Consider the following 55,906-nt stretch of genomic DNA (forward strand, 5'->3'; position numbering starts at 1 on the left):
TCCGGCCGGCCCAGCTCCGCCCGGATCAGCATGGCCATCAGGCCACCCAGGATGAAGAACATGAACGAGACGGCCAGATACATCAGGCCGATGGTCTTGTGGTCCGTGGTCCGCAGCAGGTTCGACAACCGCGACCCGCGGGTGGGGGTCTCCGCCGGGCTCGGCCGGCTCACGATGGGCCGCGGTGCGATGGCGGTCACGCGGCGGCTCCCGCACGGACGCGGGCACGCGCCCGGCGGTCGTCGATGCAGCTGCCGGACATGGTCGGCCCCCGGAGTTCAGTGACGTGGCGCGGTCGAGGCTCCGCTCCTGCGAGCGGCTCCCTCATGGTCGCCTACGCGCGCGGGTTCGGACACCCGGGGGGTGCCTGCCCGGCGGGCTCCTCAGCCCGCGGAGAGCCAGGCGGTCAGGTCCACGGCGACGCCGTCGTGGGCGTCGGCGTCGGGTACCAGCCAGGCACCCTCACGCGCCTGCCCGTCGGCCAGCCAGCGGGCGATGTCGCGGCCGAAGGCCGACTGCGCGCCCGCCGAGGGGGTGCCGACCGCGCCGACGAAGGTCACGTCGGTCACCTGCCCGTCCGCGTGGCGCAGCATCACGCGGCATCGGGCGCGACGGTGGCGGGCGGGCGGCACGGCCTCGCGGACGACGGCGGACTCGGCTCCCGCGGCGGCGGCGAAGCCGGGAGCGGCGCTACGCAGGCGGCTCACGAAGCGCTGGGCGTCGTCCATGGGGACGCCGGGCTCGGCGACGGCCAGCGCGAGAGCGCCGGCGCTGGCGACGGTCTCGAGCGGCAGCGCGCTGTCGATTGCGGCGCGCGGAACGGGGGGCAGGCTGCGGCGCCGACCGGCGTGGATGGTCTCCATGGTGACGGACAGTGTCGCCACGCCGGAGGCCGCGGGCCGGGGGGCGCGCCGACCGTGGGACGACTGGGGCGAACGGGTGGCTCGGCCGGGGTCGACCCTCAGCCGTGCGCCGGGCGAGCGGTGTCGGCGGGCACCGGCCCTGCCTCGGGCGAGCGTCCCGCCGCGGTAGCGGCCAGGTGCACGACGACGGCGCCCAGGCACAGCACGACCACACCCGCGACGACGTCGAGCAGGTAGTGGTTGCCGGAACCCATGACGACGAAGAACGTGCTGAACGGATAGGCCAGCGCCACCACGCGGACCCACGTGCGGCGGACGAGCAGGAGCAGCACCACACCGCACCAGGCGGCCCAGGCGCAGTGCAGCGAGGGCATCGCGGCGAACTGGTTGGAGATGGCGTCCGAGCCCGGCGTGCCGGACGCCGGCCACCAGCCCCAGCTGGAGGTCTGGCTCATGACGTCGACGAAGCCCTCGTCGCCCAGGAGCCGCGGGGGAGCGGTCGGCAGCCAGTAGAAGCCGATCAATGCCAGCGCGGTGGTGATCATGAGGACGCCGCTGGCCGCGCGGTACCGGGAGGGGCGGCGCAGGAAGAGCCAGGTGAGCACCGCCGGGGTGACGAGGAAGTGCAGCGTCGCGTAGTGCAGGGCGACCGCGCCCGCGACGACGTCGGTGCGGTGCACCCAGTCGTTGAGCCCGCGCTCGAGCGCCAGTGCCCAACCGTCCTCCAGGGCGAGGATGTCCCTCCCGTTCGCGTAGGCGCGGCCGACGACGTCCCCGACGCTGTTGCGCACCAGCGAGTAGACGCCGTACAGGACGGCGAGGAGGAGCACCTCCACCCACCACACCGGGCGCGAGAACGACCGGAGCAGGGCCGACCCGGCGGTCGGGCGGGCGGTGACCGCCACGGGACCGGACGGCGTCGGGGCGCCCGCGCCGGTCGGCACCAGAGTTGCGGTCACGTCCTGCTCATCTCGTCGGCGGAGGACTGTCGCACTCTCCATCGGACGATTCACAGCAGTTGTTGACCTGTCGGCGGCCGAATGCTCGGGGACTCCGGCGTCCGGCCGCCCGGACGAGACCAGGATCAGGCGCCGCCGCCGACCGGCACCACGCCGGCGCCCGTGCGCTCGGCATCGGGGGAACTCGCCGCGCGGCCCTGGCGTCGCTCGATGTACTGCGCCAGCCGTCCCAGCGAGTAGTTGATGGCGATGTAGAGCAGTGCGATCACGACGAAGGTCTGGATCGGGTTGTCGAGGACGCGTCGGATGCTCTCGCCCTGGCTGAGCAGCTCGTCGTAGTTGGCGATGAAGGTGACCAGCGAGGTGTCCTTGAGGACGACGACGAGCTGGCTGATGATCGCGGGCAGCATGGCGCGGAAGGCCTGCGGCAGCAGCACGATGCGCATCGTCTGGCCCCTGGTCAGGCCGGTGGCGAGCGCCGCCTCCCGCTGGCCCTTGGGCAGGGAGGCGACCCCGGCGCGCACGATCTCGGCGAAGATCACCATGTTGTAGGCGGTCAGCCCGATGACCAGTCCCCAGAACACCTGCCCGCCCGGGAGCCCGCTGAAGTCGAGGCCCACGTCGTCGAGCACGCGCACGCCGATGTAGATGAGCACGACGACGGGCAGTCCGCGGAGGACCTCGACGACGGCGACCAGCGGGAGCCGGCCCGCGCGTCCCCAGGAGAGCCGGGCGACGGCGATCAACGTGCCGAGCACGACCGACAGCACCATCGCCACGACGGCGGCCTTGATCGTGTTGACGATGCCCTCGGCCACGAGCTCCCAGACCAGCTCGAAGGACTCGTTCGACGGGTCGATCCACGGGCCCCACGCCTCCATGGAGAACTGCCCGCGGTCGGCCAGGCGGCGCACCACCACGAAGGCGAGGCCGAGGAGGACCAGCACGGCCACCACGGTGCCGATCGCCGTCCGGCGACGGGCCTTCGGTCCCTGCGCGTCGTACAGGACGCTCTCCTGCTGGCTCATCGGACGATCGCCACCCGTCGCTCGATGACCTGGAGCACCGCACCGGCCGGCAGGGTGAGGAGCAGGAAGCCGACGGCGACCCCGCCGACGAACACCGGCAGCGTCTCGTACCCGCGGGCGCTGGTCAGCGTCTGCCCGACGCTCCACAGGTCCCCGCCCACGCCGAAGGCGCCCACGACGGCGGAGTTCTTGAACATGGCGATGATGACGCTCCCCAGCGGGGGGACCACGGTGCGCAGGGCCTGGGGGAGGATGACGAACCGCAGCGTCTCCGAGAACTTCAGGCCGATGGACCGCGCCGCCTCGGCCTGGCCGGCGGGCACCGAGTTGATGCCCGAACGGATCGCCTCGCAGACGAAGGCCGAGGTGTAGAGCACCAGCCCGAGGACGCCGAAGAAGAAGAACGAACGGTTGATGCCGATCTCCGGCAGGCCGAAGGCGCAGGCGAAGAGCACCACCGAGAGCGGGGTGTTGCGGAAGGTCGTCACCCAGAACGAGCCGAAGGCCCGCAACGGCGGGACGGGGGAGACGCGGCAGGCGGCGATGACGACGCCCAAAAGCAGGGACCCGATCATCGCCACCACGATGATGCGCAGCGACGTCAGGAACCCGTCGACGAACAGGTCGATGTTGTCGAAGACGGCGTCCATGTGCTCTCCCTCCTCCCGGACGTGGTGTCGTGCGCGCGTCCGCGGCCGGCCGGCGGGGACCGGCCGGCCGCGGAGCGGTGATCAGTCGGTCAGACGCACTCGTTGGCGTCGGGCAGTTCGGGGGTCTGGGTGCCCTCGATCTGGCCTGCCGTGGCCTCCCAGGCTGCGACGTAGGCATCCTCGTTCTCGGCCAGCGTCTCGTTGATGAACTGGCAGAACTCGACGTCGCCCTTCTCGATCCCGATGCCGTACGGCTCCTCGGTGAACTGCTCGCCGACGAGCTTGAACTCGCCGTCGCTGTCGGCGACGTAGCCGAGCAGGATCACGTTGTCGGTGGTGACGGCGTCGACCTGGCCGTTGCTCAGCGAGTCGACGCACTGCGCGTACTCGTCGAAGAGCACCAGCTGGCTACCGGGGTCGGCCAGGTAGGGCTGGATCTGCTCCGACGGCGTGGACCCGGTCGCGGAGCAGACCTTGAGGTCGGGGTTCTCCTCGAAGGACTCCGGTCCGGTGATCTCGTCGTTCTCCGACAGCACCATGATCTGCTGCCCGGCCTCGTAGTACGGGCCGGCGAAGGTGATCCGCTCGGCGCGCTCGTCGTTGATCGTGTAGGTGGCGACGACCATGTCGACCTCGCCGCCCTCGAGGACCTCCTCGCGCACCGCGGAGGGCGTCTCCTGCCACTCGATGTCCTCCGGCGCGATGCCGAGCTCGGCGGCGATGATCTTCGCGATCTCGACGTCGAAGCCCTCGAGCTCGCCGTCGAGGCCTTCCAGACCGAAGAACGGCTGGTCGTACTTGGTGCCGATCCGGATCGAGCCCTGCTCGGCGAGCTCGGCCATGGTCGTGCCCTCCTCGAACTCGGGGGCCTCGGCGACCTCCGGCTCGGGTGCGGCCGACTCGTCGTCGCCACCGCAGGCTGCGGCGGTCAGGGCGACGACGGACAGGGTGGCTACCAGGGCGGTGCGGCGGATCAGCATCGTTCGGTCCTCTCGCTCGGTGGATCTGGGGGTGTTCAGTGGGTGAGGATCTTCGAGAGGAAGTCCTTGGCCCGGTCGGACTGCGGGTTGGTGAAGAAGGTCTCCGGCTCGGCGGTCTCGACGACCTTTCCGCCGTCCATGAACACCACGCGGTTGGCCGCCCGGCGGGCGAAGCCCATCTCGTGCGTGACCACGACCATCGTCATGCCGTCCTTCGCCAGGCCGACCATGACGTCGAGGACCTCGTTGATCATCTCCGGGTCCAGGGCCGAGGTGGGCTCGTCGAAGAGCATCACCTTGGGTTCCATGGCCAGGGCGCGGGCGATGGCCACGCGCTGCTGCTGACCGCCGGAGAGCTGTGCGGGGTACTTGTCGGCCTGGGAGGCCACGCCCACCCGCTCGAGCAGCTCCCGGGCCCGCCGGTCGGCCTCGGCCTTCGGCTTCTTGCGCACCTTGACCGGGCCGAGCGCGACGTTCTCCAGGACCGTCTTGTGCGCGAAGAGGTTGAAGCTCTGGAACACCATGCCGACGTCGGCCCGCAGGCGGGCGAGCTCCTTGCCCTCCTCGGGCAGCAGCGCGCCGTCGATGGTGATCTCGCCGTTGTCGATGGGCTCGAGCCGGTTGATGGCGCGGCACAGCGTCGACTTGCCCGAGCCCGAGGGCCCGATGACGACGACGACCTCGCCGCGGCCGATCTCGAGGTCGATGTCCTGCAGGACGTGCAGTTCGCCGAACCACTTGTCGACGCCGGACAGGCGGACGAGAGGCTCTCCGTTCGGGCGGCTGGTCACTCCGGGGACACTAAAGCCGGATCGCGTCGTATCCCGACCCGTGGGATCACGAAGCCGTAACGAACGCGGATCTTTCCCCCTGGCGGGGCACCTGCGGTCGTCCGCCGACCCGGCGGTGCGGGCGCCGTACCCTCGCTGCTGTCATGGAGAGCGCAGGAGAGAGCCCCGAGCGCACCTACCGGGTGCGCACCTACGGGTGCCAGATGAACGTCCACGACTCCGAGCGGCTGTCCGGGCTGCTGGAGCAGGCCGGTTACGTGGCCGCCGCCGAGGGGAACGACGCCGACGTCGTCGTCCTCAACACCTGCGCGGTGCGGGAGAACGCCGACAACCGGCTCTACGGCAACCTCGGCCATCTGCGCCCGGTGAAGGACGCCCGTCCCGGCATGCAGATCGCCGTCGGCGGGTGCCTCGCGCAGAAGGACCGCGGCGAGATCGTGCGCCGCGCGCCCTGGGTCGACGTCGTCTTCGGCACGCACAACGTCGGGTCGCTGCCGGCGCTGCTCGACCGCGCGCGGCACAACGCCGAGGCGCAGGTGGAGATCGTCGAGTCCCTCGAGGTCTTCCCCTCGACCCTGCCCGCGAAGCGGGACTCGGCCTACTCGGGCTGGGTGTCGATCAGCGTGGGCTGCAACAACACCTGCACGTTCTGCATCGTCCCTGCGCTGCGCGGCAAGGAGAAGGACCGCCGTCCCGGCGAGATCCTGGCCGAGGTGCAGGCGCTGGTGGACCAGGGCGTGCTCGAGGTGACGCTGCTGGGGCAGAACGTGAACGCCTACGGCGTGGAGTTCCGCGAGCGGGGCGCCTTCGCCGACCTGCTGCGATCGGCGGGCCGGATCGAGGGCCTGGAGCGGATCCGCTTCACCAGCCCCCACCCGCGGGAGTTCACCGACGACGTCATCGAGGCGATGGCGGAGACCCCCGCGGTCTGCCACCAGCTGCACATGCCGCTGCAGAGCGGGTCGGACGACGTCCTGCGCCGGATGCGCCGCGGCTACCGGCAGGAGCGCTACCTCGGGATCATCGACCGCGTCCGTGCCGCCATGCCCGACGCGGCGATCACCACCGACATCATCGTGGGCTTCCCCGGCGAGACCGAGGCCGACTTCGAGCAGACCCTCGAGGTCGTCCGGAGGGCCCGCTTCGCCAGCGCCTTCACCTTCCAGTACTCCAAGCGGCCCGGGACCCCGGCCGCCGAGATGGACGAGCAGCTCCCCAAGGCGGTCGTCCAGGAGCGCTACCTGCGGCTGACCGCGCTGCAGGAGGAGATCAGCTGGGCGGAGAACCGCGCGCAGGTCGGCCGGCGGGTCGAGCTGCTCGTCGCCGCGGGGGAGGGCAGCAAGGACGCCGCCACCGGGCGGCTGTCCGGCCGGGCCCGCGACGGCCGGCTGGTGCACTTCACGCACGTCCACGGCGTCCGGCCCGGCGACGTCGTCGAGACGGTCGTGACCGACGCCAAGCCGCACTTCCTCGTGGCCGACGGCGCGCTGCTGTCCCACCGCCGGACGCGGGCGGGCGACGCGAGCGAGGCCGGCACCCGGCCGACCACGGCCGGGGTCACGCTGGGCATGCCGCGGATCGGGGTCCCGGACCCGCTGCCGGTCCTCGCAACCGGCTGCTGAGGCCCCGCCGCAGGGCCCCGCCGCGAGCGAGCGAGCGGTGGGGGGCGGCGGGGTCCTTCCTCACCGGCGGGCGGACTTCTCCGCCTCGGCCAGCCACTCGCGGCGGGTGGCGAGGTTGGCCTGCGCCTCGCTGATCCGCCGCTGGTCACCGGCGGCCTCGGCCTTGGCCAGCTGCTCCTCGGCCTTGGTCACCGCGGCGCGCATGGAGGTGACCATCGGGTTCTCCGCGGCGGCGCGGGGCCGGCCGGCGTCGGCTGCGCCGCGGACCTTCTGCTCCACCGCCTGCATGCGGTCCTCGAGCTGCCGCATGACCCCGCGCGGCACGTGGCCGATGGCGTCGTACCGCTCCTGGATCTTGCGCAGCGCGTTCTGCGCCCCGCGGAGGTCCTTGGTCGGGTCGAGCCGCTCGGCCTCGGCCAGCAGCTCCTCCTTGAGCGCCTGGTTGGCCGTCTCGTCGCTGGTGCGGGCCTTGTCCGACTCGGTTCGGGCGGCGAAGAAGACGTCCTGCGCGGCGCGGAACTGCTTCCACAGGTCGTCGTCGCCGTCCCGGCCGGTGCGCGGCACCGCCTTCCAGCGGTCCATGAGCGAGCGCATCGCCGCGCTCGTCGGACCCCAGTCGGTGGAGGAGGAGAGCCGCTGCGCCTCCGTGATCAGCTCCTGCTTGGCGCCCCGCGCCTCGCCGCGCTGCGCGTCGAGCTGGGCGAAGTGCGCACCCCGCCGACGGCCGAAGGCGTCCCGGGCGGCGGCGAAGCGCGTCCAGAGCGCCTCGTCGGTCTTCCGGTCGATGCCCCGGATCGCCTTCCACTCCTCGACGATCGCCTTGAGCCGGTCCCCGGCGGCCTTCCAGGCCGTGGACTCCTCGGCGATCGTCTCCGCCTCGGCGGCCAGCGCCTCCTTGCGGGCCACCTGCGCGGCGCGCGCCGCGGCCTTCTCGGCCCGGAACTCGGCCGCGGCGGAGTCGGCGGTCCCGACCATGGCGCGGGCCCGGGCGGCGAGCCCGTCGAGGTCGCCGACGGCGGCCGCGCCCGGGATCGACTCGGCGAGGGCCTGCGCCTTGCTCTTGATCTCGGCCGGGTTGCCGGTGTGCGCCTTCAGGCGGGCCTCGAGCAGCGTGACCTCGGTGGCGAGGTCGTCGAACCGGCGCGCGTAGTGGGCGAGGCCGGCCACGGGCTCACCGGCCTGCCAGGAGCCGACGGCGCGCTCGCCCTCGGCGGTGCGGACGTAGACGGTGCCGTCGGCGTCGACGCGGCCCCACTGGGACGGATCGCTGACGGGTCCGGCACCGGGCGCCATCGACGCGGGGGAGGGCACGGCGGGGGCGGGGATCGGCGCCGCGGGCGCAGCCACCCCGGGGGCGGCCGGCGCCTCGGCGTCGGGCGCCGCGGCCGGCGGCTCGGTCTCCGGCGCGGTCGTCCCGGAGGCGTCGGCCACCGCGGGTGCCGTGCTCCCGGCGGACGCGACCTCGGTGGCCGCCGCCTCGGGCTCGGCCGGCGGGACCGCGGCCTCGGGCGCCACCGTCTCGAGGGTCTCGGCGGCAGGAACCGCCACCTCGGGAGCGGTCTCCTCCGTGCCTCCCGCCGCGGTGGTCGGCTCCGTCGTGGGGTCGGGGAGGGCGGCCTCGGCAGGCGTCGGCGCGTCGGGTGTCCCGGCGTCCGGCGTCACCGCCGCGGGTACCTGCTCCACCTCCGGGGTCGCGACGTCGGGAGTCTCCACAATCGGTGGAGTGGCCTGCTGCGCCCCGCTGCCGGGGTTGTCCGTGCTCGACACTCCGGCAGTGTCCCACGTCCCATCGGCGAGACTGAGTGCGTGAGCGCCGAATCGGGAAGTCCACCCCTTCCCTCCGCCGGGGACGGCCCCTCCGTCGCCTTCTGTCCCCCCGCGCCGCTGCTGCTGCCCGCGGTCGAGGGCCGCGCCGTCGCCGAGACGACCGACCTGCGCCGGGCGTGCCGGGCAGCCGTCGCGGCGATGCTGGCGGTCGGCCCCGAGACCGTCGTCGTCGTGGCCGAGGCGCCCGCAGGGACCCGGCACGGCGCCGGTGACGTCGCCCGTCTCCGCGGGCTCGGGCTCGACCTCGACGTCCCCTTCGCGGGCCCGTCGGCCGCCGAGCCCGGGATCGCGGGAGTCGGGTTCGGGGTCGGTGCCTGGCTGCTGGACGAGGCCTCCTTCGCTGGACGACGGATCGGCGTCGGGCCGGCGGACCTGGCCGGTGTGCTCGGCGAGTGCGCGGGCCCGGTGGGGGTGCTCGCCCTGGGCGACGGCTCGGCGCGCCGCGGCGTGAAGGCACCCGGCTACCTCGACGAGGCCGCCGGCCCCTTCGATGCCGTCGTCGCCGGTGCACTCGCGCGCGGCGACGCCGCAGCGCTCGCGGCGCTCGACCCGGCCGAGGGACGGCGGCTGCTGGCTGCCGGCGTGCCGGTCTGGCGGGCGGTCGGCAGCGCCCTGGCCGGCCGCTCGATCGCCGGCCGGCTGCACGCCGATGCCGCACCGTTCGGTGTCGGCTACCTGGTGGCCGACTGGACGGCGCGATGAGCGACGTCCCGCCCGTGGTGGCGGTCGTCGGCCCGACCGCCACCGGGAAGACCGCGCTGGCCGTCGCGCTGGCCCAGCGGCTCGGGGGCGAGGTGGTCAACGCCGACTCCATGCAGCTCTACCGCGGCATGGACATCGGCACCGCCAAGCCCGACGCGGCCGAGCGCGACGGTGTGCCGCACCACCTGCTGGACCTGTGGCACGTGCGCGAACCGGCGTCGGTGGCCGAGTACCGGCAGCGGGCGCGGGCGGAGATCGACCGGCTGCGGGCTGCGGGCGTCGTCCCGCTGCTGGTCGGCGGTTCGGGGCTCTACGTCCGGGCGGTGCTGGACGAGCTCGACTTCCCGGGCACCGACGCCGCCGTGCGCGCCCGGCTGGAGGAGGAGCTCGCCGTCGTCGGCCCGGCGGCGCTGCACGCCCGCCTGGCGTCGGTCGACCCGGCAGCGGCGGCGGCCGTCCTGCCCGGCAACGGACGGCGCATCGTCCGCGCGCTGGAGGTCGTCGAGATCACCGGCGGACCCTTCCGGGCCACGATGCCCGAGCCGGTGCCGCACTACCCGGCGGTCGTGCTGGGCCTGGACCGGGAGCCGACCGGGCTCGACGCGCGGATCGCGCTGCGGGTGGACCGGATGTGGGCCGCAGGGTTCGTCGCGGAGGTCGAGGTCCTCGCCGCCGACGGGCTGCGCGAGGGGCCGACGGCGTCGCGCGCGCTCGGCTACGCGCAGGTGCTCGGCCAGCTCGACGGCACGCTGACCCCCGAGGAGGCCCGCGAGCGGACGGTGGTCACCACTCGCCGGTTCGTGCGCCGGCAGCGCTCCTGGTTCCGCCGCGATGCGACGACCACCTGGCTGGACGCCGCCCGCCCCGACCTGCTCGACGCCGCTCTCGCCGGGATCGCCGACCGTACGATCGGCCGGTGACCGCCACCCCCCGCGTGCTGATCGGGCACGGCACCGAGAACGACTTCGTCGTGCTGCCCGACCCGGACGGCTCCGTGTGGCCCGGGAAGCGGCTGGACGCGGCGATGGTCCGCCGGCTGTGCGACCGCCGCGCCGGACTCGGTGGCGACGGCGTCCTCCGGTTGGTCCGCAGTGCCCACGTGCCCGACGCCGCCGACGTCCTGGGCGCCGAGCTGGCGGCCTGCGAGTGGTTCATGGACCACCGCAACGCCGACGGCTCCTACGCGGAGATGTGCGGCAACGGCATCCGGCTGTTCCTCCACGCGCTGGTCGCGGAGGGGCTGCTGGGCCGGGCGGCGTGCCTCGACGGCGTCCTGGTCGGCACCCGCGGTGGGCCGCGCCGGGTCGGGGCGTCCCCCGACGGCGGCTACTGGGTGGACATGGGGCCCGCACGCGAGTTCGGGCGCGGATCGGCCGAGGTGGACGGCTCGACGTTCACCGGCGCGGCGGTGTCCATGGGCAACCCGCACCTGGCGGCGCTCACCGACGTCGACGTCGACACCCTGGACCTGAGCCGGGAGCCGGCCTTCGACGCCGGTCTCTTCCCCGACGGCGTCAACGTCGAGCTGATCAACGTGCTCGAGCCGGGTGTGCACATCCGGCTGCGGGTGTTCGAGCGGGGCGTGGGGGAGACCCGCTCCTGCGGCACCGGGGCGTGCGCGGCCGCCTACGCGGCCCTCGCTGACGCGGGACGCGACGAGGGGACCGTCGTCGTCGACGTCCCCGGGGGCCGCCTGTCGGTGCAGGTCGACCCCCGGACGACGGTGCTCACCGGCCCGGCGGTGCTGGTGTCGGCCGGATCGCTGTGCCGGGAGTGGCTCGGCGACTGACGCCTCGCTACGACGCCTCAGCGGCGGTCGTCGTCGGGCGGCAGGGGCACCATCGCGTCGTCGTCGTCGGTGGCCGGAGGGGTGGGTGGCGCCCCGCGGCCGCTGTCCTGGTCGGCGCCCCCGCCCATCGGGTTGCGCGGCGGGCCGCCGATGCCCACCGGATCCCGGCCGGGGTCCTCCACGTCGCTGTTCGCCCCGAGGCTGCTCGATCCGCTCGCGGTCATCGGTTCCTCCTCGTCGTGCGGAATGCGGTCCGAGAGGCCCTACCCGCCGATCGCGGGATGCACCCGGACCGGTTCTGCGTTGCACCCCGTGATGACAACTGAGGTGACCCGCATGCCCGACCGTGCCACGCTGGACCCGATGACGACCGCCCCGGAGCGCATGCCGCTCGACGACGAGCCCCGCCGCGCGCCTGCCGCGCGACCCGACGCGACGGACGACACCACCGGTTCCTACGCCCTCGAGGCCCGTGGCGCGCTGCGCCGCGTGGCCGGGCTGGGCACCGAGCTGGCCGACGTCACCGAGGTCGAGTACCGGCAGCTGCGCCTCGAGCGCGTGGTCCTCGTCGGTGTCTGGACCGAGGGGACGCAGGCCGACGCGGACCGTTCCCTGGCCGAGCTCGCCGCGCTCGCGGAGACCGCCGGCTCGGAGGTCCTGGAGGCCGTGAGCCAGCGCCGTGACAAGCCGGACGCCGCCACCTACGTGGGATCGGGCAAGGCCGGCGAGATCCGCGACATCGTCGCCGCGACGGGCGCGGACACGGTGATCTGCGACGGCGAGCTGACCCCCGGTCAGCTCAACCAGCTGGAGAAGGTACTCAAGGTCAAGGTCGTCGACCGGACGGCGCTGATCCTCGACATCTTCGCGCAGCACGCCACCAGCCGGGAGGGCAAGGCCCAGGTCGAGCTGGCGCAGATGCAGTACATGCTGCCGCGGCTGCGCGGCTGGGGTGAGTCGCTGTCCCGGCAGGCCGGTGGCCGGGTGGCCGGCGGTGGCGGTATCGGTACCCGCGGCCCCGGTGAGACGAAGATCGAGACCGACCGCCGGCGGATCCGGACGCGCGTCAGCAAGCTCCGCCGCGAGATCGCTGGCATGGCGACCGCCCGGGCCACCCAGCGCAGCAGCCGGGACCGCAACGCGACCCCCAGCGTGGCGATCGCCGGGTACACCAACGCCGGCAAGTCCAGCCTGCTCAACCAGCTCACCGGTGCCGGCGTCCTCGTGGAGAACGCGCTGTTCGCCACCCTGGACCCGACCGTCCGCCGGGCCGAGGGGCCCGACGGTCGCGAGTACACCCTCACCGACACCGTCGGCTTCGTCCGGCACCTGCCCCACCAGCTGGTCGACGCCTTCCGGTCGACGCTGGAGGAGGTGGCCGCGGCCGACCTGCTGCTGCACGTCGTCGACGGCTCCGACCCCGACCCGCTGGGCCAGATCAACGCGGTGCACGTCGTGCTGCGGGAGATCGACGCCTCCGCGGTGCCCGAGGTCATCGTGGTCAACAAGGTCGACGCCATGGACGAGGAGGCCATCCTCACGCTCCGCCAGGCACTGCCCGGAGCGGTGTGGGTGTCGGCCCGGACCGGCGCCGGGATGGACACGCTGCGCGAGCTGATCGCAGCCCGCCTGCCGCACCCCGACACCGACGTCGACGTCCTGGTGCCCTACGACCGCGGCGACCTCGTGGCCCGCGTGCACCGGGACGGCGAGGTGCTGGCCGAGGCGCACGAGGCCGGGGGTACCCGCCTGACCGCGAAGGTCGACGGTGCGCTCGCCGCGGCGCTCGAGGAGTTCGCGGCGCCAGTCGGCTGAACCGCCCGCGGCGCCCGGCGCTCGGATCACGGTCAGGTCACGGACCGGTACGGTGAGCGGGTGACGAGCGGCGTGGTGTGCGACGCCGGCGTGCCCGAGCGCACCCGTGCGGTCTCGATCGGGCGCCCGCCGTGGTGGCTGCTGCTCCTCGCCCTGCTCGTGGCCGGCCTGGTCACCGCCGACCTGCTCGCCGGCGGGGCCCTGGAGCGGCTGGACCTGTGGGTCTCCGACGTCGTCCGCGGCTGGGGACTGCGCGACTCGGCCGCCTATCCGGTCATCTGGGCGATCACCCAGCTCGGCGGTCGAGGCACGATCCTCATCGTCCTGGCCGTGCTCGTCGGCTACCTGGCCTGGCGGCATCGCACGGGGATGCCGCTGCTGCGGGTCCTGCTCGCGCTGGGCACGCTCACCGTCGGCGTCTACGCGGTCAAGTTCGGTACCGGTCGGACCGCGCCCGGGCACCCCGACGAGCTCTTCTTCCACGTCGACGGCGCGTCGTTCCCCTCGGGGCACGTGGCCAACGCCGTCATCATGTGGGGAGTCGCCCGCTGGCTGGCCGTCGAGTACGAGATGCCTGTCCGGGTGCAGCGCGCGTTCTGGTGGCTGAGCGTCGTCGGACCGGTCGCCACCGGCGTCTCGATGGTGTCGCTGGACTTCCACTGGGTGACCGACGCGGTCGTCGGTGCCGCCGTGGGCGTGCTGCTGCTGGGCGTGGTTCATGCACTGGACGCGATCGTTCTGTCACGCTGGGTTCGTGCCCGACCAGGCCGGCAGACCGCGTAGCGGCTTCGGAGGACGGCGTGCCACCCGCGCCGTAGGGCTCGTGGTGGCGGTCCTCCTCGGCTTCTCGCTGCCCGTCGTGGGGGCGACCGTCGCCGTCGCCCAGGAGCCGGACGCTCCTGCACCGGCCGTCCGGTGCCAGATCACGGATCCCGCGCTGGCGGAGATCTCCGGGCTGGTCGACCTCGGCGAGCGCATGCTCGTCATGAACGACGGCGGGGACGCGCTCAGCGTCTCGGTGCTCGACGCCGGGTGCCAGGTGCTCGAGACGCGGACCGCCGCCGTCGACCCCTACGACCCCGAGGATCTCGCCCTGGGCGCCGACGGGACCCTCTGGCTGGCCGACGCCGGGGACAACAACTCCGTGCGCTCGACCGTCGCCCTGCTGGCGCTGCGGCCGGACGGGTCCGCGGCCGTGCACCGGCTCAGCTACCCCGACGGCGCCCACGACTCCGAGGCGCTGCTGCTCGCGCCCGACGGCACCCCGTACCTGGTCACCAAGGACGTGCTGGGGTCCAGCGGTGTGTACCGGCCCACTGGCCCGCTGTCGGCCGAGGCGGCCGTTCCGATGGAGCGGGTGGCGACGGTCAACATGACGCTCACGGGGACCCCTGGCGGCCCGGTGGGACGCGCCGGGCAACTGCTCGTCACCGGGGGAGCGGTGGCGGGCGACGGGCACGCACTGGCGTTGCGCACCTATACCGATGCCTACGTGTGGCCGCTGTCGGGCTCGGACGTCGTGGGTGCCCTGGCCGGGACCCCGGTACGGGTTCCGCTGCCCGAGTCACCCCAGGGCGAGGCGATCAGCTTCACCGGGGACGACGCGCAGCTGGTCATCGCCAGCGAAGGCGTGCCCAGCGAGGTGGTCGTGGTGCCGATCTCCGCGGTCACGCCGGCGTCCGCCGCGGCGCCGGCCGACGGCCCGGTGCCCAGCCTGACCGAGCTCACCAGCTCGGGCAGGTCGCCGGTCACCTCTGCGCTGATCGCGGCCGCCGTGGCGACCCTCGTGGTGTGGCTGGTCCCCAAGCTGCGCCGTCGCCCGCGGTCCTGAGTCGCCGCGCCTGCCGGCACCCCGCCCGGGCGACCGCCCGCTGGTGCGGCCGGTGACCCGGACGGGGCCTGGGGTCAGACCCTGCGCAACACCGAGACGACGCGGCCCAGGACCGTCGCGTCGTCGCCGGGGATCGGCTCGTAGGCCGGGTTGTGCGGCAGCAACCAGACGTGCCCGTCGCGCCGCTTGTAGGTCTTGACCGTCGCCTCGCCGTCGATCATCGCGGCGACGATCTCGCCGTTCTCCGCCGTGGGTTGCTGGCGCACGACCACCCAGTCGCCGTCGCAGATGGCGGCCTCGACCATCGAGTCGCCGACGACCTTGAGCATGAACAGGGTGCCCTCGCCGACCAGCTCGCGGGGCAGCGGGAAGACGTCCTCCACCGCCTGCTCGGCGAGGACGGGACCGCCGGCGGCGATCCGGCCGACCAGGGGCACGTACGTCGGGGCGGCGAGCGGCTCGTCGGTGCCGGCCACCGGCTCGGCGAGCGGCGCCACCGGACGCGAGGTGTCGCCCGGCAGCCGGACGTCGAGGGCGCGCGGGCGGTTGGGGTCCCGACGCAGCCAGCCCTTCTTCTGCAGGACCGAGAGCTGGTGGGCCACCGAGGAGGCCGAGGAGAGGCCGACGGCCTCGCCGATCTCGCGCACCGAGGGCGGGTAACCGCGCCGGTCGATGGAGTCCCGGATGACCTCCAACACCCGGCGCTGGCGCTGGGTCAGCCCGTCGCCGTCGGCGCCGCGGTCGGGGAAGGAGCGCACCGACGCGCTGCCGTTCTCCGTGTCCGGTCCCGACGCCGTGCTGCGCGTCCGTCGGCCGCCCGACGTCCCGCTGGTCTCCGCCACGTCTCCTCCTCGCGGGCTGCCGGTGCAGCCGTGCTGGTCGCGTCCCAGGAACCGTAGCGCCGATCACGCCTGCTTTCAAACAGGTGTTCGAAGACGGCCGTCGTGTCGGGTCGCTTCTGTCGGTGGCGTCCGGTAGACATCGCACAGACGTTCGATTCGAACAGCCGTTCGAAGACCGTGGTGGACGTGCGGGTCGGGAGGAGTGGTCGTGGGAAGTGTGGCGCAGGCCGTGGTGGAGTTCGACGAGGCGGTGCAGGCGCCGTGGCGCCCGCCGCTGGCGGGTGGAGCCGGACGACAGGGGCGGTTGCGCGCGGTGCCGGACCTGCTGCACGACCCGGCTCCCCTGGCCCGGGGTGCCGGGCGTTCAGCGGTCGGTGCTGCGGCCCACCGCGGGCACCCGGCTGCGGCACGGGTGCGCAGGCCGCATCCGGCGGGCTCGACGACGCCGCGACGACCGGCGCCGTACCGCGCCGGCGGCGACCCGCGGGTGGCGCCCGCGCTCCGGCTGACCCGGCGCGCGCGGCGGCTGGGCGTGGTGCTCGGCCTGGCGGTCGGGGTCGCCCTCGGGTCCTGGGTGGGCTCGGTCGTCGCCGGGGGCCAGGACGGCGGGCTGCGTCTGGCCGGGGAGAGCAGTGTCGTCGTGCAGCAGGGCGACACGCTCTGGTCCATCGCCGGCGCGGTCGCGGACGAGGGGGACGACCTCCGTGCCGTCATCGCCGAGATCCGGGCCCTCAATGGGCTTCCCGACGCCACCCTGGTCCCCGGTCAGCTCCTCGTCCTGCCGTGACCGGGGGGGCCACGCGCATCGGACGGCTGCGCGACAGGGCAACACCTCTCCAACCTGGGGCGACGAGTTCGTCAATGATCAGCCCGGGCGCCTTCACGCACCGTCGCGAACCGAACGCTTACGGTCATCGCGTGTCAGGTCCCACGGAGAGCCGCGCCGCTGTGTTCACCCGTTCCCCCCAGTCCGTCGAGGTCTACCAGGCGGGTACGTGGTGGCAGGGCGAACTGCTGGGTTGGCGGCACGACGCCTCGGGAACGTGCCAGATGTGGGTCCGGGTGGTCGTGGGCGGCGTCGAGGAGACGGCGTGGATCGATCTCGCCGCGCTGCGCCTGCCCGAGCGGGACCTGTCCCCGGCCACGGAGCCCAGTCGCATCGACTCCCGCGTGAAGCAGGAGCTCCCACCTGCCCAGGCGGTCTCGGCCTTGCGGGGCCGTCCGGTGAGCGGGAACGCCGACGCCACCGCCGCGCTGCCCTTGATCCGTGACGAGGCGCCGCCCCCCGCGGGGAGCGCCGCTGCCGCGGCGCCCGCCGCATCCGGGACGCGCCCGGGTGGACGCCGGCGCGCTCCGGAGGACGCGGACGTCCAGGTCGTCGTCGCCGCGCAGGTGCCGGTCCCCGCCGGTCGTCACCGGGCCCCCGGTGACGAGGGTCGGCACCGTGCGGCCGACACCGAGGTGTTCGCGGCGGTCGCCGACGAGGCGGAGCCGGTCGCGGCCGTGTCGGCGGAGGCGCGCCCCGAGGCGGAGTCGCGGCCGCAGGCCGAGTCGCGCCGCGCGACCCGTCCGCACGTCGGTGGGGGATGGGCGGTCTTCGCGCGCACGGCGCGCCCCGAGGAGTCCTTCGGCCGCCCGGAGGTCTGCACCGGCCGGATCGACGCCGAGCCGGACCTGCTGACGCGTCCGATGCGACTCGGCGACCTCGGCCCGTCCTCGGGTTCCCGGCGCCCGCGGGTGAGCGGCTCTCTCTCCGGCGTCTGACGCCACCACCGGCGCACCGCACGGCCGCCTGGCCGGCCGGCGCGTGTCCGGACCGCCATGGCGACCGTCGACCGTCGTCGCCGGACCCGAGCCGTGATCCGCGAAGGTGCACTCGGCGGTCGACCTCCCCGCTCCGCGTGCTCCGCAGGGACGGTGTCGGCCGGGTGCGGGACGGTTCGGCGCGCAGTTTTCCGGCGCGTCCCCGGGCGTGTCGTGTGACAGGTGGAGTGCCCTGTTCCTGCGGGTGACAGCCGGGTCAGAGCGGAACACGCCGACAGGGACATCGCTTGCACATCTAGTGGGGCCCGACTTAGGGTTCCACTAGATCTAGTAGTTACAGAGCTGTAAGCCGCGTCCACAGGCCGGTCCTCAGGTTCTCCCCGCGACGTCCACCGGATGTCCCCAGGAGGGTCCACAGGACGACCCGGGCGAGGAGCCGCGAAGGGAGGTGGACCGCGATGCGCTGCCCGTTCTGCCACAACCCCGACAGCCGGGTGATCGACTCGCGGGAGGCCGACGAGGGGGCCACCACCCGTCGTCGCCGTTCGTGCCCCCAGTGCGGCCGGCGGTTCACCACCGTCGAGGAGGCCGTCCTCGCCGTCGTGAAGCGCAGCGGCGTCAGCGAGCCGTTCAACCGCTCGAAGGTCGTCGCCGGCGTGCGCCGGGCCTGCCAGGGCCGGCCGGTCGACGAGGACCAGTTGGCCCTGCTCGCCCAGCAGGTCGAGGACACCATCCGCGCCACCGGCGCGGCGGAGGTCCCCGCTCACGAGGTGGGACTGGCCATCCTCGGGCCGCTGCGCGAGCTCGACGAGGTCGCCTACCTCCGCTTCGCCAGCGTCTACCGCGCCTTCACCTCGGTGGCCGACTTCGAGAAGGAGATCGCCGAGCTGAAGGCCCGCCCCGCGGGCGGTGCCGAGACCGGGCCGCCCGGCAGCTCCTGAGAACTGTCAGTACCGACCGCTAGACAGCACGTCGGGCACGTCGATCGCGGCTCTTCCCCAGCCCTCCGATCCACCACCGCGCGGCTCCACGGCGCGCACCGAGCACCACACCGAGCACCACACGACCAGGGAGAGCTCCACACCATGACCGAGACCGACGACCGCTTGGCCGGCACCCGCGCGCGGCGCACCCCGAAGGCGCCCAGCCGCAAGGGCCTCAAGATCAAGCGCGTCTTCACCACCGCCGGTGTGCACCCCTACGACGATGTGACGTGGGAGCGCCGCGACGTCGTCATGACCAACTGGCGCGACGGCTCGATCAACTTCGAGCAGCGCGGTGTCGAGTTCCCCGCCGAGTGGAGCATCAACGCCACCAACATCGTCACGACCAAGTACTTCCGCGGCGCCGTCGGCACCCCGCAGCGCGAGACCAGCCTGCGCCAGCTCATCGACCGGGTGGTGCTCACCTACGGTGCGGCAGGCCGCGAGCACGGCTACTTCGCCACCGAGGGCGACGCCGAGATCTTCGAGCACGAGCTGACCTGGATGCTCATGCACCAGTACTTCAGCTTCAACTCGCCCGTGTGGTTCAACGTCGGCACGAGCTCTCCCCAGCAGGTCAGCGCCTGCTTCATCCTCGCCGTCGACGACGAGATGGACTCGATCCTCAACTGGTACCGCGAGGAGGGTCTGATCTTCAAGGGCGGCTCCGGTGCCGGCCTCAACCTCTCCCGCATCCGCTCGTCCAAGGAGCTGCTCTCCTCCGGCGGCACGGCCTCGGGCCCGGTCAGCTTCATGCGCGGCGCCGACGCCTCCGCCGGCACCATCAAGTCCGGTGGCGCCACCCGGCGTGCGGCGAAGATGGTCGTCCTCGACATCGACCACCCCGACATCGAGGAGTTCATCGAGACCAAGGCGCGCGAGGAGGACAAGATCCGCGCGCTGCGGGACGCCGGGTACGACATGGACCTCGGCGGCAAGGACATCACCAGCGTCCAGTACCAGAACGCCAACAACTCCGTGCGCGTCTCCGACGAGTTCATGCGCGCCGTGGAGGAGGGCACCGAGTTCGGTCTCCGCGCCCGCATGGACGGCTCGGTCATCGAGACCGTCGACGCCAAGACGCTGTTCCGCAAGGTCACCCAGGCCGCCTGGGAGTGCGCCGACCCGGGCATCCAGTACGACGACACGATCAACGACTGGCACACCAACCCCGAGACGGGCCGGATCAACGCGTCCAACCCCTGCTCGGAGTACATGAGCCTGGACAACAGTTCGTGCAACCTGGCGTCGCTGAACCTCATGAAGTTCCTCAAGGCCGACGGCACCTTCGACTCGAAGAACTTCGTCAAGGCCGTCGAGCTGGTCATCACCGCGATGGACATCTCGATCTGCTTCGCCGACTTCCCGACCGACCCGATCGGTGAGACGACCCGCGCCTACCGCCAGCTGGGCATCGGCTACGCCAACCTGGGCGCGCTGCTCATGGCGACCGGCCACGCGTACGACTCGCGGGGTGGCCAGAGCCTGGCCGCGGCGATCACCTCGCTGATGACCGGCACCGCGTACCGCCGCTCGGCGGAGCTCGCCGGCATCGTCGGCGCGTACGAGGGCTTCGCCCGCAACGCCGACGCCCACGCCCGGGTCATGCGCAAGCACTCGGCGGCCAACGACGCCATCCGCCCGGTCGGTGCGGACGACGCCGACGTGCTCCGCGCGGCCACCGCGCAGTGGCAGGACTGCCTCGAGATCGGCGGCGAGAACGGCTGGCGCAACGCCCAGGCCTCGGTGCTCGCCCCGACCGGCACCATCGGCTTCATGATGGACTGCGACACGACCGGCATCGAGCCGGACTTCTCGCTGGTCAAGTTCAAGAAGCTCGTCGGTGGCGGCTCGATGCAGATCGTCAACCAGACGGTGCCGCGGGCACTGCGCAGCCTGGGCTACCAGGAGGAGCAGATCGAGGCGATCGTCGAGTACATCGCCGAGCACGGCCACGTGGTGGACGCGCCGACCCTGCGCCCCGAGCACTACGAGGTGTTCGACTGCGCGATGGGCGAGCGCGCCATCTCCCCGATGGGCCACGTCCGCATGATGGCCGCGGTGCAGCCCTTCATCTCCGGCGCGATCAGCAAGACGGTCAACATGCCGGAGACGGCGACCATCGAGGACGTCGAGAAGATTTACTTCGAGGGCTGGAAGGTCGGCCTCAAGGCGCTGGCCATCTACCGGGACAACTGCAAGGTCGGCCAGCCGCTGTCCGGTGGCAAGGGCAAGAACGACGGCACCAAGGAGGAGGTCGCGGTCGCGGCGGCGGCCCCGACGGCGCTCTCGCACCCGGTGCGCAAGCGGCTGCCCAAGAAGCGGACGAGCGTCACGACCTCGTTCAGCGTCGCCGGCGCCGAGGGCTACATGACCGCCGGCATGTACGAGGACGGCAGCCTCGGTGAGGTGTTCCTGAAGCTCGGCAAGCAGGGCTCGACCCTGGCCGGTGTCATGGACGCCTTCTCGATCGGCATCTCGCTGGCCCTGCAGCACGGTGTGCCGCTGGAGACCTACATCTCCAAGTTCACCAACATGCGTTTCGAGCCGGCCGGCATGACCGACGACCCGGACATCCGGATCGCCCAGTCGGTGATGGACTACATCTTCCGCCGCCTGGCGCTGGACCACCTGCCCGTCGAGAAGCGGGCCGGCCTCGGCATCTTCACCGCCGAGGAGCGGGCCGCGCAGGTGTCCGGCTCCTACGGCACCTCGGCCAGCACCCCGGCCGTCACCGAGGAGGAGGAGGTCGACCTGGAGCAGTTGCGTGGCTCCGCGCCGATCGAGACCGCCAAGGTGGAGGAGAAGGTCACCCCGGAGGGTCCGAAGTCGGTCAAGGAGGCCCACTCCTCGGCCGAGCTCCTCGAGCTGGTCACCGGCACCGCCACCGACGCGCCGCTGTGCATGACCTGCGGCACGAAGATGCGCCCGGCCGGCAGCTGTTACGTCTGCGAGGGCTGCGGCTCCACCAGCGGCTGCAGCTGATGTGAACGGCCAGGGAATGTTCCTGCTGGCGTGGACAGAGATGTCTCAGGTCCGGACACCCATGTTCCGGAGTTGGCCAGCGGGACATTCCCTTGCTTTCTTGGCCCGTCAACCGGCCCGGTTCCTCGTCGAGGGCCGGGCTGTTGGCGTCCGGCGAGGTGATGCAGGTGCCCGCACCGAGGTCGCAAGTTGCTGGCGTCCCTGGTCACAAGACTTCTACGCCCCCGGCGTAGTCGGTGACGGCCGCTTCATCAGCGTGCCGACACGCCCCACCATCGTCTCCGACCGGAACGATGAAACGACGACGCCCCCCGGTTGCCGCCGGAGGGCGTCGTCACAGACCACCCTGGGAGGGGCGGGCCTGCGGTGTGTGTAGACACAGCAGTCTGTCTCTCCCGGTGGTGGTACACAACCACCGGAAAGGAGAGTGTTTCGTGAAACGAAACACCCGTCAGACGGGCTCCAAGGCGGCTACAGCAGCCGGCAAGGTGCTCGCCAAACGAAAGAGCACGAAGTCCGAGAAGGCCGCTGCGGCGTCTGCGCTCTCGCAGGCTCCAAAGCGGCGGAAGTAGCCCGCCATGGGGCCCCACAACTGGGTCTTGACGGTCATCCGCTGCACACGACACCGCAAGGATTGCCCGACGATCTGCGTACGCGTTGAAGACGAGGTCCCTGGACCTCTGCGCTGCACGCCGGGCGGTGGGAGCGCCGGCGGGGGCAGTGGTGACGCGAACCAGATGGATTGTCCGTGTAGCGGGCGGTTCGATACATCGGACATCGGCCGCCGTGTTGCGGACGCGCTCCGACGCGGCAGGGGTGAGTGGATCCGCCGTGGTGCCGTGGTGATCGAGATCTGATCCAGGCGCCAAGGGGTTGGGCAGGGCGGCAGCCTGCCCAACCCCTCGGTGACTCAACGGCACATACGTGTGCGTCGGTCACGAGGGTGCAGCACCGTTCGCCTGCCGCTCGGTACGGCTCGAAGGGCGACCTCCGCTGAATCGTCAGCGTCGGCACTTACTGTCGCGGCATGACATTCGACGACGCGGGCTCCGAGCTGCTCTGGGAGACGAGACGGGTCGGGCGGCCCGTCGGTACGCATTTCTCAGCGGGCGGCTCCAGCCCGCTCGCGCGTGCTGACGACACCAACAAGCTGGAGACGCACGCAGTCCTGGGTGACGTCGTCGACGAGGACGATGGGCCCGACGACTCGAATGTGGCGCTTGCCGTCGGGCTCGGGGCCCTGCTGACCCTCGGAGCGCTGGGCGCGGCGCGCCTTGTGCAGGGCTGGTGGACGAGTCGACCGGCGACGGAGGAGAAGTCTGCTGAGGCGGGAGATGTCAACGGAGCCGCTACGTCCGAAGGGGACACGACATCTGTGGCGGCGTTCGCGACCGAGGTCGAGGTTGCCCTCGAGCAGCACCGGACGGAGATGTGCAGCGCGGAGGCGCAGCGCCGCATCGTCGACATCATGCTGGCGGCGGCCGTCATCGCGGAAAACGTGAGAGCCCTCTCGGACGCCGAGCTCGACGACGACGCACACTCGAAGCTGAAGAACGCCCTTGCCGAACTGGCGGCTCCGGACGTCGCGGACGGCATCAACCGAGCGCTCGCGGCAGACCCGTCCCTGCTCGACGACCGAACGTCGGGTCGTGTCGTGGAGCTCTTCGGGGGAGGACGCACCGTCGACGGGAGGTACGTGCCGCTGCGCAGCGACCGAGTCGCCGAGGTGCTAACGCTGCCCCGGGTTGCCTGACCACGCTTCTTCCGCGAGGAGCGGGGTTGTCCTTCACGCGAGGTCCGGCGGGACGGCCGTGGGGGTGAGGACGACGCGTCCGATCGCCCGCCGGCTCTCGATGTACTCGTGCGCGGCGGCGGCCTCGGCGAGCGGGAAGGTGCGGTCGACGAGAACGGTGAGCCGGCCGGCGGCGACGTCGTCCACCAGGTCCTGCACCATCGTCTGCACCCGCGGTGTCGTGATCTCCCCGCCCAGGTAGACGCCGGTCAGCGACTGGTTCTGCCGGCCCAGCACACCGGCGTTGAACGGCGTCATGTCCCGCCCGGCGTTCCCGACGGTGATGGCGCGACCCCGGCGGCCCAGACAGGCGACGGACTGCTGCAGGGTCGAGCCACCGACGGAGTCCACGACCAGGTCGACGCCGCGTCCGCCGCCCAGGCTCCGCACCTCCTCGACCCAGCCGCTCGTGGAGTAGTCGACGGCGTGGTCCAGGCCGAGCTCGGCCAGGGGCTCGAGGCGGGCGAGGGACGACGCGGTGGCGATGACCGTCGCCCCGGCTCGCTTGGCGAGCTGGATCGCAGCCACGCCGACGCCGCCGGCCCCGGCCTGGATGAGGACGGTTTCGCCCTCCTTCAACCGCCCGAACTCGAAGAGGCAGTCGTGCGCGGTGCCGAACGGGATCGGCACGCAGGCGACGGCGGTGGCGTCGGCGCCCTCGGGGATCTTCCAGGTGGTCCTGGCGGACACCGCCCACAGCTCGGCGTGCGACCCGTGGCTGTTGGTGGCGACCACCCGGTCCCCGACGGCCCGGTCGGTCACGTCGTCCCCGACGGCGACGATCGTCCCGGCGGCCTGGTACCCGACGATGTGCGGGTCAGAGAACAGCGGGCCGGCCAGCCGGTTGAGGGTGTCCCCGCCCTCGATCGAGACGGCCTCGACCTGGATGACGACACCTCCCGGGGCGACGACGGGATCGGGGACGTCCTCGTACTGCAGGACATCCGGGGGACCGTTGCGGTGGTAGACGGCAGCCTTCATACGTGCGCTCCTGATCGTCGAGGGGGTCGTGGTCGGCCTGACCGGACGGTCACGTCGCATCCGGCCCGGCGTGCCCCTGACCATGAGCCGGGAACAGGAATCGGGCGGACGGCACGACCCTCCTGACCTTGCCACGGGCGGTGACGTGGCTCATAGGCGCCGTCCGAACGGTCGTGGCGGTACTGGTCGGCACCCGCGATGGCCTCCCGGATCAGCCGAGCAGCTCCTCGGGCCCGGTCACGCTCTTCGATCGCAGGTACTCGCCGACGGACTTGCCGATCTGGTCCACCCGCAGGTTCGACGAACCGCCCGTCCCGAGCAGGCCCTGCAGCACGAAGTGCACCGCGCGCAGGTGCGGGAACTCGTGCCGCACCACCCCCAGCTCCGCGGCCTCCGGCATCAGCGCACGCAGGCCGTCGCTGGACAGCGTCGTCCGCAGCCACTCGAAGTGCGCCGGATCGCTCACCCACAGCCCGACGTTGCAGTTGCCGCCCTTGTCACCGGCCCGCGCGTGGGCCAGCTCGCCGAGCTGCACCCGCCGGCCACCCGAAGGTGCACCAACGGCAGGCTCGGGGTGCCGCGGCTGGGCCACCTCGTCCTCGGTCGCGGTGCGGGACGGCGTCGGCGCATCGAGCACCGTGCCGTCGTCCAGCACCGCCCGGTGGACCAGCACCTCGGCCGGCAGCAGGGCCGGCCAGTAGTCGATCCGCGGCCACGGCTCCCGCGCCGCCTGCGCGTGCCCGTCGTGGTGGAACCCTGGGAAGCCCTGCAGGTACAGGCTGCTCACCGCCGCGTGGAATCCGCGCAGCTGCTCGCGTTCCCGCGCGGTGGCGATCACCCGGATCGGCACCGTCGCCTCCCACTGCGTGGCCGGGTCCGGCGCCGCGGTGCCCAGGGCGGTCACGTCCAGCTCGTCGACGACGCCGTCCAGCAGCAGCCCCAGCTGCTCGCGCAGCAGCGCCACCTTCCCCGCGACGTCCGGCGACGTGCAGAACAGCATCGTGGAGATCTCGAAGCCGATCGGCGCGAAGACGGCGACCTTCGCGGTGACGGGTGGGGGAGATCCGGTCACCGGGCCGATGGCCACCCGGTCCGGGCCGACATCGGTCAGCCGCACGGTCTCCAGGTGCACCGTGGCGTCCGGGTTCAGGTACCGCGGCCCCTGGATCTCGTACATCAGCTGCGCGGTCACCGTGTCGACGGTGACCATCCCGCCGTCGCGCGCGTGCTTGGTGATCACGCAGCTGCCGTCGGCGGCGATCTCCGCGATCGGGAAGCCGGGCCGGGCCATCCCGGGCACGGTGCGGAAACCCGAGAAGTTGCCGCCCGTGGCGTGCGCCCCGCACTCGATGATGTGCCCGGCCGTCACCGCACCGGCCAGGGCGTCCCAGTCGTCCGGCGTCCACCCGTGCCACCAGGCGGCGGGGCCCACGGTGAGCGAGGCGTCGGTGACCCGGCCGGTGACCACGATGTCGGCACCGGCCCGCAGCGCCTCCGCGATCCCGAACCCGCCGAGGTAGGCGTTCGCCGCGATCGGCTCCACGCCCCAGTCCTTGAGCGGCGCGGACGTGTCCAGGTGCTCCAGCGCGAAGCCGTCGGCGTGGAACTCGTCGAGCCGGCCGAGCAGGTTGTCGCCCTCGACGTGCGCCACCCGCAGCGGGACCCCGGCGGCGGTGACGAGCTTTTGCACCGCGGCGGCCATCCCCGCCGGATCGAAGCCGCCGGCGTTGGTCACCACCTTGATCCCGCGCTCGGCGAGCCCCGGCAGGTGCGGCGCGACCTGGCGCAGGAAGGTCGGCACGTAGCCCCCGCGCTCGGGGTTCTGCCGGTAGGTGGTGGCCAGCCCGGCGAGCGTCACCTCGGCCAGGTAGTCACCCATCAGCACGTCGACCGGATCCCCCGCCAGCGCCTCCTCGATCGCGGTGAACCGGTCGCCGAGGTAGCCGGAGAAGTTCCCGATGCGGATCGGGGGTCGCTCGCTCATGTGCGGACCGTAGCGAAGCGCGGGTGACGGGCGACACAGCCGGAACGAACGGGTGGTTCCACTCGTCGCGGAAATACCCCCGGGGGGTATCTGGCTGGTCTGGCCACGGGTCGGCTCACACCTCCGGGACGTCGATCCGCTCGTTGCCCCCGGACACCAGGAACGAGGTCGTCAGCCATGTCGAAGCACCCGAACCGCCCAGGCCGGCAGCAGGCGGGACGCGGCGGCGTTCCCGCGCCCGAGCACGACCACGGCACCACCCACGGGCAGGGCATGCCCGACGCCGGTGCCGTCGGTGCGCCGCCGCGGACCGCGGACCCCCTGACCGCTGCGGCGGACGACCGGCCCGCCCACGACGCGCACGCCGGGGGCCACGAGGGCCACGGCGGGCACGGCGACCACGTCGCCATGTTCCGGCGGCTGTTCTGGATCATGCTCGTGCTGGCGGTGCCGACCGTCCTGCTCAGCGAGATGTTCGCGTCGATCGTGGGGTACGACCTGCCCGACGTCGCCGGCCTGGAGTGGGTCGCTCCCGTCCTCGGGACGGTGATCTACGTCTGGGGCGGCCGACCGTTCCTCACCGGTGCCGTGGGCGAGATCCGGGCCCGGCAGCCCGGGATGATGCTGCTCATCGGCATGGCCATCACGGTGGCCTTCGTCGCGTCCTGGGGTGCCACCCTCGGGGTGATCTCCCACGAGCTGGACTTCTGGTGGGAGCTCGCCCTGCTGGTCGTCATCATGCTGCTCGGCCACTGGCTGGAGATGCGCTCGCTGGCGCAGACGTCGTCGGCGCTGGACTCGCTGGCCGCGCTGCTGCCCGACGAGGCGGAGAAGGTGGTCGGGGACGGCGTCGTGACGGTCGCACCCTCCGACCTGCAGACCGGCGACGTGGTCGTCGTCCGGCCCGGCGGCCGGGTACCCGCCGATGGGCAGGTCGTCGAGGGCTCGGCAGACGTCGACGAGTCGATGATCACCGGTGAGTCCCGCCCGGTGCGCCGCGGGCCCGGGGACGACGTGGTGGCCGGGACGGTCGCCACGGACACCGCCATCCGGGTACGGGTCACCGCGGTGGGGGACGACACCGCCCTGGCCGGCATCCAGCGACTCGTCGCCGACGCGCAGTCCTCCTCGACCCGCGCGCAGCTCCTCGCGGACCGGGCGGCCGGATGGCTGTTCTGGTACGCCGTGGTGGCCGCGGCGATCACGGCGGTCGTCTGGTCCGTCGTGGGTGCGCCCGACGACGCGCTCGTGCGGGTCATCACCGTGCTCGTCATCGCCTGCCCGCACGCCCTCGGGCTGGCCATCCCCCTCGTCGTCTCCCTCTCCACCGAGCGTGCCGCCCGGGGCGGGGTCCTGGTGAAGGACCGCGCCGCGCTGGAGCGCATGCGGACCATCGACACCGTCCTGTTCGACAAGACCGGCACGCTCACCCGGGGTGCTCCCGCGGTCGAGCACGTCACCGCCACCGGGGAGTCCGAGGACGACGTCCTCGCCCTGGCCGCCGCCGCCGAGGCCGACAGCGAGCACCCGCTCGCGCGGGCCGTGGTCGCCGCCGCGCGGCAGCGACAGCTGGCCCTCCGGCCGGCCACGGGCTTCCGCGCCTCGGCCGCCGTGGGCGTGACGGCCACCGTCGACGGCCGCACCGTGTCCGTCGGCGGACCGCACCTGCTGGGCGAGCACGGCCTGGCGCCGTTGGCCGCCACCCGGCCGTGGGCCGACGGCGGGGCCACCGTCCTCCACGTCCTGGTCGACGGGGAGGTCGTGGGTGCGCTGGCGCTGGCCGACGAGGTCCGCCAGGAGTCCCGGGAGGCGGTCGACGCGCTGCACGAGCTCGGAATCGAGGTCGTGATGATCACCGGCGACGCCGAACCGGTGGCCCGCGCCGTGGCCGGCGAACTCGGCATCGACCAGGTCTTCGCCGGCGTGCGCCCGGAGCACAAGAGCGAGAAGGTCGCCGAGCTGCAGCGCCAGGGGCGGTCGGTCGCGATGGTCGGGGACGGCGTCAACGACGCCCCCGCGCTGGCCCAGGCCGACGTGGGCATCGCCATCGGTGCGGGTACCGACGTGGCCATCGCCTCTGCCGGGGTCATCCTCGCCTCGGACGACCCGCGCTCCGTGCTGTCGGTCATCCAGCTGTCCCGGGCCGGCTACCGCAAGATGGCGCAGAACCTCTGGTGGGCGGCCGGGTACAACCTGATCGCCGTGCCGCTCGCGGCGGGCGTGCTGGCCCCGGTCGGGTTCGTCCTGCCCATGGAGGTCGGGGCGCTGCTGATGTCGCTGTCCACCGTCGTGGTGGCGCTCAACGCCCAGCTGCTGCGCCGGATGGACCTCCGTCCGGAGGCGAGCGTCGCCGCGGCCCGGTCCGGCCAGGTCGCGGGCGCACCGGTGGGGGCTGTCGCGCAGCGGTGACGCACGCCACGCGGGGGGATACGGTCGCCTCCCGTCCGCCGATTCCCGAGGAGCCCCCTGCCGTGAGCCCTGCCGACGTCCTCGCCGACCTGGCGAACACCTACCGCGACCTGCACGAGCACCCGGAGCTGGCCTTCGCGGAGCGCCGCACGGCCGGCATCGTCGCGGAGCGGCTCGACGCGCTGGGCTACGACGTGACCACCGGGGTGGGGGGCACCGGCGTCGTCGGCATCCTGAGCAACGGGCCCGGTCCCACCGCCCTCCTGCGGGCCGACATGGACGGCCTGCCGGTGCTCGAGGAGACCGGTCTGGCCTACGCGAGCAGGGCGCGCGGGACGGCGGCCGACGGCTCGGAGACCCCGGTCATGCACGCCTGCGGGCACGACGTGCACGTCACCTGCCTGCTCGGCGCGGCCGCGACCCTGGCCGCCGAGCGGCACACCTGGAGCGGCACGGTGCAGCTGGTCTTCCAGCCGGCCGAGGAGGTCGGCGGCGGAGCCCAGGCGATGATCGACGACGGGCTGCTCGAGCGGTTCGGTCGTCCCGATGTCGTGCTCGGCCAGCACGTCGGGCCGCTGCCCGCCGGCACCCTGGGCCTGCGGCGCGGGCCGGCGTTCGCCGCCGCCGACATGCTGCGGATCGTGCTGCACGGCCGCGGCGGTCACGGCTCCCGTCCCGAGACCACCGTCGACCCGATCGTCATGGCCGCGGCCACGGTCATGCGGCTGCAGACCGTCGTCTCCCGCGAGATCGCCGGCAGCGAGTCGGCCGTGCTCACCGTGGGTGCCCTGCACGCCGGCAGCGCGGGCAACGTCATCCCCGACCGGGCGGAGCTGCGGGTGAGCATGCGCTCCTACAGCCCCGACGTCCGCGCCCGGCTGGTGGCCGCCGTCGAGCGGATCGTGCGGGCCGAGGCCGCCGCCTCGCGGGCACCGCAGGACCCGGAGGTGATCCTCACCGAGTCCTTCCCGGTGCTGGTCAACGACCACGACGCGGGGACGCGCACCCTCGACGGCTTCGACCGCGACCTGGGCCCCGGGCACACCATGGATCCGGGTCAGGTCACCGGCAGCGAGGACGTCGGGGTCCTGGCCACCGCGGCCGGCGCGCCGCTGGTCTACTGGCTGCTGGGCGGCGCGGACCCGGCGTTGTTCGCCGGTGTCGAGAGCCGTGGCGGGCTGGGCCGCGTCCTGCGGGGTCTGCCGTCCAACCACTCGCCGCAGTTCGCCCCGGTCATCGAGCCCACGCTGACCACCGGCGTCGCGGCCCTGGTGTCCGCGGCCCGCACCTGGCTGCCCGTCGAGGGCGGCGGGACCGCGCCGGCCTGAGCCACGCAGGGCAGAACGACGCAGGAGGGGTGGAGCCCTGTGGCCCCACCCCTCCGGTGCGTCCTGCGCGGCCGTCCGGCCGCTGGGACTACGCGATCAGCTGGTCGGCACGGTGATGGTCGCGGTGCCGATCAGGAAGCCGCCGGCGAGGGCGTCGGTGCTGAACGTCGAGTTCAGCAGCTCGGCGGCCTCGGCGCTGAGCAGCACCTCGGTGCCCTGGAGCACGGCCTCGCCGCCCTCGATGGCCGGCGGGTTCAGGGTGCTGCCGTCCAGGTCGAACAGCGGAGCGCTGGCCACGGCCGGCTGGCCGTTCACGGCGACGTCACCGAACAGCCGCGACGGGGTGCCCGGGTCGACGGTGAAGTTGGTCAGCTCGACGGTGGTGCCGCCGGCGGCGAGGCTCAGGCCGCTGTCCTGGTGCAGCAGCGTGCCCTGCACGTAGGGGCGGTAGCCGCTGTCCTTGTCGAACACCGTCACGGTGCCGCCGGTGATCGGGAAGCTCACCGAGCCGTCGGCCAGCTCCGCGTCACCCACGACGCCCGGAGTCAGGCCCAGGGTGCCGAGCGCGTCGACGAAGCCCTGGTCCAGGGCAACGGCGGTGCTGCCGCCGGCGGGGATGGCCGGGAGGGAGGCGACCGGCTCGGGACGGGCGAACTGGGCGCTCGACGAGCTCGACGAGGTGGCCTCGTCGGCGGTGGCGTCGTCGGTGCCGCAGGCGCTCAGGCCGAGGGCTGCGCTGAGGGCCACGCCGGCGACCAGGAGCTTCGTGGGGGAGCGGAACTGCTTCATGGGAACTCCTCGTGTCGATCGGGATGTCAGCAGGTCTTCGGCGTCCCGGGCCCGATCGGATTGCACACCACCGATCTCCCCCCGATCGGGTGGTTGCCGAGCGGCGAAGGCGGGCACCCCGACCTGGTGCGTCGACGAGAAGAGCTGCGCGTGCCGCTGACGGACCCGATGAACCGATCGTCGGCGCGCGCCCGAACAGGCGGCGTGAGCCGAACCCACCGTCGCGTCGTCCGCCGCCCCGTGGTCCAGGGTGCCGGCCGATGAGCCTGGCGATCGTCGAGCAGCTCACGGCCGGCGACCTCTACGACACCGCGCTGCGCTGCGCCGGCGAGCCGGGGGAGCGGTGGCGGTGGTTCGCCCGCTACGAGGGCGGACGGCGGCATTCCCTCGCAGGTGCACTCGGCCAGTGGGTCGGCGGCGCCGACGAGGCAGACCGCGAGCTGCTGGCCCGCGCCGACGGCGCCGTGCTCGATGCCGGTTGCGGACCCGGCCGGCTCGCCGCCGAGCTGGCGGACCAGGGCCGCGAGGCGCTGGGCGTCGACACCTCACGGGTCGCGATCCAGATCGCCCGGGGGCTGGGCGCCACGGCGGTCCGGCGCTCGATCTTCGAACCGGTGCCCGCCGAGGGCCGTTGGGACACCGTCCTGCTCGCTGACGGCAACATCGGGATCGGCGGCGACCCGGTCGCGCTGCTGGCGCGGTGCCGGGAACTGGTCGCGCCGTCCGGCCGCGTCCTCGTGGAGCTCGACCCACCCGGCCGGGGGCTGCACACCACCCGGATCCGGCTCGAGCGCGGCGCCGAGCGCGGCGGTTGGTTCCCCTGGGCGCACGTCGCCGTCGACGCCGTCGAGGAGCCGGCCGCAGCCGCCGGACTCGTGGTGGACGCGACGTGGGAGCACGACGGCCGCTCGTTCGCGAGCCTGGCCCCGCGCCCCGACGACCGCGGACAGGTGCACCGCATCGCCCTGGCCGGCTGACCGTGCGGGTGCTGGTCACCGGCGGTGCCGGATTCATCGGCTCGCACGTCGTCGAGGCGTTCGTCGCCGACGGGCACCAGGTCCGCGTGCTCGACGCGATGCTGCCCGCCGTCCACCCGGCCGGGAGCACGCCGCGGCTGCCCGCCGGGGTCGAGTTCGTCCACGGCGACGTCCGCGACGCCGACACCGTCGACGGGGCGCTGACCGGGGTGGACGCCGTCTGCCACCAGGCCGCGATGGTGGGCCTCGGCGTCGACGTCCAGGACATGGCCGAGTACGCCGGCATCAACGGGCTGGGCACCGCGGTGCTCCTGGCCGCCATGGCGCGCGCCGACGTCGGGCGGCTGGTGCTGGCCAGCTCGATGGTGGTCTACGGCGAGGGCCGCTACGAGTGCCCGGTCGACGGCGTCGTCCCGGCTGCGGCGCGCCGCCGCGAGGACCTCGATGCCGGCCGCTTCGAGCCCCCGTGCCCCGCGTGCGGCCGGCAGCTGGCCTGGCAGACGGTGCCCGAGGACGCTCCGCTGGACCCGCGCAACACCTACGCCGCCACGAAGCTGAACCAGGAGCACCTCGCGGCGGCCTGGGCCTCGTCGACCGGGGGTGGCGCGATCGGCCTGAGGTACCACAACGTCTACGGCCCCCACATGCCGCGCGACACCCCGTACTCCGGGGTGGCGGCCATCTTCCGCAGCGCCCTGGAGGCCGGCCGGGCGCCGCGGGTGTTCGAGGACGGCGGCCAGCAGCGCGACTTCGTGCACGTCACCGACGTCGCGCAGGCCAACCTCCGTGCCCTCGGCGCAGACCCGCCCGCCAGCGCCCTGCGCGCGTACAACGTCGCCTCGGGGCACCCGCACACCGTCGGGGACATGGCCGCCGCGCTGGCCGACGCCTTCGGTGGCCCGGCTCCGCAGATCACCGGCGAGTACCGGATCGGCGACGTACGGCACGTCGTCGCCAGCCCCACCCGCGCCGAGCAGGAGCTGGGGTTCACCGCACGGGTGTCCTTCGCCGACGGGATGCGGGCCTTCGCCACCGACCCGCTGCGCCCGGCGCCCTAGCTCACCAGGGGGTGCGGACGCTCACCTCCACCACGATGGCCAGCAGCGCCGACAGCCCGAGCCAGAAGCCGTGCGAGCGCGCCGGCAGCCATGCCGTCGCCGGCAGCAGCCACACCACGAACGGCAGCCAGATCCGCTCGGTCTCGCCGAGGACCAGCCCGCTCAGGTTGCTGACGGCCACCCCGCCCAGCGAGGCCAGCACCAGCCAGCGCAGCCGCCCGCGCATCCCCGCCATCCCGGCGACGATCGCCGGACCGGTCGCCACCGCGGCGGCGGCGACGTTGCCGACCAGGAACCAGAGGCGCTGATCGGCCCGGTCGGGATAGGCGGCCCCGGCGCGCACCCGCTCGGCGACGACGGCGATGCCCTCGAACCACCAGTAGCCGCCGAGGGCGAACAGCGCGAACACCACGAGCACGCCGGCCGCGGCGACGGCCAGCACCCGCACCACCCCCGCCCAGCCCAGCCGCGACCGCTGCAGCAGCACGGCGGTCAGCGCGAGCAGCCCGGCGGGGGCCAGCCCGAAGGACAGGTGCAGGCCCAGCCCCAGCAGCAGGCCGCCGCCGAGGGCCTGCACCGAGCCGACCGGGGTGAGCCCGCGCACGGCGGCCAGCGCCAGCAGGGTGACGCCCCACGCGGTGACCCCGGCGAACAGCGCGTCGGCGCTGGTGACCATCCACACCGCCGCCGGCAGCAGCACGGCGAACGGTGCGACCGCGCGAGCCGCCGCCTCGTGGGCGATCACCCGGACGGCGACCAGCACCGCCGTGACGGCCAGCGCGCCTCCGGCGATGCACAGCGCCGCGGCCCATCCCGGACCGCCCAGCCCGACCCGGTCCAGTAGCACGAAGGCCAGCAGCGCTCCCGGCGGATGGCCGGCCACGTGGGTGGCCCACTGGCCGTCGGACCCCACCGGCACGGCGTCGGTGAAGGTGGACAGGAACGTGCCCAGGTCCGCCACCTTGCCGACGTCGGCGACGTACTCGTGCTCGCTCGCCATCGGCTCGGCGAGCGCGCCCCATCCGCTGCTCAGCGCCAGCGCGACCCCCCAGGTCGCGGCTCCGGCGGTGCTCGCTCCCAGCAGCGTGCCCCAGCGCAGCCGCCGCGCCAGGGCGGGACCCCACAGCACCACAGCGACCGCGACGGCGATCGGGAGCAGCACCCGGGCGGACAGCACCGCGTCGAACGGCCCCACGACGAGGTACCCACCGGCCAGGTGCAGATCGCCTCCGTCCCGGGTGATCAGCCAGCCGGCCAGCCACACCGCGGCGACTCCCGCAGCCACCGCCCCGGCGAGCAGGCCCCGGGCGGTGCGCCCGCGCCGTGCCGCCTGCCGGTCCGGCGGAGCGGGGGGCGCGGTCGCCGTCGAACTCACTCGATGGAGCCTAACGGCGCACCTCCGACGTGCCGGGCGGGCGAACCGGACGGCCGTCGAGTACGAACTGTGGTCATGCCCCCAGAAGACGTCCCGGCGGTCGACGTCGTCCTGCCCTGCCTGGACGAGGCCGCGTCCCTGCCGTGGGTGCTGTCCCGGCTGCCGGCCGGTTACCGGGCGATCGTCGCGGACAACGGATCGACCGACGGCTCGGCCACCATCGCTGCCGAGCACGGCGCCACCGTCGTCGCCGTCCCGCAGCGCGGGTTCGGCGCCGCCGCGCACGCCGGCCTGGAGGCGGCCACGGCCGGCGTCGTCTGCTTCTGCGACGCCGACGGCTCCATGGACCCCGCCCAGCTGCCCCGGGTCGCGGATCCGGTGCTCGCCGGGGCCGCCGACCTCGTGCTCGGCCGCCGTCGCCCTGCGCGGGGTGCCTGGCCCGTGCACGCCCGCGTCGCCAACATCGCGCTGGCCCGCATGCTGCGCCGGCGCACCGGCCTGCGGCTGCACGACCTCGGCCCCATGCGGGCGGCCCGGCGCAGGGCGCTCTTGGGCCTGGGGCTCACGGACCGGCGCTTCGGCTACCCCCTGGAGATGGTGACCGCCGCGGCCGACGCCGGCTGGCGCGTCCGCGAGGTCGACGTCGACTACGCCCTCCGCACCGAGGGGTCGAGGTCGAAGGTGACCGGCACCGTGCTGGGCACCGTCCGCACGATCCGCGACATGCGCGGGGTGCTGGCCCGGTGACCGCGTCGCTGCGCACGCAGGTCCTGGTCATCACCAAGGCGCCGGTCCCCGGCCGGAGCAAGACCCGGCTCACCCCGCCGTGCACCCCCGACGAGGCGGCCGGCATCGCCGCCGCCGCGGTGGCCGACACCCTCGATGCCGTGCGGGCCGCCCCCGTCGCCGGCCGGGTCGTGGCGCTCGACGGCGAGCCGGGCGCGCTGGACCTCGCCGGGTTCGCCGTCGTGCCCCAGGTCGAGGGTGACCTGGGCACCCGGCTGGCGGCCGCCTTCGCCGACGCGATGTCCGGATCCGCGGCACCCACCCTGCTCATCGGGATGGACACCCCGCAGGTGACGCCGGAGCTGCTGGTCCGGTGCGCGGAGCGGCTCGAGGCCGGTGGCCCCGGGACCGCCGTCCTCGGCACCGCCCCGGACGGCGGCTGGTGGGCGCTCGGCGTGCACCGGGCCGACGGCGCCGCGGTGCTGGCGGACGTGCCGATGTCCCGGGAGGACACGGCCGCGCGCACCCGCGAGGCCCTCGAGGCGTCCGGGCTGGCCGTGCTCGAGCTGCCCGAGCTCACCGACATCGACCACTTCCCCGACGCCCTCGCCGTGGCCGCGCACTGCCCCGCGGACAGCCGAACCGCCCGCGTCGTCGCCGCCGTGGCCGCCGCGGTCGAGGGCCGGGCATGAGCAGCGCGCTGGACCGCTTGCTCGGCGCCCGGGTGCCCGGACCGCCGGAGTCGCTGCGCCGGGGTCCGTTCCGTGCCGGGGCGTTCCCCAGCCCGCTGCACTCCGAGCGCCGCTCGGCCCGCGTCGGGCTGTGGCTGGGCCTGGCTTTCACGATCTGCTTCGTCACCGGGCTGATCAGCCACCTGATCCAGAACCCGCCCGGATGGTTCGTCTGGCCGGCCTCCCCGGTCTGGCTCTACCGCGTCACCCAGGGGCTGCACGTGGCCGTCGGCCTGGCGGCCATCCCGCTGCTGCTGGTCAAGCTCTGGGCGGTCTACCCGAAGCTGTTCGAGTGGCCGCCGGCAGGCTCTCCGTCCCGGCTGGTCAGCCGGCTGTCGATCCTCGTGCTGGTGGGCGCTGCGTCCATGCAACTGGTCACCGGGGTCATCAACACCGCGCAGTGGTACCCGTTCGGCTTCTTCTTCACGGTCGGGCACTACTGGACCGCCTGGATCGCCATCGGCGCCGTCGCCGTGCACGTCGGCGCGAAGGCGCCGGAGATCCGCCGCGGGCTGGCCCGACGGGGCACGCCCGGCGCGGCCGCCGGGCTGACGCCGGAGCAGACCGCGGAGCGGGCAGCGGTCGACGACGCCGCCGAGACCAGCAGCGTGCCGCGCCGGGCCTTCGTGCTGGCCGCGGGGCTCGGCGTCGGCGCCGTCACCCTCACCACCGTCGGGCAGACCTTCTCCCCGCTGGGGCAGGTCTCGCTGCTCGCACCACGCCAGCCCGGCGTCGGCCCGCAGTCGCTGCCCGTCCGGCAGACCGCGCGCGCCGCCGGCGTCACCGACGTCGGGCCCGGGTACCGGCTGGTCATCGACGGGCCGAACCGGCTGGAGCTCACCCTCGACGACCTCGCCGCCTTCCCGCAGCGCACCGAGCGGCTGCCGATCGCGTGCGTCGAGGGCTGGAGCGCGAACGCCACGTGGACCGGCGTCCGGCTCGGTGATCTGCTGGCCGAGGCCGGCCTCGCCCGGGACACCGAGGTCGTCGTCGAGTCGCTGCAGCAGGGCGGGCTCTACCGGACGTCGGTCGTGGCACCTCCGCACGCGCGCAGCCCGCGGACGCTGCTGGCCACCGGGCTGAACGGCTCCCCCCTGGTGCCCGACCACGGCTATCCGGTCCGGCTGATCGCGCCCAACCGCCCCGGCGTGATGCAGACCAAGTGGGTCACCCGGGTGACGCCGTCATGAGCCTCGCCGACGAGTCCGCGCGCGGCCTCGACGACCGCGCCGCCGGCCTCGTGCCGGGTGACCCCTACGCCTCCGACCCCGCCCGCCCGGCGACGTCGGCGCGTGGTCCGTGGTGGCGCTGGTTGTTCGTGCTGCCCGGCCTGCTCGCCGTCGGCTACGGCGCGTACGGACTGCTCGGCGCCGGCGACCGCGTGCCGCTGTCCGCCTGGGGGACCTGGTTCGTGGGCAGCGCGCTGCTGCACGACCTGCTGATCGCCCCGGTCTGGATCGGTCTGGGCTGGCTGGCCGCCCGACTGCTCCCACGGCCGGCCCGCCCGGCCGCCGTCGTCGGCGTCGCCGTGGCCGGGGTGCTCACCCTGGTCGCGCTGCCGTTCCTGCTCGGCCCCGGCGCGAGCGCCGGCAACCCGTCGTTCCTGCCGCACGAGATCGGCCGCAACCTGGTGCTGATCGACGTCGCCGTGCTGGCCGCGGCCGCCGTCTGGGGCACCGTCGCGACGGTCCGCGCCCGCAGGGCGGCCTGAGTCATGCGGTGCCGCCCACGGGGGCGGCGGCGCGCTCCGGGCTCATCCGCCGCGTGCGGGCGATGAGCCGGCGGCAGCGCAGCTCGAGGATCACGACGGCGACGCCGAACAGCCGGAACTGCGGATTCGTCGTCTGCTTCGCCAGGTAGCGGGCGTAGACCTGCTGGGCGATGACGGCGACGCGGAACAGGCCGAAGACCTCGTACCAGGCCCACTCGCGGTTGGTCACCGACGTGCCGGTGCGCGCGCAGTAGTAGGCGACCACCTGCTCGCGGGTGAGCATCCCGGGCAGCTGGGTGGGCTGCCGGCGGAAGGCCTGCATGAGCCGGCCGTCGTCGGCCTGAACCCAGTATCCGAGCGCCCCCGCCAGATCCATCAGCGGGTCACCCACGGTGGCCAGCTCCCAGTCGAGCAGCCCGGCCGGCCGGGTGGGGTCGGCCGGATCGAGGACGACGTTGTCGAAGCGGAAGTCGTTGTGCACCAGCGTGTGCGGGCGGTCGGCCGGCTGATGCTCGGCCAGCCACGCCATCACCGGGCCGAAGGTGCCGACGTTCCAGGTGCGGGCCCGGCGGTAGCGCTCCGACCAGCCCTCGACCTGGCGGCGCACGTAACCGAGCCCCTTGCCGAGGTCGGCCAGGCCGGTGCCCGCGACGTCGACCGAGTGCAGGCCGGCGAGCAGGTCCAGGACGTTGCGGCACAGGGCGGCCACCTGGTCGCGGTCCAGCTGCACGCCGCGGGGCAGCTCCTTGCGCGGGATGGGACCGGCCAGCCGCTGCATCACGTAGAACGGGGTGCCGATGACGCCCGCGTCCTCGCACAGCGCCACGGTGCGCGGGACGTAGGGCAGGACGCGCTCCAGCTCGGTCTGGATGCGGTGCTCGCGGGCCATGTCGTGCGCGCCCCCGGCGTGGGTGCCCTTCGGCGGCCGCCGCAGGATCAGGTCGCCGTCGGGGTAGCGGAGCAGGTAGGTCAGGTTGGAGACGCCGCCGGAGAACTGCTGCACCTCGGGGACGGAGGACAGGTCCACGCCGGCGTCCCGCGCGTGCGCGGCCAGCCAGGCGGCCATCGCGGCGACGTCGAAGGCGTCCTCGGCCCGGACGTCGCGGGCGCCGCCGGTGTCGGGTGCGGTCACGTGAGCTTCCGGACGACCGACAGCGGCAGCACCTTCATGAGGAACCCGATCGGGACCCAGGGCCAGGCCGGGACGTAGGCCTTCGGACGCCGCTTCTCGATGGCCTCGACCATGCTGCGGACGCCGGTCGGGGTGTCGACCATGAACCGGGTCTTCTGTGCGACGTGCGCGTTCATCTCCGAGCGGATGTAGCCCGGGTAGATCACCGAGACGTCGAGCCCGGGGATGCGCTCGGACCGCAGCCCCTCGGCCAGCGCGGCGACGCCCGCCTTCGTGGCGGCGTAGGTGGTCATGGCCTTGCGCATGCCGCGCAGCGCCGACATCGACGAGATCAGCACCAGGTGCCCGCGCTGCTGCCGGCGGAAGATCTCCAGCGCGGCCTCGGTCTGGGTCAGCGCGCCGACGAAGTTCGTCATCGCCGTCGCGCGGTTGGCGTCGGCCCGGCCCGTGCCCAGTGCGGCGCCCTTGCCGATGCCGGCGTTGACGACCACCCGGTCGATCGCACCGAACGACCCGGCGAAGCGGGTGAAGACGTCGGGTACGGCGGCGGCGTCGGTGACGTCGAGCGCGGCGGTCTCCACCCTCCGGCCGGTGCGCGCGGTGATCTCGGCGGCCAGGGCGTCCAGCCGCTCGGTGCGCCGGGCGCAGAGCGCGAGGTCGTAGCCCAGGTCGGCGAACTGCCGGGCCATCTCCTCGCCGAGCCCGGCGCTGGCGCCGGTGATGAGGACGACGCCGCGGCTCACGCCGTCGCCCCGTCCTGCTGCTCGGCGGCGTGGATGCGCGCCCCCATGCCGAGCATCTGCCGGTCGTACAGCCGCCGGGCCAGCCGCTTGGTCCAGAAGGCGATCCGCGCGTTGCGGTCGGGGAGTATCAGGAAGCGCCTGGCGTCCACCGCGCGCACGACCCGCTCGGCGATCTGGTCGGCGCCCAGCTTCGAGCCCTCGATGAGCCGGGTGGCGACCGTGTCCATCATCGGGTCGTCACCGCCCAGCGAGGCCGCGAGGTTGGTGCGGAAGAACGACGGGCAGACGACCGAGACGTCGATGCCCCACGGCGCCAGCTCCCAGCGGAGGCTCTCCGAGAGTGCGACCACCGCGGCCTTCCCGGCGTCGTAGGAGGTCATGGCCGGTGGGTGCACCAGTCCGGCGGCCGACGCGATGTTCACCAGGTGACCGGAGCCCTGCTCCTTGAACAGCGGCACGAAGGTCCGGCAGCCGGTGACCGCGCCGAGGACGTTGATGTCGAGCACCCGGCGCCAGTGGTCGGCGCTCAGCCGGTCGATCCGTCCGCCGGCGGCGATGCCGGCGTTGTTCACCAGCACGTCCAGGTCGCCGAACCCGTCGCGGACGCGGTCGAGCGCGGCGCGCCAATCGTCCTCGGAGGTGACGTCGAGCCGCTGGTACACCGCGCCGGCGGGCACCTCGGCGTCGGCGGCCAGGTCGGTCACCAGTACCCGCTCGCCACGGGCGGTGAGGCGCGCGGCCAGCGCGGCACCGAGGCCGGAGGCGCCGCCGGTGATCAGCACCCGGCGCGCGCCGGGTCGTGCGTCGTCGTCCATGGGCTTCACGCTAGGGAGCGCCCCGGCCGGTGCTGCACCGGGGAGTCCGCCTCAGTCCCCCCGGCCCGTGGCCCCGCGCCGCCGGAGGAACTCGGCCATCAGCCGGTGGGTGACCCCGCCGAGCCGGAGGGAAACCACGGTGCCGCCGGCGTCCCGCTCGACGTGCACGAGTTCCCCGGCCGCCCCGAAGCCCGGCTCGGGCGCGACGCGCAGCGTGCAGTCGTCGACGATCTGGAGCTCTGCCATCCCGGGGAGCGGATCGGACGCGGTCGGGCGGACCAGCACCAGCCGCCCGCCGAGCTCGACGACGTCGAGCACGCCCCACAGTCCGGCGAACCGGCCGGTGAAGGCGGCCGGCGGCGGTGCGTCGGCCGGGGGCGCGGGCACGGTCGCGCGGGGCCGCAGCGCCGCGTCGACCAGCTTCACCAGGCCGTGCGCGAGCTCCTGGGCCGGGCCGTCGACGGCATTGGTCAGCACGCTGACGACCAGCCCCGCGGTCGGGTCGGCGACGGTCAGCGTGATGTGCCCCGGCCACCCGCCGCTGTGCCCGACCAGCTGCCGCTCGCCCACGGTGGTCAGGTCCACGCCGAGCCCGTACCGGCCGACCTCGGTGCCGTAGGCGGTGACCACCGACTCGAGCCGCTGCATGAGCCGCTGGGCGTCGGGGGAGAGGAGCCGCTCGTCCCCGTGCACGAGCGCGGCCTCGGCGAAGGCGCTGAGCTCCTCGGCGGTGGACCAGAACCCGGTGGCCGGCGCGTAGGCGCCGGTGCGGGTGTGGCCGAGGACCACCCGGGTCTGCTCGCCGAGCAGCAGGGCGGTGTGGCCGGCGGCGTACTCGTCGGCCCGCGCGGGCTCGTGGTCGGCGCCGGTCCGGGTCAGGCCCAGCGGCTCGAGGATGGCGCGGCGGAGGCGCTCGGCGAAGGGCACGCCGGTGACCGCCTCGACGGCCAGGCCCACCAGGGCGTAGCCGACGTTGGAGTACTTGAAGTGCTCGTTGCGCCCGTGCACGGGGCCGCCGTCCAGCACCTCGGCGAACAGCGCGTCGCGGCCGGGGAAGGGCGCCTCGAGCTGCCAGAAGTCGGCGTGCGCGCCGTCGCGGGTGACGCCGGACTGGTGGCCCAGCAGCTCGCGCACGGTGGCCCGGGCGAGCGGCGAGCCGCCCGCCTCCAGCTCGGGCACGTACCGGCCGATCGGGTCGTCCAGCCGCAGCCGGCCCGCGTCGACCAGTTGCAGCACGGCGGTCGCGGTGAACGTCTTGGAGTGCGACGCGACGTGGAAGAGGTGCGCGGTCGTCAGCGGCGTGCCGGTGCCCGCGTCGGCGACCCCGACCGCGGCCGAGAGCACCAGCTCTCCGCCCGAGCGGACGGCGACCTGCACGCCCGGCACCCGCCGGTGTGCAGCCTGAGCCTCGACCCACGAGCGCAGGTAGCCGGCGGCAGCGCGGATCGTCGCGGTCGGTTCGGCGGGCCCCGTCGTCACGGTGCCGAGCGTGTCACGGCAGGCGGCACTCACTCCCGCCCGCCGGTCAGCTGCCCCGGACCCCTCTCAGAACGGTGGGGGTTCTTCGGCGGCGGGTGGTGGCTCCGGCGCCGGTGTGGTCGGTGCGGGTTGTTCGCGGAGGCCGGGTGGTCGGGTGGTGCGGGTGATGCCGGTCGGGGTGGTCACGTTCAGGGTGCCGTCGCGGTGCATGCGGGAGCGCCAGCCGCGGGCGAAGGTCTTGAGCCGGTGGTGGGTGCGGCACAGGCAGCAGAGGTTGTGGCAGCTGGTGGGTCCGCCGCGGTCGTGGGGCAGGACGTGGTCGGCGTCGGTGCGGCCGGCGGGTTGGCCGCAGCCGGGGTGCCGGCAGGTGCGGTCGCGGAGCCGGAGGAACCGTTGCTGGGCGGTGCTGTGCGCGTAGCCGTCGACATCGGCAGGCGGCCCCAGGACCGGGCAGCCGCAGTCGGCGTCCGGTCCGTGCATCCGGCAGCCGCGGGCGGCCCGCCGGGTGAGTTCGGTCGGGGTGGTGGTGGCCAGCAGGGCGCCGTCGTCGTCGGTGAGGGCCACCGTCAGGCTGCCGCCGGGTGGCGCCTGGACGCCGAGTGCGCCCAGCTGGGCGAGGAGCTCGCGCAGGTGGGCGGCGGTGATGGGGGTGCCGTTCACCGCCGGTGTCGCCTCCCCGGCCGCCGCCCGCTCCACCTGGTCCGCCGGGTCGGGAGGCTGCGCGAGGTCGGCAGGCGGCAGGAAATGGCTAGGGCGTGCGGCGCCGGGAGCGTCCGCGAGGTCGGGCGGCTGCGCGAGGCCGGGAGGGTGCGCGAGGTCGGGAGGCTCCGCGGCGCCGGGAGGCTCCGCGACGCCGGGAGGGTGCGTGACGCCGGGAGGTTCGGCCGGGGTTGCGAACCGGGCCTCCGCTTGATGCACCGGGTCCACCGGGTTGGGTGGGTCCACCAGGTTGGGCGGGTTGCCGTGCGCGGGTGGGTGCAGGGCTGGCAGTGGTGCGACGACGGTGACGTGGCCGGTCATCGCCGGGCGGGTGGGGTCACCGGACTGCAGCACCAGGGCGGCGTGGGCTTCGGCGCGCAGCACCCCGATCGGCCGGTCGTCGCCGGTGGCTGCGAGCTGGGCGGACTGGTCGATCACCGACCACATCGCCGCGGCCACCGGCGCGGGTAGCTCGCTGGCCAGCACCGACATGCCCTCGCCGGTCGGGTACAGCCGCACCGCGGCCCGCTGCTGGGCCTCGATGCGCCGCTGCTCGGCGAACTCCTCGTCCGCGGCCTCGGCGGCGGCGACCAGCCGCTGGCGCAGTTTCCCCGCCGACAGACCCGCCGCCAACGGCAGCACCGCGGGCACCACCGCCGCCACGACCTCGGCCGAGGCCGTGGCGAGGACGTCGGCGAACACCCGTGCGCGGTACCGGTCCAGTCGGCCGGCGGCGCACTCGGCGTGCACCGCGGGCATCCGTTCCACCAGCTGGTAGGCGTCCGACAGCACCCCGGCCGCGAACGGGCGGGCGCAGTTGAGCACCGCGGCCAGCTCGTCGGGCAGGAACTCCGAGGTGCCCGGCACCGGCGAGCCGCCCCCGCGCCGCCGGGCACCGGGATGCCCCGGTGGTGGATCGTCGGTGTCGGGCCGGGCGGCGGCCAGCGCCATGACCAGCTCCGCCTCGTAGGCGGCGTCCATGGCCGTGCGGGCCTGCACCCGCTGCAGCTCCGCGGCCACCTCCTCGGGGGTCATCAGGCCGACCGGCAGCCGCGCCACCGCCGGCGCCTGCGCCAGCAGCCACCCCAGCAGCGCACCCTCCACCACGGAGCGCTGCAGCACGGCCGTCGACATGTACCGAACATACGTTCGAGGTACGACAGTTCCCGGCCGGTTCCCGGTCGTCCGTGCGCCCACCACCCTGGACGGCGGACCCGGGGGAGCGGCAGGCTACCGGTATGACCGATCCCCGGTATGCGATCCCACTGGACGAGTTCGTCGCCGGGGCGGAGGTGGCGCGCGAGGAGCAGGTCGAGGTGCAGGCGGAGCCGGGCGTCCCGGCGCCCGTGTACGGGGATGCGCTGCGCTACGGCGACGGCATGACCGCCGACGCGGACGGCGACTGACGCCTCACCAGCGGCGGGGCAGTTCCTTCCGGTCCCGCCTGCTCCAGCCGAGCGCCACGGTCGCGCCGGCGAGTAGCAGCGCGAGCACGGTCAGCCAGAACAGGCCCTTGATGACCGCGCCCAGGATGCTGAGCGCCAGCCAGATCACGAGCAGCCAGCCGAGCAGACGCAGCACGGGGAACTCCTCGAGTCGGGTGCGGTGGCGCCGTCCAGCCTAGGTGCCGCAACGCACAGGTCGGTCGAACGGCTGACGGGTAGGGAGACGTCATGCGCACCGACGAGGTCCAGGGCGCCGCGGAGCTGGCCCGGCTGACGCTGCGGGGGAGCGCCACCCGCGTCCGGGAGGTGCACCAGGGCATCGCCGACCGTGTGTTCGGCGCGGTCGGGCCCGTCGGCCGACCGGTGAAGCTGTGGCACGACGCCGTCGCCGGGCTGAGCTACGCGGGCGTCGGCCTGGCACTGGGGCTGGGCGCGAGGGCCGTGGGCCGCGCGGCCGCGCGCCGGGCCAGCGGCCGCGACCTCGACGAGGAGCGCCGCGGCAGGCTGGTGCTGGGCGTGCTGAACGGGGCCCACGGCGACCTCGTGCAGCGCTCGGCTCCCGGGCTGGACCTCGGCATGACGGTGCGGGTGGCCGGCCGCGCCGTCCCCCTGGACGAGGAGTCGCTGCGCGCGGCCTTCCCGTCGGGGAGCGGCGGGATCGTGGTGTTCCTGCACGGCCTGACCGAGACCGAGGACTCCTGGAGCTACGGCGCCGAGAAGCACCACGGGCGGCCCGACGTCACCTACGGCACCCTGCTGCAGGCCGACCTCGGGCTCACCCCGGTGCACCTGCGCTACAACACGGGTCTGCACATCTCGGACAACGGGCGGGCGCTGGCCGCGCTGCTGGAGGAGCTGGTGAGCGCGTGGCCGGAGGAGGTGCAGGACCTGGTCCTGATCGGCCACTCCATGGGCGGGCTGGTCGCCCGCAGCGCCCTCCACCAGGCCGGCAGCGGGACGACGGAGGCGCAGGCCTGGACGCACCTCGTGCGCGACACCGTCACCCTCGGCGCCCCCCACCTCGGCGCCCCGCTGGAGCGCGGGGTGCACCGGCTCTCGGTGCAGCTGGCCAAACTCCCCGAGACCCGCCCGCTGGCCCGGGTGCTGGCGCTGCGCAGCGTGGGCATCAAGGACCTCCGCCACGGCGCCCTGGTCGAGGACGACTGGACCGGTCGCGACCTCGACGCCGCGACGACGGAGCTCCCCACGCACGTCCCGCTGCACGACGGCGCACGGCACTTCGTCGTCATGGCGACGCTGAGCCGCAACCCGGAGGGGCGGGCCGCCGACTGGTTCGGCGACCTGCTGGTGCCGCCGCGCAGCGCCCTCGGCGACACCGGGGACGACGACCGGCTGGCGTTCCCCGCCGACCACGTCCAGCGCCTCGGCGGGTTGCACCACTTCGGCCTGCTGAACCACCCGCAGGTGTACGCGCACATCCGGCGCTGGCTGCTGGACCGCCCGGAGGGCCCGCGGCCATCCGCACCCGAGCTGCCGGCGGAGGGCTGACCGACCGATCCGTCCGCGTGGCGTGACCTCCGGGTGACGCGGCCGTTGTCCTGCATCGAGGTCGACGACGACCCGGAGCGCGCCGACGACCAGGCCTACGTGCAGAAGATCTACGACCAGGTCGAGGCGCAGATCCAGGCGGGGATGGACCGGCTCGCGGCGAAGCGGACGCTGCCCGTCCTGGGGTGACCGCCCCGGCGGGACTCACCCCGACGGGGGATGTGCCGTCCGACCTGCGGTGACGATGCCTGGGGGGTGAGCGCTCCGGTCCTCCCACCCCACGACAGTGCCGTCCTTCCCGTGCGCGGGTACGGCGCGGCGGGCCTCGGGCGGCCGACCGGTGCACGCGACGGCCTGCCGGCGCCGGAGAGCCCCGTCCGGGTCGCCGTGGTGCGCGCCGTGGCGGTCGCGGCGGTGCTGGCCACCCTCGGCTACCTCGCCTGGCGGGTGCTCGCGACGCTGCCCGAGGGCGCCGCGCTGTGGATCGGCCTGCCGTTCCTCGCCCTGGAGCTCTACGGCGGCGTCGGCCTGGTCCTGTTCGTGCTGTCGACGTGGAACGTCGCGCCGGCCACCGTCCCGCCCGCGCGCCCGGGGCCACCGCCGTCGGTCACGGTGCTCATCGCGACGTACAACGAGCACCTCGACGTGCTGCTGCCCACGGTCGCCGCCTGCCTGGCGATGGAGGGCGACCACGAGACGTGGGTGCTCGACGACGGCGACCGCCTCGAGGTCGAGGAGATGGTGACCGCGCTGGGCGCCCGGTACGTCAGCCGCCCCGTGCACGACCACGCGAAGGCCGGGAACCTCAACCACGCGCTGGCGCTGGTGGAGACCGACCTGATCGCGGTGTTCGACGCCGACCACGTGCCCGACCCGCAGTTCCTCGTCCGCACCGTGCCCTACTTCGCCGACGAGCGGGTGGCGCTGGTGCAGACGCCCCAGCACTTCTACAACACGAGTTCCTTCGAGCACCTGCGCCCGGGCATGGACCTGCACGAGGAGGCGCTGTTCTACCGGGTCATCCAGCCGGGGAAGCACCACGCCGGCGCCGCCTTCTGGTGCGGCACGAACGCCGTCCTGCGGGCTGACGCGCTGCGCAGCATCGGCGGGGTGGCGACGGAGTCGCTCACCGAGGACTTCCACACCACGATGAAGCTGCACCGCGCCGGCTGGCGGAGCGCTTACCACAACGAGGTGCTCGCCCGGGGGCTCGCGGCCGGCAGCCCGGACGCCTTCTACGCGCAACGGCGCCGGTGGGGTCGGGGCTCCATGCAGGTGCTGCGGCACGACAACCCGCTCACCGCCTCCGGCCTCACGCCCCGCCAGCGGCTCGGGTACATCTACTCGCTGTCGGCGTGGTTCGACTCCTGGCGGACCCTCGGCCTGGCGCTCGTGCCGGTCGCGGTCCTGGTCACCGGGCTCTTCCCGGTGCACGCGCCGCCGCTGCAGTTCGCGGTCATGGCGGGCGTGCCGTTCCTGCTGCAGCAGGTGGCGCTCACGCTGGTGTCCCGCGGGTTCGCCCCGGCCCGGTTCTCCCTCCTCTTCGAGGTCGTGCGGCTGCCGTCCAACCTGGCCGCCACTCTCACGCTCGTGCGCCGTGGGACCGGCCGCTTCGCCGTCACGGCCAAGGGCCGCACCGGTGACGAGCGCACCCGCGCCCGGGTGCCGTGGGTGCTGCTCGTGCTCGCCGCGGTCCTCGGTGGCGCCCTGCTGTACACGGCGGCGAGCGTCGCCGGCTGGACGCCGACCGAGCACCGGGGCGGTGCGGCGACGCTGATCCCCGTCTTCTGGGTCGGAGCCACCCTGGGCTTCGTGCTGGCCGGGATCCGGCGCATCCGCGATCCGCGCTTCTCCGCCGAGCGCCGGGAGGGGCACCGGTTCCCCGCCGCGATGCCCGCGGTCGTCGACGGGGCCCCGGCCCGGCTGGTCGACGTCTCCCTGGGCGGCGCGCAGGTGCGCGTACGAGGGGTCGGCGCCGCGGTCGGCGCCGAGGTGGAACTGGCCATCCGGGTGCCCGACCGCGCCGCGCACGTGGTGTTCCGGGCCACCGTCCGCTCGCGGGAGGGCGACGTCCACCGGCTGCAGTTCGTGGGGCGCCAGTGGGCCGAGCTGGCCGCGCTGTCGGCGACGGCGTTCGGCGCCGGTGCCGCGCGGTGGGCGGCGTCCGCGGTGGTGCCGTCCACCGGTGGGGACCGGCCGGTCCCCGCGGGACGCGTCCCGGCCGCCCGCGTCCATCCCGACGCCGTGGCGATGGCCATGCGCAGCCCCGTGGTGGTACCGCCGGACGGCACTCCGCGGCCGGGTGACACCCAGCCGATCCCGCGGCTGACGCCGGAGCTCGAGCGCGCACTGGCCGTCGTCCGCGGCTGACGGCCGCCCACCTCGCCACGGAGGGCCCGGCCCGGCAGGGTGGGTGGTCCACGACGACGGACGGAGCGGCCATGGCAGCGCGGTACGAGTACAAGGTCGAGGAGATCCGCGAGGGGATGATCGGCGGCAAGATGTCCGGCGGGAAGCTGGAGAAGGTGCTCAACGAGCACGCCCGCGAGGGTTGGCAGCTCAAGGCGATCACCTCCGTGGAGGTGAAGGGCCGCATCGGCCCGGGCGGTGTCGACGGCGTGCTGGTGACCTTCGAGCGACCGGTGGCGTGACGTACTGCCGGTGAAGCCCGACCAGTGGCTGGCCGAGCACGGGGCCGGCGCCTCCGCGCGGGAGGCGCTGGCCTTCTTCGACGCGCTCGACGCCGTGGTGCCGACGGACATGCTGGGCCGCTGGCGGGGGAGCGGGCTGCCCACCGGGTCGGCGCTGGACGGCCTGATCGAGGCCTACGGCTGGTACGGCAAGGAGTTCCTCGACGGCGAGCGGGTGCACCCCCTGCTGTTCGCCACCCGCTCCGGCCCGCGGCCGGTCGACCCGGCGCTGGTGCCGATCGGGGTGCTGCGCGACCGCCCCGGCCTGGCCCACTCCCGGGCGGCGCGGACGGCGTTCCGCCTCGCCCGTCCGCTGGTGACGACGTCGCAGCCGCGGGCCCGGCTGCGGTCGGTCGAGCACCGCGGTGTGCCGACCGCGGCGATGGTCTACGACGCGCTGCCGATCATCGACGTCTTCCGGTGGGTGTCGGACGACGTGCGGCTCGGCCTCATGGACCTGCGCGGACTGCCCGCGCCGTTCTTCTTCGTGCTCAGGCGGGAACGCTGACCCCGAGCTCGGCGAGCAGCCCGCGGATCCGCTCCTCGATCTCGTCGCGGATCGGGCGCACGGACTCCACGCCCTTGCCGGCCGGGTCCTCCAGCGCCCAGTCCAGGTAGCGCTTGCCCGGGAAGATCGGGCAGGCGTCGCCGCAGCCCATGGTGATCACGATGTCGGAGGCCTCGACGGCGTCGGTGGTGAGCACCTTGGGCCGCTGGTCGGAGATGTCGATGCCGACCTCCGTCATCGCCTGCACCGCGGACGGGTTGACCCGGTCACCGGGCACGGAACCGGCCGACCGGACCTCGACGGCGTCGCCGGCCAGGTGCCGCAGCCAGCCGGCGGCCATCTGCGAGCGACCGGCGTTGTGCACGCAGACGAACAGGACGCTGGGGGTGCTCACGGGGTGCTCCTCGCGGTGACAGGGACGGTGGGGTCGCCGGGGAACCAGCGCCGCGCGGCCCAGAGCGAGACGTACACGAGCCCGACCAGGACGGGCACCTCGATCAGCGGGCCCACGACGCCGGCCAGCGCCTGCCCGCTGGTGACGCCGAAGGTGCCGATCGCGACGGCGATGGCCAGCTCGAAGTTGTTGCCCGCGGCGGTGAAGGCCAGCGTCGCGGTCTTGGCGTAGCCGAGCCCGAGCCGCATGCCGAGCAGGAACGAGCCGCCGAACATCAGCGCGAAGTAGGCCAGCAGCGGCAGCGCGATCCGGGCGACGTCCCAGGGGTTCGAGGTGATCGCGTCGCCCTGCAGCGCGAAGAGCATGACGATCGTGAAGAGCAGGCCGTAGAGCGCGACCGGGCCGATGCGCGGGAGGAACGTCCCCTCGTACCAGGCGCGGCCGCGGCGGCGCTCGCCGATCGTGCGGGTGAGGAAGCCGGCCACCAGCGGGATCCCGAGGAAGACCAGCACCGAGACCACGATCGCCCAGAAGCTGAACTCCGCCGACGTCGTCGACAGGCCGAGCCAGCCGGGCAGCACCTGCAGGTAGAACCAGCCGAGCGCGGCGAAGGCGACGATCTGGAACACCGAGTTGATCGCCACCAGCACGGCACCGGCCTCGCGGTCGCCGCAGGACAGGTCGTTCCAGATCAGCACCATCGCGATGCAGCGGGCCAGACCCACGATGATCAGGCCGGTCCGGTACTCGGGGAGGTCGGGCAGCAGCAGCCAGGCCAGGGCGAACATCAGGGCCGGGCCCAGCACCCAGTTGAGCACCAGGCTCGCGGCCAGGAGCTTGCGGTCGCCGGTGACCCGGTCGATCTCGGAGTACCGCACCTTGGCCAGCACCGGGTACATCATCAGCAGCAGGCCGACGGCGATCGGCAGGCTGACGTTTCCGATCTCCACGGCGCTCAGGGCGTCGTCCACACCCGGCACCCAGCGGCCCAGGGCCAGGCCGAGGGCCATCGCGGCGAGGATCCAGACCGGCAGGAACCGGTCCAGCGCGGAGAGCTTCTGCAGGACCGGGGCGTCGTCGGGGACATCGGCCCGGGCGGTCTCGCGGACGGCGTCGCTCATGCCGGGGCCAGCGCGGAGGTGGAGAAGAGGCTGGCGACGGCGGTCAGCGCCTCGGGGCGGACCGCGTAGTAGACCCACACGCCGCGCTTGTCGCGGTCGAGCAGGCCGGCGGAGTGCAGCACCTTGAGGTGGTGGCTGATCGTCGCCTGGGTGAGGTCGAAGGCGCCGCCCAGGTCGCAGACGCAGGCCTCACCGGTCGCGCTGGAGGCGATCAGGCTGACCAGTCGGAGCCGGACCGGGTCGGCGAGCGCCTTGAGCAGCGGGGCCACCTGCTCGGCCTGGTCGGCGGACATCGCCGTGCCGGACAGCGGCGTGCAGCACGCCAGGCCGGGATCGCTCATGGTCGTCTCCTCGTTCGCAGACATCGCCCGCCATCGTAACGATGCGCATCGTATTGACAAGCATCGATGTCCGATGTTCATTCGGTGTCCAGACATCGACGTCCGTCGATGTCCTTCTCCCCAGGAGGTTTCCGTGTCCCGTGTCCAGCTCGCCCTTCGCGTCGCCGACCTCGACGCCGCCGTCGCGTTCTACTCCCGGCTGTTCGACACCGAGCCGGCCAAGCGCCGCCCCGGCTACGCCAACTTCGCCGTCGCCGAGCCGCCCCTGAAGCTGGTGCTGCTGGAGGGCGAGGCCGGCGAGCCCACCCGCATGGACGACCTGGGCGTCGAGGTGGCCTCCACCGACGAGGTCGCCGCCGCGACGAACCGGCTGGCCGACGCCGGGCTGGCCACGCGGATCGAGGACGACACCACCTGCTGCTACGCCGTCCAGGACAAGGTGTGGGTGACCGGCCCGGGCGGTGAACCGTGGGAGGTCTACACCGTCACCGGCGACGCCCGCCCCGACCTCGAGGGGCAGACCGACCTCGGGCTGTCCGCCGTCGCCGGGGACGGCACCTGCTGCAGCCCGGTGGAACCGGCGGCCGAGGGACAGGTCGCCGCCGCCTGTTGCTGAGCGGCTCGACCACCCCTCGTCGGCGGGCCTCCGGCGAGACGTCGGCGCGGCTTGCTGATCGCCATCCCTGTTGGGAAGGTGACCCGACCCACGGCAGCGAACGGCCGTCACCGTCGACCTGAGAGGCCCGCCATGGAGGACGTCGTCCCGACGCTGGGAACAGGACCGCTGCTGGCGATCGCACTCGGCGCCGTGGCCCTGCTGCTCGTACTGGTCATGACCCTCAAGGTCCACGCCTTCGTGGCCCTGGTCCTGGTCAGCCTGCTCACCGCGCTGGCCACCGGCATCCCGACGGCCGACGTCGTCGACACGCTGCTCGCCGGGTTCGGTTCCACCCTCGCCGCCGTGGCCCTGCTGGTGGGGCTGGGCGCCATGATCGGCAAGTTGCTCGAGGTGACCGGTGGCGCCACGGTGCTCGCCGACACCCTGATCAACCGGTTCGGCGAGAAGCGGGCTCCGCTCGCCCTCGGTGTCGCGTCGCTGCTCTTCGGGTTCCCGATCTTCTTCGACGCCGGGTTCGTCGTCTTCCTCCCGATCATCTTCACCGTCGCCCGGAAGTTCGGCGGCTCGGTGCTGCTGTACGCGCTCCCGTCGGCCGGCGCGTTCGCCGTCATGCACGCCTTCGTCCCCCCGCACCCGGGGCCCGTCGGCGCCGGCGAGATCCTGGGAGCGAACATCGGCCTGCTGGTCGTCGTGGGCCTGGTGGTCGGGCTGCCCACCTGGTACATCGCCTCCTACCTGTTCAGCAAGTGGGCCGGCCACCGGTTCCCGCTGCCGGTGCCCGACGCGTTCAGCGCGGGGCACGGCCCCGCCGAGCGGCTGCCCGGCGGCACGGTGGACGAGGGAGAGGGCGACGACGTCCCCGGCTTCGGTGGTGCCGCTCCGGCCGGCGCGGGCGTCGACACCCGCCGGCCGGTGCGGACGGCGCCGCAGTTCAGCACCGTGCTGTCGCTGCTCCTGCTGCCCCTCGTGCTCATCCTGTTCAACACCGGGCTGAACACGCTGGCCACCACCGGGGCGGTGGACGGCGACGCGACGTGGGTCGTCGCGCTGCGCCTCGTCGGCCAGACGCCGGTGGCCCTGCTCATCACGGTCCTGGTCGCCGCCGTCGTGCTGAGCCGGGAGCGGTTCTCGCGGGGCGAGGTCGAGGAGCTGCTCAACTCCTCGCTCGCCCCGGTCTGCGCCATCATCCTGATCACCGGCGCCGGGGGCATGTTCGGTGGCGTGCTGCGGGCCAGCGGCATCGGTGCTGCCCTCGCCGACAGCCTGGAGGGACTGGGCCTGCCGGTGATCGTGGCCGCCTTCGTCATCGCCACCTGCCTGCGGGTGGCCCAGGGCTCGGCCACCGTCGCCCTGCTGACCACCGCTGCGCTCATCGCACCCGCCGTCGCCGCCGCCGACCTGTCCGAGCTGGACATCGCCCTCGTCGTCATCGCGATCGCCTGCGGCGCCACGGTGCTCTCGCACGTCAACGACTCGGGTTTCTGGCTGGTCGGCCGGTTCCTCAAGATGGACGTCGCCACGACGCTGCGCACCTGGACGGTGATGGAGACCCTGATCGGCGTGGTCGGGTTCACCATCGCCGCGCTGCTCAGCCTGGTCGTCTGACCGGGCCGGTTGGCGCTCCCGCGGACCACGCTCGCGGGTGCGGCCGGTCGCGGCTCTGGCAGGGTCGGCGGCGTGGACCTGGACGAGGTGGCCGACGAGCTGTACGCCGTCCCGCCGGAGGACTTCATCGCCCTGAGGAAAGCGCGCCAGGACGAGGCGAAGTCCGACGGTGACAAGGCGCTGGCCAAGGAGATCGGGGCGCTGCCCAAGCCCCCGGCCGCCGCCTGGGCGTGCAACCTGCTGGTCCGGGAGCACCGCGAGGAGATCGAGAACCTCGTCGAGCTCGGTGACCTGCTGCGCGAGGCCCAGGAGAACCTGGCCGGTGACCAGCTGCGCGCACTCGACGTCCAGCGCCGCCAGCTGGTCACCGCCCTGACCCGCCAGGCGAGGGGCCTGGCCGCCGGTGGCGGCCACCCGGTCAGCGCGGCCGTGGCCAACCAGATCGAGGCGACGCTGCGTGCCGCCATGGCCGACCCGGACGCCGGACGGGCGCTGCTGACCGGCCGGCTCACCTCGCCGATGTCCTACAGCGGCCTGGGGACGACGGTGTCGAAGCCCGATCTCCGGCTCGTGCACCCGGCGCGCAGGGCCGAGCGCACCGCGAAGCCCGTGCGGGCCCCCGCCCCGAAGAAGGAGCCGACGGGGGAGTCGGCCGCCGACCGCCGGGCCCGCGAGCAGGAGGAACGTCGGCGCGCCGCGGAGGAGAAGCGGCGTCGCGAGCTGGCCGAGGCCCGCGCCGCGGCGGAGGAGGCCGCGGCCGCCGCCGGGGAGGCGGAGTCCGCCCTGGAGGAGCAGCGGCAGCGGACCGACGAGCTCGCCGCCCGGCGGAGCGAGCTGCAGGAGCGGGTGGACGAGCTCGCCGACCAGCTGGCCGACGCCGAGCGCGCGGCGGCCGAGGCCGCGGCCGCGCTGAAGCGGGAGGAGCGCCGCTGCGCGGCCGCGGAACGGGAGGCGGCCGAGGCGGCGGAGGCCCGCGACCGTGCCGCCGCACACCTGGCCGCACTCGGCGACGACTGACTCCTCGGCGAGGACTCAGCCCATCGTCTTCTGACCGTCCAGGGACTCCCGCAGGATGTCGGCGTGCCCGGCGTGCTGGGCGGTCTCCGCGGCGATGTGCAGGAACGTCCGCCGCACCGAGCGCTGCGCTCCCGGCGGGAACCAGGGCGCCTCGGGCAGCGGGAAGGAGGCGTCCAGGTCCAGGGTGCTCACCAGCTCGTCGGTGCGGGCGGCCACCTCCTCGTACTCGGCGAGGACGCCCGCCAGCGTCTCGCCGGGCAGCAACCGGTGGCCGTCGGCCCAGTCGGCGTAGCCGGCCTCGTCCTGCGGTGCGGCCATCGCCTCCGGCCCCTCGACGGCGAACTGCGCCCAGCCCGCCTCGGTCCGCGCGACATGCTTGATCAGGCCGCCGAGGGTGAGCTCGCTGACCGTCGTCCGCTGCCGGGCCTGCTCGTCGGTGAGGTCCTGGAGGGTGAAGCGGAGGAAGTGCCGGTGGGCCTGCAGCAGCTCGAGCAGGTCCGCGCGCTCGGTGGTCAGGGTGGAGGTGGTCATCGGGGGTCCTTCCGGCCGGCTGGTTCGGTCACCCACGACGCTAGGAGGGATTGGTGACAGATCCTGACCGCAATGGGGAAGGATCTCGGTCCATGACCGGACCAGGAGATCGCACGCTGCGGCTGCTCTCCCTGCTGCAGCAGCGCCGGCACTGGGCCGGCGGTGACCTGGCCGGGCGCCTGGGTATCTCGCTGCGCACCCTCCGGCGCGACGTGGAGCGTCTGCGCGAGATCGGCTACCCGGTCGACGCGCAGCCAGGGGTGGACGGCGGCTACCGGCTGGCCCCCGGCGCGTCCCTGCCGCCCCTTCTCCTGGACGACGACGAGGCGGTGGCCCTGACCGTCGGCCTGCAGGCGGCCGCGCAGAGCGCCGTCGCCGGGATGGCCGAGGCGTCGGTCCGGGCGCTGACCACCGTCGTCCAGGTGCTCCCCGCCCGGCTCCGGCGCCGGGCCGAGGCGCTGGGCGCCATGACCGTGCCCGCCCCGGGTGGAGCCGCGGGCGCTGTGGTCGATCCCCAGGTCCTCGTCGCCGCCGCGGCCGCCTGCCGCGACACCGAGCGGCTGGAGTTCTCCTACACGGCCGCGGACGGCGCCCGCACCGAGCGGCTGACCGAGCCCTTCCGGCTCGTCGCCATGGGGCGGCGGTGGTACCTGGTCGCCTACGACCTCGGCCGGGGCGACTGGTGCAGCTTCCGGCTCGACCGGCTCACCGCGCCGCGGGGGACCGGGCAGCGCTTCGCGCCGCGGCCCCTCCCCGCCGAGGACGCCGCCGCCTTCGTCCGCCGCGGGACCGACGCACGGTCGGCGGCGCACGTGGTGGTGGTGCTGGTGGACGCCTCCGCCGTCGACGTCCGCCGTCGGGTCGGACCGTGGGCGACGGTGACGGAGCAGAGCGGCGGGCGGTGCCTGATGCGCATGGAGACCTACGACCTGACCTGGGCCGCTCTCGCGCTGGGCAGCGTCGAGGCGGAGTTCACCGTGCTCGACCCGCCCGCGCTGCGGGACCTGCTGGCGGAGTGGGCCGCCCGGTTCGACCGTGCCGCGGAGCGCGCCGTCCCCGTCAGCCGCAGGAGGGACCGTCCTCCTCCGGGCGCGCGATCGGCTCGGTCGGCGGGGTCGCGTCACTGACCTGCGCGCGGTCGGCGTCGATGGTGCGGCCGAACTGCTGGGTGGCCCACGTCGAGCCGTCGGGAGCGCAGAACACCCCGATCCCCAGCCGGTTCCACCCGGGGTTGAGCACGTTGGCCCGGTGCCCGTCCGAGCGCATCCATCCCACGTGGGCGACGCCCGCGGGCACCGGCCCGGAGGCGGTGAAGATGTTCTCCCCGACCCCGGAGAAGCCGTCGAGCTCGTCCCGGTCCAGCAGGGACCGCATGTCCTGGTGCTCGAGGACGCCGGTCCCGGCCATCGCCTCGCTCCAGTCGGCGGCGACCTCGGCGAGGGCGCCGTCCCACGCCACCGGTCCCAACCCGCGGGCCTCCCGCTCGGCGTTGACCCGGTCGAAGAGGGCGCGCGCCATGCGCTCCTCGGCCGGACCGTCCGGGCCGTCGCCGGGCGGTGTGCCGGGCGCCGGGGCGGTGGCCACCGCCCCCACCGACCCGTTCTGGACCACGACGCAGCCCGTCGTCGCCAGGAGGACGAGCAGCAGCGCCAGCAGCGCCGGCCGGGTTCGCGACATCAGGTACCCGTACCCGCAGTGGGCCCGGCCACCCCCGACCGACGTGCTGCGGGTCGGACCGGCCCTCGCTAGCGTCGCCGCATGGGCGACAACCCGCGGATCGCGATCATCACCGGATCGGAGTCGGGGATCGGGCGGGCCACCGCCGTGGCCCTCGCCGAGCAGGGCTGCGACATCGGCATCACCTGGTACCGGGAGCAGGCGGACGCGGAGGCCACCGCCGAGCAGGTGCGGGCGCTGGGCCGGCGTGCGGAGGTGCGGCACCTGGACCTGACCCGCCTGCCCGGGG

General features: G+C 73.9%; 55 protein-coding genes and 1 pseudogene (1 of these 56 cut by a window edge). 31 read left to right on the forward strand and 25 right to left on the reverse strand.

Translation table 11 applies throughout. The annotated features are described in order from the left end of the window. The 7 genes and pseudogenes from RM425_RS11475 to RM425_RS11505 all read right to left on the reverse strand — a co-directional run. Nucleotides 1–200: pseudogene (locus RM425_RS11475) on the reverse strand (cytochrome ubiquinol oxidase subunit I); the annotation flags it as partial. Between the two features lie 183 nt (nt 201–383). Continuing rightward, nucleotides 384–863, reverse strand: a complete 480-nt coding sequence (locus tag RM425_RS11480; protein ID WP_311345337.1) for a hypothetical protein — start codon at nt 861–863, stop codon at nt 384–386. A gap of 98 nt (nt 864–961) precedes the next feature. Continuing rightward, nucleotides 962–1,822, reverse strand: coding sequence for a phosphatase PAP2 family protein (locus RM425_RS11485; RefSeq protein ID WP_311345338.1), 861 nt, complete (start codon nt 1,820–1,822; stop codon nt 962–964). A 125-nt stretch (nt 1,823–1,947) separates the two neighbouring features. Continuing rightward, nucleotides 1,948–2,850 carry an amino acid ABC transporter permease gene (locus RM425_RS11490; RefSeq protein WP_311345339.1) on the reverse strand — a complete coding sequence of 301 codons (903 nt, stop codon included), beginning with the start codon at nt 2,848–2,850 and terminating at the stop codon, nt 1,948–1,950. After that, a complete protein-coding gene (locus tag RM425_RS11495) occupies nt 2,847–3,500 on the reverse strand; it encodes an amino acid ABC transporter permease (protein WP_311345340.1) in 654 nt (217 codons plus the stop codon). Before RM425_RS11495 ends, RM425_RS11490 begins: the two co-directional genes overlap by 4 nt. Nucleotides 3,501–3,589: 89 nt before the next feature. Beyond that, the gene (locus tag RM425_RS11500) at nt 3,590–4,480 is read right to left on the reverse strand and encodes a glutamate ABC transporter substrate-binding protein (protein WP_311345341.1); all 891 of its coding nucleotides are present in this window, start codon (nt 4,478–4,480) and stop codon (nt 3,590–3,592) included. Nucleotides 4,481–4,515: 35 nt separating this feature from the next. Then, nucleotides 4,516–5,271 carry an amino acid ABC transporter ATP-binding protein gene (locus RM425_RS11505; protein ID WP_311345342.1) on the reverse strand — a complete coding sequence of 252 codons (756 nt, stop codon included), beginning with the start codon at nt 5,269–5,271 and terminating at the stop codon, nt 4,516–4,518. A 143-nt stretch (nt 5,272–5,414) separates the two neighbouring features. Between RM425_RS11505 and miaB the strand changes: the two genes are divergently transcribed. Continuing rightward, on the forward strand, nt 5,415–6,893 hold the full coding sequence (gene miaB / locus RM425_RS11510; protein WP_311345343.1) for a tRNA (N6-isopentenyl adenosine(37)-C2)-methylthiotransferase MiaB: 1,479 nt from the start codon (nt 5,415–5,417) through the stop codon (nt 6,891–6,893). 60 nt (nt 6,894–6,953) lie between these two features. Here the strand turns inward: miaB and RM425_RS11515 are convergent, their stop codons facing one another. Further along, complete coding sequence (locus tag RM425_RS11515; protein ID WP_311345344.1) at nt 6,954–8,660, reverse strand: DUF349 domain-containing protein; 1,707 nt, start codon at nt 8,658–8,660, stop codon at nt 6,954–6,956. A gap of 39 nt (nt 8,661–8,699) precedes the next feature. Here RM425_RS11515 and RM425_RS11520 point away from each other — a divergent pair, with 39 nt between their 5' ends. From RM425_RS11520 to dapF, 3 genes are read left to right on the forward strand one after another with little or no spacing between them, the layout of a single operon-like run. Further along, on the forward strand, nt 8,700–9,422 hold the full coding sequence (locus RM425_RS11520; protein WP_311345345.1) for a class III extradiol ring-cleavage dioxygenase family protein: 723 nt from the start codon (nt 8,700–8,702) through the stop codon (nt 9,420–9,422). Next, entirely contained in the window at nt 9,419–10,342 is a 924-nt protein-coding gene (gene miaA, locus RM425_RS11525; RefSeq protein WP_311345346.1) for a tRNA (adenosine(37)-N6)-dimethylallyltransferase MiaA, read from the forward strand. The genes RM425_RS11520 and miaA overlap by 4 nt, the downstream gene beginning before the upstream one ends. After that, nucleotides 10,339–11,211, forward strand: coding sequence for a diaminopimelate epimerase (dapF, locus tag RM425_RS11530; RefSeq protein ID WP_311345347.1), 873 nt, complete (start codon nt 10,339–10,341; stop codon nt 11,209–11,211). Before miaA ends, dapF begins: the two co-directional genes overlap by 4 nt. Nucleotides 11,212–11,228: 17 nt before the next feature. Here the strand turns inward: dapF and RM425_RS11535 are convergent, their stop codons facing one another. Continuing rightward, a complete protein-coding gene (locus RM425_RS11535) occupies nt 11,229–11,435 on the reverse strand; it encodes a hypothetical protein (RefSeq protein WP_311345348.1) in 207 nt (68 codons plus the stop codon). Nucleotides 11,436–11,547: 112 nt separating this feature from the next. Here RM425_RS11535 and hflX point away from each other — a divergent pair, with 112 nt between their 5' ends. The 3 genes from hflX to RM425_RS11550 are packed head-to-tail and all read left to right on the forward strand — an operon-like array spanning nt 11,548 to nt 14,857. Next, on the forward strand, nt 11,548–13,026 hold the full coding sequence (gene hflX / locus RM425_RS11540; RefSeq protein WP_311345349.1) for a GTPase HflX: 1,479 nt from the start codon (nt 11,548–11,550) through the stop codon (nt 13,024–13,026). Nucleotides 13,027–13,086: 60 nt separating this feature from the next. Next, a complete protein-coding gene (locus RM425_RS11545) occupies nt 13,087–13,809 on the forward strand; it encodes a phosphatase PAP2 family protein (RefSeq protein ID WP_311345350.1) in 723 nt (240 codons plus the stop codon). Next, entirely contained in the window at nt 13,781–14,857 is a 1,077-nt protein-coding gene (locus RM425_RS11550; RefSeq protein ID WP_311345351.1) for a hypothetical protein, read from the forward strand. Before RM425_RS11545 ends, RM425_RS11550 begins: the two co-directional genes overlap by 29 nt. A 74-nt stretch (nt 14,858–14,931) precedes the next feature. On the opposite strand, the gene lexA is transcribed toward RM425_RS11550, so the two are convergent. After that, a complete protein-coding gene (gene lexA / locus RM425_RS11555) occupies nt 14,932–15,699 on the reverse strand; it encodes a transcriptional repressor LexA (protein WP_396137043.1) in 768 nt (255 codons plus the stop codon). Nucleotides 15,700–15,907: 208 nt separating this feature from the next. On the opposite strand from lexA, the gene RM425_RS11560 reads away from it, so the two are divergent. From RM425_RS11560 to RM425_RS11580, 5 genes are all read left to right on the forward strand, one after another. After that, complete coding sequence (locus tag RM425_RS11560) at nt 15,908–16,486, forward strand: LysM peptidoglycan-binding domain-containing protein (protein ID WP_311345352.1); 579 nt, start codon at nt 15,908–15,910, stop codon at nt 16,484–16,486. Between the two features lie 131 nt (nt 16,487–16,617). Further along, the gene (locus RM425_RS11565) at nt 16,618–17,463 is read left to right on the forward strand and encodes a hypothetical protein (RefSeq protein WP_311345353.1); all 846 of its coding nucleotides are present in this window, start codon (nt 16,618–16,620) and stop codon (nt 17,461–17,463) included. Nucleotides 17,464–17,921: 458 nt separating this feature from the next. Continuing rightward, entirely contained in the window at nt 17,922–18,404 is a 483-nt protein-coding gene (gene nrdR, locus RM425_RS11570; protein ID WP_311345354.1) for a transcriptional regulator NrdR, read from the forward strand. A 144-nt stretch (nt 18,405–18,548) separates the two neighbouring features. Further along, a complete protein-coding gene (locus tag RM425_RS11575; protein WP_311345355.1) occupies nt 18,549–21,431 on the forward strand; it encodes a vitamin B12-dependent ribonucleotide reductase in 2,883 nt (960 codons plus the stop codon). A gap of 1,027 nt (nt 21,432–22,458) precedes the next feature. Beyond that, nucleotides 22,459–23,184, forward strand: coding sequence for a hypothetical protein (locus tag RM425_RS11580; protein WP_311345356.1), 726 nt, complete (start codon nt 22,459–22,461; stop codon nt 23,182–23,184). Nucleotides 23,185–23,217: 33 nt separating this feature from the next. Here RM425_RS11580 and RM425_RS11585 read toward each other — a convergent pair whose 3' ends face one another. Then, a complete protein-coding gene (locus RM425_RS11585) occupies nt 23,218–24,204 on the reverse strand; it encodes a quinone oxidoreductase family protein (RefSeq protein WP_311345357.1) in 987 nt (328 codons plus the stop codon). A gap of 211 nt (nt 24,205–24,415) precedes the next feature. Next, a complete protein-coding gene (locus tag RM425_RS11590) occupies nt 24,416–26,188 on the reverse strand; it encodes an acyclic terpene utilization AtuA family protein (protein ID WP_311345358.1) in 1,773 nt (590 codons plus the stop codon). A 177-nt stretch (nt 26,189–26,365) separates the two neighbouring features. Between RM425_RS11590 and RM425_RS11595 the strand changes: the two genes are divergently transcribed. Further along, nucleotides 26,366–28,597 carry a heavy metal translocating P-type ATPase gene (locus RM425_RS11595; RefSeq protein ID WP_311345359.1) on the forward strand — a complete coding sequence of 744 codons (2,232 nt, stop codon included), beginning with the start codon at nt 26,366–26,368 and terminating at the stop codon, nt 28,595–28,597. Nucleotides 28,598–28,659: 62 nt separating this feature from the next. Continuing rightward, nucleotides 28,660–29,925 carry an amidohydrolase gene (locus tag RM425_RS11600; RefSeq protein WP_311345360.1) on the forward strand — a complete coding sequence of 422 codons (1,266 nt, stop codon included), beginning with the start codon at nt 28,660–28,662 and terminating at the stop codon, nt 29,923–29,925. 96 nt (nt 29,926–30,021) lie between these two features. On the opposite strand, the gene RM425_RS11605 is transcribed toward RM425_RS11600, so the two are convergent. Next, nucleotides 30,022–30,714, reverse strand: a complete 693-nt coding sequence (locus RM425_RS11605) for an ABC transporter substrate-binding protein (protein WP_311345361.1) — start codon at nt 30,712–30,714, stop codon at nt 30,022–30,024. 260 nt (nt 30,715–30,974) lie between these two features. On the opposite strand from RM425_RS11605, the gene RM425_RS11610 reads away from it, so the two are divergent. Together RM425_RS11610 and RM425_RS11615 are read left to right on the forward strand one after the other, a co-directional pair. Continuing rightward, complete coding sequence (locus RM425_RS11610) at nt 30,975–31,691, forward strand: class I SAM-dependent methyltransferase (protein WP_311345362.1); 717 nt, start codon at nt 30,975–30,977, stop codon at nt 31,689–31,691. 8 nt (nt 31,692–31,699) lie between these two features. Then, complete coding sequence (locus RM425_RS11615; protein ID WP_311345363.1) at nt 31,700–32,749, forward strand: NAD-dependent epimerase/dehydratase family protein; 1,050 nt, start codon at nt 31,700–31,702, stop codon at nt 32,747–32,749. Between the two features lies 1 nt (nt 32,750). Here RM425_RS11615 and RM425_RS11620 read toward each other — a convergent pair whose 3' ends face one another. Beyond that, the gene (locus tag RM425_RS11620) at nt 32,751–34,124 is read right to left on the reverse strand and encodes a hypothetical protein (RefSeq protein WP_311345364.1); all 1,374 of its coding nucleotides are present in this window, start codon (nt 34,122–34,124) and stop codon (nt 32,751–32,753) included. A 75-nt stretch (nt 34,125–34,199) separates the two neighbouring features. On the opposite strand from RM425_RS11620, the gene RM425_RS11625 reads away from it, so the two are divergent. The 4 genes from RM425_RS11625 to RM425_RS11640 are packed head-to-tail and all read left to right on the forward strand — an operon-like array spanning nt 34,200 to nt 37,292. Further along, a complete protein-coding gene (locus tag RM425_RS11625) occupies nt 34,200–34,871 on the forward strand; it encodes a glycosyltransferase family 2 protein (protein ID WP_311345365.1) in 672 nt (223 codons plus the stop codon). Then, nucleotides 34,868–35,542: a TIGR04282 family arsenosugar biosynthesis glycosyltransferase gene (locus RM425_RS11630; protein ID WP_311345366.1), complete on the forward strand. Its 675-nt coding sequence runs from the start codon at nt 34,868–34,870 to the stop codon at nt 35,540–35,542. Before RM425_RS11625 ends, RM425_RS11630 begins: the two co-directional genes overlap by 4 nt. Next, on the forward strand, nt 35,539–36,771 hold the full coding sequence (locus RM425_RS11635; protein ID WP_311345367.1) for a molybdopterin-dependent oxidoreductase: 1,233 nt from the start codon (nt 35,539–35,541) through the stop codon (nt 36,769–36,771). The genes RM425_RS11630 and RM425_RS11635 overlap by 4 nt, the downstream gene beginning before the upstream one ends. Next, a complete protein-coding gene (locus RM425_RS11640; protein WP_311345368.1) occupies nt 36,768–37,292 on the forward strand; it encodes a hypothetical protein in 525 nt (174 codons plus the stop codon). The genes RM425_RS11635 and RM425_RS11640 overlap by 4 nt, the downstream gene beginning before the upstream one ends. A 1-nt stretch (nt 37,293) precedes the next feature. Here the strand turns inward: RM425_RS11640 and RM425_RS11645 are convergent, their stop codons facing one another. The 5 genes from RM425_RS11645 to RM425_RS11665 form a co-directional block, all read right to left on the reverse strand. Further along, complete coding sequence (locus tag RM425_RS11645) at nt 37,294–38,424, reverse strand: phosphotransferase family protein (protein ID WP_311345369.1); 1,131 nt, start codon at nt 38,422–38,424, stop codon at nt 37,294–37,296. Then, nucleotides 38,421–39,167: an SDR family oxidoreductase gene (locus RM425_RS11650; protein WP_311345370.1), complete on the reverse strand. Its 747-nt coding sequence runs from the start codon at nt 39,165–39,167 to the stop codon at nt 38,421–38,423. Before RM425_RS11650 ends, RM425_RS11645 begins: the two co-directional genes overlap by 4 nt. Further along, nucleotides 39,164–39,982, reverse strand: coding sequence for an SDR family NAD(P)-dependent oxidoreductase (locus RM425_RS11655; protein WP_311345371.1), 819 nt, complete (start codon nt 39,980–39,982; stop codon nt 39,164–39,166). Before RM425_RS11655 ends, RM425_RS11650 begins: the two co-directional genes overlap by 4 nt. A 51-nt stretch (nt 39,983–40,033) precedes the next feature. Beyond that, nucleotides 40,034–41,461 (reverse strand): serine hydrolase domain-containing protein, encoded by a 1,428-nt coding sequence (locus RM425_RS11660; RefSeq protein ID WP_311345372.1) that lies wholly within the window; start codon nt 41,459–41,461, stop codon nt 40,034–40,036. Nucleotides 41,462–41,527: 66 nt separating this feature from the next. Then, a complete protein-coding gene (locus RM425_RS11665; RefSeq protein ID WP_311345373.1) occupies nt 41,528–43,294 on the reverse strand; it encodes an HNH endonuclease in 1,767 nt (588 codons plus the stop codon). Between the two features lie 104 nt (nt 43,295–43,398). Between RM425_RS11665 and RM425_RS11670 the strand changes: the two genes are divergently transcribed. Further along, nucleotides 43,399–43,566 (forward strand): hypothetical protein, encoded by a 168-nt coding sequence (locus RM425_RS11670; RefSeq protein ID WP_311345374.1) that lies wholly within the window; start codon nt 43,399–43,401, stop codon nt 43,564–43,566. Nucleotides 43,567–43,570: 4 nt separating this feature from the next. On the opposite strand, the gene RM425_RS11675 is transcribed toward RM425_RS11670, so the two are convergent. Further along, nucleotides 43,571–43,741, reverse strand: coding sequence for a hypothetical protein (locus RM425_RS11675; protein ID WP_311345375.1), 171 nt, complete (start codon nt 43,739–43,741; stop codon nt 43,571–43,573). A 92-nt stretch (nt 43,742–43,833) separates the two neighbouring features. Between RM425_RS11675 and RM425_RS11680 the strand changes: the two genes are divergently transcribed. The 5 genes from RM425_RS11680 (at nt 43,834) to RM425_RS11700 (ending at nt 48,312) form a co-directional block, all read left to right on the forward strand. Next, nucleotides 43,834–45,114, forward strand: coding sequence for a lipase family alpha/beta hydrolase (locus RM425_RS11680; RefSeq protein WP_311345376.1), 1,281 nt, complete (start codon nt 43,834–43,836; stop codon nt 45,112–45,114). A 33-nt stretch (nt 45,115–45,147) separates the two neighbouring features. Then, nucleotides 45,148–45,303, forward strand: a complete 156-nt coding sequence (locus RM425_RS11685) for a hypothetical protein (protein WP_311345377.1) — start codon at nt 45,148–45,150, stop codon at nt 45,301–45,303. Nucleotides 45,304–45,369: 66 nt separating this feature from the next. Then, nucleotides 45,370–47,484 (forward strand): glycosyltransferase, encoded by a 2,115-nt coding sequence (locus tag RM425_RS11690; protein WP_311345378.1) that lies wholly within the window; start codon nt 45,370–45,372, stop codon nt 47,482–47,484. 71 nt (nt 47,485–47,555) lie between these two features. Further along, the gene (locus RM425_RS11695) at nt 47,556–47,765 is read left to right on the forward strand and encodes a DUF4177 domain-containing protein (RefSeq protein WP_311345379.1); all 210 of its coding nucleotides are present in this window, start codon (nt 47,556–47,558) and stop codon (nt 47,763–47,765) included. A 10-nt stretch (nt 47,766–47,775) separates the two neighbouring features. Then, nucleotides 47,776–48,312, forward strand: coding sequence for a DUF4334 domain-containing protein (locus RM425_RS11700; RefSeq protein ID WP_311345380.1), 537 nt, complete (start codon nt 47,776–47,778; stop codon nt 48,310–48,312). Here the strand turns inward: RM425_RS11700 and RM425_RS11705 are convergent. The 3 genes from RM425_RS11705 to RM425_RS11715 are packed head-to-tail and all read right to left on the reverse strand — an operon-like array spanning nt 48,296 to nt 50,168. Then, nucleotides 48,296–48,706, reverse strand: coding sequence for an arsenate reductase ArsC (locus tag RM425_RS11705; protein WP_311345381.1), 411 nt, complete (start codon nt 48,704–48,706; stop codon nt 48,296–48,298). The genes RM425_RS11700 and RM425_RS11705 overlap by 17 nt on opposite strands. Then, nucleotides 48,703–49,827 (reverse strand): ACR3 family arsenite efflux transporter, encoded by a 1,125-nt coding sequence (arsB, locus tag RM425_RS11710; protein ID WP_311345382.1) that lies wholly within the window; start codon nt 49,825–49,827, stop codon nt 48,703–48,705. Before arsB ends, RM425_RS11705 begins: the two co-directional genes overlap by 4 nt. After that, a complete protein-coding gene (locus RM425_RS11715; protein ID WP_311345383.1) occupies nt 49,824–50,168 on the reverse strand; it encodes a metalloregulator ArsR/SmtB family transcription factor in 345 nt (114 codons plus the stop codon). Before RM425_RS11715 ends, arsB begins: the two co-directional genes overlap by 4 nt. 133 nt (nt 50,169–50,301) lie before the next feature. On the opposite strand from RM425_RS11715, the gene RM425_RS11720 reads away from it, so the two are divergent. The 3 genes from RM425_RS11720 to RM425_RS11730 all read left to right on the forward strand — a co-directional run bounded on the left by RM425_RS11720 (nt 50,302) and on the right by RM425_RS11730 (nt 53,409). Next, nucleotides 50,302–50,784 (forward strand): ArsI/CadI family heavy metal resistance metalloenzyme, encoded by a 483-nt coding sequence (locus tag RM425_RS11720; protein WP_311345384.1) that lies wholly within the window; start codon nt 50,302–50,304, stop codon nt 50,782–50,784. 132 nt (nt 50,785–50,916) lie between these two features. Continuing rightward, the gene (locus RM425_RS11725) at nt 50,917–52,392 is read left to right on the forward strand and encodes a GntP family permease (protein WP_311345385.1); all 1,476 of its coding nucleotides are present in this window, start codon (nt 50,917–50,919) and stop codon (nt 52,390–52,392) included. 72 nt (nt 52,393–52,464) lie between these two features. After that, on the forward strand, nt 52,465–53,409 hold the full coding sequence (locus RM425_RS11730; RefSeq protein WP_311345386.1) for a hypothetical protein: 945 nt from the start codon (nt 52,465–52,467) through the stop codon (nt 53,407–53,409). Nucleotides 53,410–53,424: 15 nt separating this feature from the next. On the opposite strand, the gene RM425_RS11735 is transcribed toward RM425_RS11730, so the two are convergent. Further along, nucleotides 53,425–53,940 carry a DinB family protein gene (locus RM425_RS11735; RefSeq protein WP_311345387.1) on the reverse strand — a complete coding sequence of 172 codons (516 nt, stop codon included), beginning with the start codon at nt 53,938–53,940 and terminating at the stop codon, nt 53,425–53,427. Nucleotides 53,941–54,032: 92 nt separating this feature from the next. Between RM425_RS11735 and RM425_RS11740 the strand changes: the two genes are divergently transcribed. Continuing rightward, entirely contained in the window at nt 54,033–55,067 is a 1,035-nt protein-coding gene (locus tag RM425_RS11740) for a helix-turn-helix transcriptional regulator (RefSeq protein ID WP_311345388.1), read from the forward strand. On the opposite strand, the gene RM425_RS11745 is transcribed toward RM425_RS11740, so the two are convergent. Beyond that, nucleotides 55,000–55,617, reverse strand: coding sequence for a CAP domain-containing protein (locus RM425_RS11745; protein ID WP_311345389.1), 618 nt, complete (start codon nt 55,615–55,617; stop codon nt 55,000–55,002). The genes RM425_RS11740 and RM425_RS11745 overlap by 68 nt on opposite strands. A gap of 81 nt (nt 55,618–55,698) precedes the next feature. Between RM425_RS11745 and RM425_RS11750 the strand changes: the two genes are divergently transcribed. After that, on the forward strand, nt 55,699–55,906 hold the 5' end (the start) of the coding sequence (locus RM425_RS11750; protein WP_311345390.1) for an SDR family oxidoreductase. Its footprint extends 602 nt past the window's final position; only the first 208 of its 810 coding nucleotides appear in the window; the start codon lies at nt 55,699–55,701; its stop codon lies off the right edge, out of view.

The organism is Blastococcus goldschmidtiae (assembly GCF_031845325.1).
GTDB lineage: Bacteria > Actinomycetota > Actinomycetes > Mycobacteriales > Geodermatophilaceae > Blastococcus > Blastococcus goldschmidtiae.

What these genes read in the sequence shown, in the direction of transcription:
- RM425_RS11590 (WP_311345358.1), bottom strand. Translation starts at nt 26,188, where the DNA reads ATGAGCGAGCGACCCCCGATCCGCATCGGGAACTTCTCCGGCTACCTC.
- arsB (WP_311345382.1), bottom strand. Translation starts at nt 49,827, where the DNA reads ATGAGCGACGCCGTCCGCGAGACCGCCCGGGCCGATGTCCCCGACGAC.
- RM425_RS11610 (WP_311345362.1), top strand. Translation starts at nt 30,975, where the DNA reads ATGAGCCTGGCGATCGTCGAGCAGCTCACGGCCGGCGACCTCTACGAC.
- RM425_RS11695 (WP_311345379.1), top strand. Translation starts at nt 47,556, where the DNA reads ATGGCAGCGCGGTACGAGTACAAGGTCGAGGAGATCCGCGAGGGGATG.
- RM425_RS11655 (WP_311345371.1), bottom strand. Translation starts at nt 39,982, where the DNA reads ATGGACGACGACGCACGACCCGGCGCGCGCCGGGTGCTGATCACCGGC.
- RM425_RS11535 (WP_311345348.1), bottom strand. Translation starts at nt 11,435, where the DNA reads ATGACCGCGAGCGGATCGAGCAGCCTCGGGGCGAACAGCGACGTGGAG.
- RM425_RS11625 (WP_311345365.1), top strand. Translation starts at nt 34,200, where the DNA reads ATGCCCCCAGAAGACGTCCCGGCGGTCGACGTCGTCCTGCCCTGCCTG.
- RM425_RS11745 (WP_311345389.1), bottom strand. Translation starts at nt 55,617, where the DNA reads ATGTCGCGAACCCGGCCGGCGCTGCTGGCGCTGCTGCTCGTCCTCCTG.
- miaA (WP_311345346.1), top strand. Translation starts at nt 9,419, where the DNA reads ATGAGCGACGTCCCGCCCGTGGTGGCGGTCGTCGGCCCGACCGCCACC.
- hflX (WP_311345349.1), top strand. Translation starts at nt 11,548, where the DNA reads ATGCCCGACCGTGCCACGCTGGACCCGATGACGACCGCCCCGGAGCGC.
- RM425_RS11735 (WP_311345387.1), bottom strand. Translation starts at nt 53,940, where the DNA reads ATGACCACCTCCACCCTGACCACCGAGCGCGCGGACCTGCTCGAGCTG.
- RM425_RS11490 (WP_311345339.1), bottom strand. Translation starts at nt 2,850, where the DNA reads ATGAGCCAGCAGGAGAGCGTCCTGTACGACGCGCAGGGACCGAAGGCC.
- RM425_RS11580 (WP_311345356.1), top strand. Translation starts at nt 22,459, where the DNA reads ATGACATTCGACGACGCGGGCTCCGAGCTGCTCTGGGAGACGAGACGG.
- RM425_RS11680 (WP_311345376.1), top strand. Translation starts at nt 43,834, where the DNA reads ATGCGCACCGACGAGGTCCAGGGCGCCGCGGAGCTGGCCCGGCTGACG.
- miaB (WP_311345343.1), top strand. Translation starts at nt 5,415, where the DNA reads ATGGAGAGCGCAGGAGAGAGCCCCGAGCGCACCTACCGGGTGCGCACC.
- RM425_RS11575 (WP_311345355.1), top strand. Translation starts at nt 18,549, where the DNA reads ATGACCGAGACCGACGACCGCTTGGCCGGCACCCGCGCGCGGCGCACC.
- RM425_RS11605 (WP_311345361.1), bottom strand. Translation starts at nt 30,714, where the DNA reads ATGAAGCAGTTCCGCTCCCCCACGAAGCTCCTGGTCGCCGGCGTGGCC.
- RM425_RS11715 (WP_311345383.1), bottom strand. Translation starts at nt 50,168, where the DNA reads ATGAGCGATCCCGGCCTGGCGTGCTGCACGCCGCTGTCCGGCACGGCG.
- RM425_RS11635 (WP_311345367.1), top strand. Translation starts at nt 35,539, where the DNA reads ATGAGCAGCGCGCTGGACCGCTTGCTCGGCGCCCGGGTGCCCGGACCG.
- RM425_RS11725 (WP_311345385.1), top strand. Translation starts at nt 50,917, where the DNA reads ATGGAGGACGTCGTCCCGACGCTGGGAACAGGACCGCTGCTGGCGATC.
- RM425_RS11495 (WP_311345340.1), bottom strand. Translation starts at nt 3,500, where the DNA reads ATGGACGCCGTCTTCGACAACATCGACCTGTTCGTCGACGGGTTCCTG.
- nrdR (WP_311345354.1), top strand. Translation starts at nt 17,922, where the DNA reads ATGCGCTGCCCGTTCTGCCACAACCCCGACAGCCGGGTGATCGACTCG.
- RM425_RS11670 (WP_311345374.1), top strand. Translation starts at nt 43,399, where the DNA reads ATGACCGATCCCCGGTATGCGATCCCACTGGACGAGTTCGTCGCCGGG.
- RM425_RS11480 (WP_311345337.1), bottom strand. Translation starts at nt 863, where the DNA reads ATGGAGACCATCCACGCCGGTCGGCGCCGCAGCCTGCCCCCCGTTCCG.
- RM425_RS11665 (WP_311345373.1), bottom strand. Translation starts at nt 43,294, where the DNA reads ATGTCGACGGCCGTGCTGCAGCGCTCCGTGGTGGAGGGTGCGCTGCTG.
- RM425_RS11500 (WP_311345341.1), bottom strand. Translation starts at nt 4,480, where the DNA reads ATGCTGATCCGCCGCACCGCCCTGGTAGCCACCCTGTCCGTCGTCGCC.
- RM425_RS11640 (WP_311345368.1), top strand. Translation starts at nt 36,768, where the DNA reads ATGAGCCTCGCCGACGAGTCCGCGCGCGGCCTCGACGACCGCGCCGCC.
- RM425_RS11595 (WP_311345359.1), top strand. Translation starts at nt 26,366, where the DNA reads ATGTCGAAGCACCCGAACCGCCCAGGCCGGCAGCAGGCGGGACGCGGC.
- RM425_RS11740 (WP_311345388.1), top strand. Translation starts at nt 54,033, where the DNA reads ATGACCGGACCAGGAGATCGCACGCTGCGGCTGCTCTCCCTGCTGCAG.
- RM425_RS11585 (WP_311345357.1), bottom strand. Translation starts at nt 24,204, where the DNA reads ATGAAGGCTGCCGTCTACCACCGCAACGGTCCCCCGGATGTCCTGCAG.